General features: G+C 65.8%; 47 protein-coding genes, 6 pseudogenes and 2 riboswitches (1 of these 55 running past the window's edge). Of the genes and pseudogenes, 29 read left to right on the top strand and 24 right to left on the bottom strand.

Going from position 1 to position 57671, the window contains the following annotated elements; all coding sequences use genetic code 11:
- Nucleotides 1-944, top strand: a pseudogene (locus SSPN_RS45335) (cytochrome c oxidase subunit I); its annotated part reaches 68 nt to the left of the window's first position; the annotation flags it as partial.
- 41 nt (nt 945-985) lie between these two features.
- On the opposite strand, the gene SSPN_RS55260 reads toward SSPN_RS45335, so the two are convergent.
- The 18 genes and pseudogenes from SSPN_RS55260 to SSPN_RS0123550 all read right to left on the bottom strand — a co-directional run bounded on the left by SSPN_RS55260 (nt 986) and on the right by SSPN_RS0123550 (nt 15834).
- Nucleotides 986-1372, bottom strand: coding sequence for an AMP-binding protein (locus SSPN_RS55260; RefSeq protein ID WP_010309781.1), 387 nt, complete (start codon nt 1370-1372; stop codon nt 986-988).
- A pseudogene (locus SSPN_RS61765) lies at nt 1366-1692 on the bottom strand (condensation domain-containing protein); the annotation flags it as partial. The gene SSPN_RS55260 and the pseudogene SSPN_RS61765, both read right to left, overlap by 7 nt.
- Nucleotides 1693-1811: 119 nt before the next feature.
- A pseudogene (locus tag SSPN_RS62880) lies at nt 1812-2012 on the bottom strand (condensation domain-containing protein); the annotation flags it as partial.
- A gap of 182 nt (nt 2013-2194) precedes the next feature.
- Nucleotides 2195-2434: an Imm1 family immunity protein gene (locus SSPN_RS62875; RefSeq protein WP_143539610.1), complete on the bottom strand. Its 240-nt coding sequence runs from the start codon at nt 2432-2434 to the stop codon at nt 2195-2197.
- Nucleotides 2322-2744 (bottom strand): Imm1 family immunity protein, encoded by a 423-nt coding sequence (locus SSPN_RS0123615; RefSeq protein WP_010309771.1) that lies wholly within the window; start codon nt 2742-2744, stop codon nt 2322-2324. The genes SSPN_RS62875 and SSPN_RS0123615 overlap by 113 nt, the downstream gene beginning before the upstream one ends.
- The gene (locus tag SSPN_RS62870) at nt 2741-2896 is read right to left on the bottom strand and encodes a DddA-like double-stranded DNA deaminase toxin (RefSeq protein WP_083822068.1); all 156 of its coding nucleotides are present in this window, start codon (nt 2894-2896) and stop codon (nt 2741-2743) included. Before SSPN_RS62870 ends, SSPN_RS0123615 begins: the two co-directional genes overlap by 4 nt.
- A 131-nt stretch (nt 2897-3027) precedes the next feature.
- Nucleotides 3028-3504: a hypothetical protein gene (locus SSPN_RS0123610; RefSeq protein WP_010309769.1), complete on the bottom strand. Its 477-nt coding sequence runs from the start codon at nt 3502-3504 to the stop codon at nt 3028-3030.
- Between the two features lie 329 nt (nt 3505-3833).
- Complete coding sequence (locus tag SSPN_RS45330) at nt 3834-4412, bottom strand: hypothetical protein (protein WP_187764589.1); 579 nt, start codon at nt 4410-4412, stop codon at nt 3834-3836.
- Nucleotides 4413-4996: 584 nt separating this feature from the next.
- Entirely contained in the window at nt 4997-5188 is a 192-nt protein-coding gene (locus SSPN_RS0123600) for a hypothetical protein (RefSeq protein ID WP_010309765.1), read from the bottom strand.
- On the bottom strand, nt 5169-6152 hold the full coding sequence (locus SSPN_RS0123595) for an MFS transporter (RefSeq protein ID WP_083822067.1): 984 nt from the start codon (nt 6150-6152) through the stop codon (nt 5169-5171). The genes SSPN_RS0123600 and SSPN_RS0123595 overlap by 20 nt, the downstream gene beginning before the upstream one ends.
- The gene (locus SSPN_RS0123590) at nt 6149-7435 is read right to left on the bottom strand and encodes a condensation domain-containing protein (protein ID WP_029535657.1); all 1287 of its coding nucleotides are present in this window, start codon (nt 7433-7435) and stop codon (nt 6149-6151) included. The genes SSPN_RS0123595 and SSPN_RS0123590 overlap by 4 nt, the downstream gene beginning before the upstream one ends.
- 1 nt (nt 7436) lies before the next feature.
- Nucleotides 7437-7709 (bottom strand): acyl carrier protein, encoded by a 273-nt coding sequence (locus tag SSPN_RS0123585; RefSeq protein ID WP_044574839.1) that lies wholly within the window; start codon nt 7707-7709, stop codon nt 7437-7439.
- A gap of 38 nt (nt 7710-7747) precedes the next feature.
- On the bottom strand, nt 7748-9295 hold the full coding sequence (locus tag SSPN_RS45325; protein WP_010309756.1) for an acyl-CoA dehydrogenase family protein: 1548 nt from the start codon (nt 9293-9295) through the stop codon (nt 7748-7750).
- 162 nt (nt 9296-9457) lie between these two features.
- On the bottom strand, nt 9458-11164 hold the full coding sequence (locus tag SSPN_RS45320; RefSeq protein WP_049887656.1) for an acyl-CoA dehydrogenase family protein: 1707 nt from the start codon (nt 11162-11164) through the stop codon (nt 9458-9460).
- Nucleotides 11165-11166: 2 nt separating this feature from the next.
- Entirely contained in the window at nt 11167-12912 is a 1746-nt protein-coding gene (locus SSPN_RS45315) for a fatty acyl-AMP ligase (protein ID WP_063713952.1), read from the bottom strand.
- Between the two features lie 175 nt (nt 12913-13087).
- Nucleotides 13088-13510 (bottom strand): annotated as a pseudogene (locus SSPN_RS0123565) (transposase family protein); the annotation flags it as partial.
- 118 nt (nt 13511-13628) lie between these two features.
- Complete coding sequence (locus SSPN_RS63325; protein ID WP_029535655.1) at nt 13629-13955, bottom strand: group II intron maturase-specific domain-containing protein; 327 nt, start codon at nt 13953-13955, stop codon at nt 13629-13631.
- A gap of 478 nt (nt 13956-14433) precedes the next feature.
- A complete protein-coding gene (locus SSPN_RS0123550; protein ID WP_010309747.1) occupies nt 14434-15834 on the bottom strand; it encodes a short-chain fatty acyl-CoA regulator family protein in 1401 nt (466 codons plus the stop codon).
- A gap of 133 nt (nt 15835-15967) precedes the next feature.
- On the opposite strand from SSPN_RS0123550, the gene SSPN_RS0123545 reads away from it, so the two are divergent.
- The 25 genes and pseudogenes from SSPN_RS0123545 (at nt 15968) to SSPN_RS0123420 (ending at nt 46982) form a co-directional block, all read left to right on the top strand.
- Entirely contained in the window at nt 15968-16567 is a 600-nt protein-coding gene (locus SSPN_RS0123545) for a 3-hydroxyacyl-CoA dehydrogenase family protein (protein ID WP_010309746.1), read from the top strand.
- Nucleotides 16567-18048, top strand: coding sequence for an MmgE/PrpD family protein (locus SSPN_RS0123540; protein WP_010309745.1), 1482 nt, complete (start codon nt 16567-16569; stop codon nt 18046-18048). The genes SSPN_RS0123545 and SSPN_RS0123540 overlap by 1 nt, the downstream gene beginning before the upstream one ends.
- Nucleotides 18048-18941 (top strand): methylisocitrate lyase, encoded by an 894-nt coding sequence (prpB, locus tag SSPN_RS0123535; protein WP_010309744.1) that lies wholly within the window; start codon nt 18048-18050, stop codon nt 18939-18941. Before SSPN_RS0123540 ends, prpB begins: the two co-directional genes overlap by 1 nt.
- Before the next feature lie 37 nt (nt 18942-18978).
- A complete protein-coding gene (locus SSPN_RS0123530) occupies nt 18979-20097 on the top strand; it encodes a bifunctional 2-methylcitrate synthase/citrate synthase (RefSeq protein ID WP_010309741.1) in 1119 nt (372 codons plus the stop codon).
- A gap of 49 nt (nt 20098-20146) precedes the next feature.
- Nucleotides 20147-20379, top strand: a riboswitch (cobalamin riboswitch).
- Between the two features lie 116 nt (nt 20380-20495).
- Nucleotides 20496-22811, top strand: a complete 2316-nt coding sequence (gene metE / locus SSPN_RS0123525) for a 5-methyltetrahydropteroyltriglutamate--homocysteine S-methyltransferase (RefSeq protein WP_010309736.1) — start codon at nt 20496-20498, stop codon at nt 22809-22811.
- Nucleotides 22812-22903: 92 nt separating this feature from the next.
- Nucleotides 22904-23761 (top strand): methylenetetrahydrofolate reductase, encoded by an 858-nt coding sequence (locus tag SSPN_RS0123520; protein WP_085982149.1) that lies wholly within the window; start codon nt 22904-22906, stop codon nt 23759-23761.
- Between the two features lie 17 nt (nt 23762-23778).
- The gene (locus tag SSPN_RS0123515) at nt 23779-24069 is read left to right on the top strand and encodes a hypothetical protein (RefSeq protein ID WP_143539612.1); all 291 of its coding nucleotides are present in this window, start codon (nt 23779-23781) and stop codon (nt 24067-24069) included.
- Nucleotides 24066-24902 (top strand): dihydropteroate synthase, encoded by an 837-nt coding sequence (folP, locus tag SSPN_RS0123510; RefSeq protein WP_237710708.1) that lies wholly within the window; start codon nt 24066-24068, stop codon nt 24900-24902. Before SSPN_RS0123515 ends, folP begins: the two co-directional genes overlap by 4 nt.
- Nucleotides 24903-25045: 143 nt before the next feature.
- Nucleotides 25046-25264, top strand: a riboswitch (cobalamin riboswitch).
- Nucleotides 25263-26120, top strand: a pseudogene (locus SSPN_RS51770) (IS5 family transposase); the annotation flags it as partial. It overlaps the preceding riboswitch by 2 nt.
- 589 nt (nt 26121-26709) lie before the next feature.
- Nucleotides 26710-27972, top strand: coding sequence for an ATP-grasp domain-containing protein (locus SSPN_RS0123500; protein WP_010309718.1), 1263 nt, complete (start codon nt 26710-26712; stop codon nt 27970-27972).
- 30 nt (nt 27973-28002) lie between these two features.
- Nucleotides 28003-29058 (top strand): SGNH/GDSL hydrolase family protein, encoded by a 1056-nt coding sequence (locus SSPN_RS0123495; RefSeq protein WP_237710707.1) that lies wholly within the window; start codon nt 28003-28005, stop codon nt 29056-29058.
- A gap of 177 nt (nt 29059-29235) precedes the next feature.
- Entirely contained in the window at nt 29236-31380 is a 2145-nt protein-coding gene (locus SSPN_RS0123485) for an iron-containing redox enzyme family protein (RefSeq protein ID WP_010309712.1), read from the top strand.
- Nucleotides 31380-33218 (top strand): carbamoyltransferase family protein, encoded by a 1839-nt coding sequence (locus SSPN_RS0123480; protein ID WP_010309710.1) that lies wholly within the window; start codon nt 31380-31382, stop codon nt 33216-33218. Before SSPN_RS0123485 ends, SSPN_RS0123480 begins: the two co-directional genes overlap by 1 nt.
- Before the next feature lie 238 nt (nt 33219-33456).
- A complete protein-coding gene (locus SSPN_RS0123475; RefSeq protein WP_010309706.1) occupies nt 33457-33849 on the top strand; it encodes a DUF6917 domain-containing protein in 393 nt (130 codons plus the stop codon).
- A 31-nt stretch (nt 33850-33880) separates the two neighbouring features.
- The gene (locus SSPN_RS0123470; RefSeq protein WP_202798899.1) at nt 33881-35050 is read left to right on the top strand and encodes a threonine synthase; all 1170 of its coding nucleotides are present in this window, start codon (nt 33881-33883) and stop codon (nt 35048-35050) included.
- Nucleotides 35047-36684, top strand: a complete 1638-nt coding sequence (locus SSPN_RS0123465; protein WP_010309700.1) for a thiamine pyrophosphate-binding protein — start codon at nt 35047-35049, stop codon at nt 36682-36684. Before SSPN_RS0123470 ends, SSPN_RS0123465 begins: the two co-directional genes overlap by 4 nt.
- Before the next feature lies 1 nt (nt 36685).
- Complete coding sequence (locus SSPN_RS0123460) at nt 36686-37951, top strand: ATP-grasp domain-containing protein (RefSeq protein WP_010309697.1); 1266 nt, start codon at nt 36686-36688, stop codon at nt 37949-37951.
- 67 nt (nt 37952-38018) lie between these two features.
- On the top strand, nt 38019-39011 hold the full coding sequence (locus tag SSPN_RS0123455) for an asparaginase (RefSeq protein WP_010309696.1): 993 nt from the start codon (nt 38019-38021) through the stop codon (nt 39009-39011).
- Between the two features lie 138 nt (nt 39012-39149).
- Nucleotides 39150-39605 carry a cobalamin B12-binding domain-containing protein gene (locus SSPN_RS0123450; protein WP_044574832.1) on the top strand — a complete coding sequence of 152 codons (456 nt, stop codon included), beginning with the start codon at nt 39150-39152 and terminating at the stop codon, nt 39603-39605.
- Nucleotides 39602-40906 carry a methylaspartate mutase gene (locus SSPN_RS0123445; RefSeq protein WP_044574828.1) on the top strand — a complete coding sequence of 435 codons (1305 nt, stop codon included), beginning with the start codon at nt 39602-39604 and terminating at the stop codon, nt 40904-40906. Before SSPN_RS0123450 ends, SSPN_RS0123445 begins: the two co-directional genes overlap by 4 nt.
- Before the next feature lie 4 nt (nt 40907-40910).
- The gene (locus SSPN_RS45310) at nt 40911-42119 is read left to right on the top strand and encodes an MFS transporter (protein ID WP_010309691.1); all 1209 of its coding nucleotides are present in this window, start codon (nt 40911-40913) and stop codon (nt 42117-42119) included.
- A 27-nt stretch (nt 42120-42146) separates the two neighbouring features.
- A complete protein-coding gene (locus tag SSPN_RS0123435) occupies nt 42147-43412 on the top strand; it encodes an ATP-grasp domain-containing protein (RefSeq protein ID WP_010309689.1) in 1266 nt (421 codons plus the stop codon).
- Nucleotides 43413-43540: 128 nt separating this feature from the next.
- Nucleotides 43541-44824, top strand: a complete 1284-nt coding sequence (gene eno, locus SSPN_RS0123430; protein WP_010309687.1) for a phosphopyruvate hydratase — start codon at nt 43541-43543, stop codon at nt 44822-44824.
- Between the two features lie 1096 nt (nt 44825-45920).
- Complete coding sequence (locus tag SSPN_RS0123425; RefSeq protein WP_202798961.1) at nt 45921-46184, top strand: hypothetical protein; 264 nt, start codon at nt 45921-45923, stop codon at nt 46182-46184.
- Between the two features lie 141 nt (nt 46185-46325).
- Complete coding sequence (locus SSPN_RS0123420) at nt 46326-46982, top strand: hypothetical protein (protein WP_202798897.1); 657 nt, start codon at nt 46326-46328, stop codon at nt 46980-46982.
- Between the two features lie 716 nt (nt 46983-47698).
- Here the strand turns inward: SSPN_RS0123420 and SSPN_RS45305 are convergent.
- From SSPN_RS45305 to SSPN_RS60225, 3 genes and pseudogenes are all read right to left on the bottom strand, one after another.
- A pseudogene (locus tag SSPN_RS45305) lies at nt 47699-48574 on the bottom strand (IS110 family RNA-guided transposase); the annotation flags it as partial.
- Nucleotides 48573-48938, bottom strand: coding sequence for a GMC oxidoreductase (locus SSPN_RS62860; protein WP_394378784.1), 366 nt, complete (start codon nt 48936-48938; stop codon nt 48573-48575). The pseudogene SSPN_RS45305 and the gene SSPN_RS62860, both read right to left, overlap by 2 nt.
- Nucleotides 48939-48967: 29 nt before the next feature.
- Nucleotides 48968-50059, bottom strand: a complete 1092-nt coding sequence (locus SSPN_RS60225) for an integrase core domain-containing protein (RefSeq protein WP_010309675.1) — start codon at nt 50057-50059, stop codon at nt 48968-48970.
- 171 nt (nt 50060-50230) lie between these two features.
- Here SSPN_RS60225 and SSPN_RS45300 point away from each other — a divergent pair, with 171 nt between their 5' ends.
- Both SSPN_RS45300 and SSPN_RS0123400 read left to right on the top strand, forming a co-directional pair.
- Nucleotides 50231-51388, top strand: coding sequence for a pentapeptide repeat-containing protein (locus SSPN_RS45300; RefSeq protein ID WP_148272026.1), 1158 nt, complete (start codon nt 50231-50233; stop codon nt 51386-51388).
- 148 nt (nt 51389-51536) lie between these two features.
- A complete protein-coding gene (locus SSPN_RS0123400) occupies nt 51537-51839 on the top strand; it encodes a hypothetical protein (protein ID WP_029535652.1) in 303 nt (100 codons plus the stop codon).
- 476 nt (nt 51840-52315) lie between these two features.
- Here SSPN_RS0123400 and SSPN_RS0123390 read toward each other — a convergent pair whose 3' ends face one another.
- From SSPN_RS0123390 to SSPN_RS0123380, 3 genes are all read right to left on the bottom strand, one after another.
- Entirely contained in the window at nt 52316-54655 is a 2340-nt protein-coding gene (locus tag SSPN_RS0123390; protein WP_044575409.1) for a LuxR C-terminal-related transcriptional regulator, read from the bottom strand.
- Nucleotides 54656-55583: 928 nt separating this feature from the next.
- Nucleotides 55584-55976, bottom strand: a complete 393-nt coding sequence (locus tag SSPN_RS51755; protein WP_083822062.1) for a response regulator transcription factor — start codon at nt 55974-55976, stop codon at nt 55584-55586.
- A gap of 26 nt (nt 55977-56002) precedes the next feature.
- On the bottom strand, nt 56003-56632 hold the full coding sequence (locus SSPN_RS0123380) for a hypothetical protein (protein WP_010309666.1): 630 nt from the start codon (nt 56630-56632) through the stop codon (nt 56003-56005).
- 856 nt (nt 56633-57488) lie between these two features.
- Between SSPN_RS0123380 and SSPN_RS60220 the strand changes: the two genes are divergently transcribed.
- Nucleotides 57489-57671, top strand: a 183-nt coding sequence (locus SSPN_RS60220) for a hypothetical protein (protein WP_237710706.1), incomplete at its 3' end; no start/stop codon positions are given.

Raw genomic sequence — 57671 nt, 5'->3', positions numbered from 1 at the left:
GCTGTTCACCATGCACGGCACAGTCATGCTGCTGCTGTTCGCCACACCGATTGTGTTCGGCTTCGCCAACGTCGTGCTGCCGCTGCAGATCGGGGCGCCGGACGTGGCGTTCCCGCGGTTGAACGCGCTGTCGTTCTGGCTGTTCCTGTTCGGCGGGTTGATCGTGCTCAGCGGGTTCCTGCTGCCGGACGGCGCGGCCGACTTCGGCTGGACCGCCTACGCGCCGCTGTCGCGCGGGATGTTCAGCCAGGGTCCGGGCGGCGACGTGTGGATCACCGGGCTGATCGTCAGCGGACGGGGGACCATCCTGGGCGCGGTCAACATGATCACGACCGTGGTGTGCCTGCGCGCACCGGGCATGACGATGTTCCGGATACCGATCTTCACCTGGAACATCTTTGTCACCAGTATCATGATCTTGATCGCGTTCCCGATCCTGACTTCCGCGCTGTTCGGGCTACTGGCCGACCGGCAGCTGGGTGCGCACGTGTTCGACCCGGCCAATGGGGGGCCGATTCTCTACCAGCACCTGTTCTGGTTCTTCGGCCATCCAGAGGTCTACATCGTGGCCGTGCCGTTCTTCGGCATCGTGACCGAGATCTTCCTTCCCGGTGTTCAGCCGCAAACCGCTGTTCGGCTACGCTGGCATGGCCTTCGCGACGTTGTTCATCAGCGGACTATCCATTCTGGTGTGGGCGCACCACATGTTCGCGACCGGCGCTCCTCGGCGGCTCGCCGTTGCCCTTCGTGTACAACGTGTTCAAGAGCGCGCGGTACGGGGTGCTCGTCAACGTCGACGATCCGTGGGGGGGGGGCACGGGAACTCGCTGGAATGGGCCACCACCTGCCAGCCGCCGCGGCACAACTTCACCGAGCTGCCGCGCATCCGGTCCGAACGTCCGGCCTTCGAACTGCACTACCCGCACATGACTGAACGGATGCGACCGTTACAACCAGCACGAGAGGGTGAGCGGCGATCCGGGGATCAATCGGGTTCCCAGGGAGTGCCGATATTGGTGCGGGGTGACATGTACCGGGTTGCTGTGGGCGTCGCGGATGTCGCAGCGGCGCAGCCATTCGCCCAGCGCGTGTTCGTAGCCGGAGTGGCTGGCGCGCTTGCTGCCGTCGGGGTTGGCCCTGGAACGAGGACGAGCCGCGAGTCTGCGAGCAGGTACTCCAGCCGTTCGTCCGGGTATGCCGGGTCCAGCGGCACGTAGGTGGCATCGAGCTTCGCCAGCGCGATCATGGCGACGACCGAGTCCAGGGTGCGGCGCAGGTGGACGGCGACGCGGTCCTCCGCGCGTACCCCGCGTTCGCGCATGAACCGCGCCAGTTGGTTCGCGCGGGCGTTGAGCTCGCGGTAGGTCAGCACCGTCGACTCATCTCGACCGCCAGGGTGTCGCCCTGCTCCTGGACCCGCTGCTCGAACAGCGCCGCCACGGTCTCTGCGGCCGGGTACGCGGCCTCGGTGGCGTTGCGCTTGCCGAGCGGTTCGGTGCGCTCGTCCGCCGAGACGATCTCGATCTGCGACAGCGCGGCGTCCGGGTGGTCCAGGACGAAGTCGAGCACGGCCGTCCAGAGGGACATGATTCGCTCGATGGTCGCCGCGTCGAACAACTCGGTGCAGTACTGGACCATGACGTCGAGGCCGCCGTTGCCGGGTCGCTCCGAGACGCTGAAGAACAGGTCGAAGACCGAGTTCCGGGTCGGGCTTCCGCGACCTCGAGGTCCATCCCCGGCAGGGTGAACCGTTCGACCGGGCTGTTCTGCAGGAAGAACGCGATCTGGAACAACGCGTGCCGCGTCGGCGAGCGCTCCGGGTTGAGCTTCCCGACCACGTGGTGGAAGGGCAGGTCCTGGTGCTCGTAGGCGGCGATGCCGGTCTCGCGGACCTGGACCTGGGCCACCAGGTCGGTGAATCGCGGGTCGCCCGCCGTGTCGGTGCGCATGACGAGGGTGTTGACGAAGAACCCGACCAGGTCCTCCAACGCGTCGTCGGTGCGCCCGGCGATGCCGGTGCCGATCGCGATGTCGGTGCCCGCGCCGAGCCGCCTCGTTCGGCGTGCCGCCGACGAAGCGGTAGCTGCCTACACTCACGAGCGCGGAGAACCCTGCTCTCACAGTGACATCACCGTCTGGGCAGAACTGTCGAAACCTGCCGGCCCGTACCGAGACAGCACGGGCTTGCAGGTTTTCACCTATCCGGGTCCGGGTCCGGGGCGGCTTGCCACTGCAGCGCCCGCGGGCGCTGCGCTGTCTGCAGGGACTCGGCGAGAGCCTCCTCGACCGTGCTCGGCGGCACGCACGCGTTCCGGACGTCATCAGGCTCCGCGCGGCTTAGGTTTTGACGTCCAGTCGATGCAGGTCGGGCGTTGCTGGGTGCGGGCGAACTCGCGCAGTGCCTCGTGAACTCGCGCGATGGGAAGTTCAGCATGAGGAGACATGACCATCATGTGCCCGTCGATGGTGAAGTAATCGACGTACTCCGTATTCGTGCCATCAGCGGGAACGAGGGCGGATGTGGCGTCGAACCACATGAGTGACCCGATCGTGCCGCGCACGCCGAGGGTCAAAGTGGGTGCATCCTCGTGGGGCTCATGGAGGAAAAACCACGCAAGGCCGGCCTCGGGACGTTGGCGCTCTTGATCGTGATCGGCGAGCCCGCGGATGATTTCCTCGATGTCCATCGCCGGGGTGAGCTGGACTTCTTGGTCATTGAGAACGTCGGCTCCAGAATCGTTCATGCCTGCCCCCTGTAGGTCTTGGAGAACGGCCTGCCGTCCTGAGTGGTGCCGTGAACGGTCAACGTGTACCCCTTCGGTAAGAATCGTTCAAGCACTTGATCGCACCCGCGTTTCTTCCCTGGCTGCGAACCACACGGAACATGGTTGATCATCAGTTCGCGGGGTGCTGCTTGCCGGTCTGCGTCATCATCGCGGCCACTTTCATCTCGACATGGCTGCTGACGAACTCCGCCAGACGAGGCGAGATCCCCGCTTCATCAGCCCGTGTGAGAATCGACGGCGTTCAGGTCTGATCGATACCTGAGACGAACTTGTCGGCCACCGAGCCGTCGACGAAGCCGACCGTCTTCTCCCCGGCTTTTCCCTCTTGAACTCGGCGAGGCAAGATATCGATCATCGTCCCGGCCTCCGGCGGGTACTGGGACCCGTCCTTCGCTGTCACATACCGCGGCTGACCACCGGAACCCCCTCCGCTGGGAGCTGGAGCGCTGGGCTCTGCCGCTCCAATGCTTTTGAGATAGTTCGCGCAGGCGTCGCGCACCTTCCGGCAGATCTGCCATGCCCGGTCGATCTCCTCCCGCGCACCGGCCATCGCCGTGATCGCCTCGGCCAGTTCGGTGTCGTTGGTCTCCAGCGCGAGCGGATACAGGTCCGTGCCTGCCTCGTCGATGCACTCGCCGGCCTGTTGCCAGGCCGTCGGCGGCAGCTTCGCTATCGCCGCCCGGATTCGCGCCGCTATCGCCGCCACGTCGTTGCCCACACCTGCTGATGTTCAGAACAGCCCCGACACAAAACGGGCCTGAGTGGGGCATGGTCACTGAATTGGATGAGTGGTGGATACCCGGATTGTCGCGTGGAGTGGGGACGCCGGCCTAGCAACCGTGCTAGGCCGGCGTCGGTCAGACTCAGCGGTTTCGAATGATCGCTGGCCTGATACACATTGCCAATGACGCAAGTGCGCGGCTGCGGGGGCTGCCACTGTCTGCAGCAAGGACGTGGAAATGGTCCCGTCTCCGGACAACGCGCTGATCAATGCGATCACGAGGGCGACAATGACGATGATGCCGAGCAGGATGCACGCGGCCATGCCTAGCCGGTATCGCAGTTTGCGTTCCTGAAGCGACACCAGCTTGTAGAGGTCGCTTTCCTGTGGGGAATGGCTATCTCGGCGTGATCGAAAATGGCGATCAGCTCCTTGCGGGTGAAGGCGCGCTTGCCCGCGTCGGCTTCGGCGTCGGCGACGTGGAATGCGGTGTTCCACTCGTGGACCACCTGGACTGGGTGGGTGCCGAACCGCTGCTCGCACTCGGTCGACCACTGGTAGGCAGGGTCGATGAGGTAGGCGCAGAAGGAGTGGACGGCCTCCTGGTAGTTGCGCAGCGTCGAGCGCTTGAGCTTGCGCACCGCCCGTCGGCCGCCGAGCCACTCGTCGACCTGCGCGGCCGTCCAATGACACGGGAATGCGTCGGCGTGCCTGGCGAACGCCCGCACGGCCTTTTCCCGGCTGCCGATCGTGGAGAACGCCAGGTTCCGCGCCAGCTGCCGGTTACGCCAGCCGTCCAGCATCAACGTGAATACCTGCTCCTCCGGCCGAAGCAACGGCACGCTGTCGACCAAATGCAGCGCCGCCGACTCCGGAGCCAGCCCGTCCCGACCAATCCGCCTCAACCGTCCGTCACCTACATCAGACGAAGAGATCTTTCATCAAAAGTAATGGCGTTGGCAAACTGCCAGGCCAACGTCCGTCGAGGCGCTCCCGCCAGGATCTCGGCGAGTCCCGCGTAAGCCCCACAAGCACAGGCGATAGCCTGGCTTCCAGCAGCGCGAACACGTGCTAACTCCGCCGATATGCCAAGCGGTCGGGGTTCTTCATCCAGTGAAACTGCGGTCACTCGGTACATCAGAGCGGCGGACAGCGCTAAGCCCGCATCGGTGCTGGTGGCCGGCTGAGGTGGTGTTGGCCTGCTGAGGTGCTGGTGGCCCGCGGCTGGCGTCCGAAGTCTTCCCACGGATAACGCTTTTTTATCTGCGGCACCGCTGATCACGTCCTGCGGGAACATCTCCGCGGCGGCGCGCGAAGCAACCATATTATCTGTGGCAAGGGAGAACTCGGGTGTCCGCCGTCGTCCTGCTGCCGGCCGACACCACGGCGCTGACCGTCGGCTTGCGTGGGAGGATTTGTGTGCTTCTGCAGAGGGGTGGCCGGTCGTGACGCCAGCTTGATCACCAACGCCGCCGCCGTGTCCGCGAACTCATGACCGCGTTGCCAATGAGCAGGCGAAACCAGTGAGCAGCAGACCGGCAACGAACAGGAACGGCGTGGCGGAGCCGACAGTGTGCAGTCCGGTGGCCACGACCGGGCCGATGGCGAAGGCCACGCCCGAGGCGGCCGAGATGGCGCCTCCGGCCTGGGTCTGCCCGGCCTCACCGGCGGTGCGCGACACGCGTTCGTAGCACGCGGGCAGGGCGAAGCCCACCCCTACGGCTGTGACCACGGCCCCGAGCATGATCCAAGACAGACTCGGCCCGAAAGCCAGTGGCAGCACGCCGAGCAGCGTCATCAACAGGCCGGCGCGCAGCGACCAGGTGCCCAACCAGCGCCGGTCGCGCCGCAGCGACGGCCTGCGTCAGCGCCACCAGCACCCAGGCGGCTGCGTGGCCGGCTTCGTCGGCGGGCGCGCCGATCCGGTCCCGGAGCAGGAAGCCGATGTTGACCTGTGTGGCGGCGACCAACAGCAACAACGACACGACCACGAGCAGGTGCGGCCATCCGCTGCGGAGGAAAGGCCCCCATTGCCATGTGACGCGTTCTGCCGGTCCCTGACGCACGCCTGGCGGGAGCCGCACGAGGAACGAGGTCGTCACGGCCAGGAGGACCAGGGGAGCCAGCAACAGGACGAGCAGTCCGCGGGAGCCGGTGGCCGTGTCGAGCAGAGGGCCGGCGACGATGCCGATCCCCGGTGCTGCGGCGATCACGGTCGCGGCCCGTCCTCGCTGCTCGGCGTCCGCCAGCAGGAACGCAGCCGAGGAGACCGCGACGGCGGCGAGGGCGAGACCGAATAGCATTCCTCGGGTCAGCAGCGCGAGAGCGAAAGCCGCCTGAGCGGTCTGGGGTGGCCAGCGGACGACCGCGGCGAAGGCAAGCGCGCTCAGCAGGACACCGATCAACCCGCCCAGCAGTAGCGGTCTGGTCCCGGTCCGATGCGATAAGAACGTCCACAAAGGATTGGAGAGCAGGAAGGCGCAGCCGGACGCCGTGATGACCACGCCCATCCGGATCTCGTCCAGACCGAGCCGGACGGCCAGCGGGAGGAGCACGGGCATGGCCGACTGCTGGACTGTGTAGCAGAGGGCCAGTCCTGTCCCTACCAGGGCGAGTCGGCCCCCGTGCGCTGATCTGACCGTCATCGCGTTCGTGCCGTGAGCGTGTCTGACAGTCGCACGTCTGGACTGGACACGAGGTTCAGCAGCAGGTCGCGCAGGCGCTCCTGGTGCCGGGTGAGCGCGGTCTCGTCGTAGATGCACGGGTTGACCTCGTACTCCAGTAGGTGGTCGCCCGTCAGCCCGCCGTAGCAGTTGACGCGGAAGTTCGACGCGGGCCCGGTCGCCAGCACGTGGAACTCCGAGGCGCACCCGAAGAACCGGGGCTGCTCTCCGAACGCGATCACGTTGACGAACGTGCGCAACGCGATCGGTGTGTCCTGCCGGTCCAGGTGGGCCCGCTGGTGGGTCGTCGCCTCGGCGACCCGCCTGGCCACCTGATCGAGCAGGTCGATGAACGTGCCGTCCATGTCGACGTCGACGCGGAGTGGCAGCTCGTTCGCCATGTTGGTCGGGGTCTTCACCGCGGCATGGGTCGGCCGGTTGGCTGCCAGCATTCCGATTACGATGTCCGCCGAGCCGGTCACCTCGCTCAGCAGACACGCCACCACTGCCTGGACTACCACCGGCCACCGCGTTCCCGTGCGGGCGGACAGGTCCTGGAAGGCGGACCACGTCCTGTCGGGCACGCGCACCACCGAGCGCAGCGGCTTGGGCTGCGCCGGGGCCTCGTGCGGCGCGAGCGCGGACCACGGCAGCGGTGTGGCCAGGACGTCCCGCCAGTAGGCGTCGTCCCGGCGTGCTCGCGCCGAGCTGCGGTAGGCTCTCTCCTCCGCCACCAGCTGTTCCAGCCTGGCGAACCCGCTCTTCGGCGTCGCTGTCCCCGCCACGAAGGAGTTGTAGTGCTGGGCCACACGCGCCAGGTACCGATGCGCCCCGTAGGCATCCAACACGATGTGGTGGTAAAGGAAGAAGAAGAACTCCTCGCCGCTGTCCACCTCAATGAGTGCGTGCGAGCACATCTGGTCGCCGTTGCGCAGGTCGAACGGTACGGTGAGCGCCGAGCGCATCCACTCGAACGCGGCCTGCTCGTCGGGCAGCGCGACCGACGACAGTGGCGCGGGGCCGCCTTCGACGACCGTCTGCCGTGGCTGCCCGTCGACCTCCGCTAAGCGGACTCTCAGCATGTCGGCCTCCGAGTACGCTGCGGTCACCGCGGCCCTGAGCGCGACCTGGTCGATCCCGCCAGTGAGCCGGAAGTACCCGCCGCAGTTGTAGCGCGGATTGCTGGGGTCGTCGTGGTGCGAGGTCCACTGCTGCCGCTGGGCCGCCAGCAGCGGCAGCAATGTGCTCGTTCGGCAGTCGGTCATGTCATCGGCGTTCGCTGCGAATGAAGTCGGCAAGGAACGACGCCAGCGCCCGGACCGTCGGGTGATCCCACACCACCGTGACATCGGGCACGATGTCGAAGGCGTCTTCGATCTCCGTGATGATGGCGAACGCGGAGACCGAGTCAAGGCCGTAGTCGCTCAGCGGTCGGTCCGGGTCGATCTCGCTCTCGGGCTGCTCGGCGTAGCGCGCCACGGTCGCCGTGAGCCAGTCGACCATTCCGTCGACCGACACCGTCTCATCTGCCAGGGGCATGGACACTCCATCTGTATTCATCAAGGGGAAAACTCGGCTCAGCACCCGAAGACGGGGCGCCCCGTCGAAGTTAGGTCGCGGTTGTCGGCGCACCTGCTGACGAGCTCAGTGAACAGCTGCTCCTCGACGTTGCCGGGCAGCTGCCTCGGCGAACCGCCCTGCACCAGCCGGCCCAGCACCGACGCGGCCCACGCCGACACCCAGTCGCCGGAGCCGCGGTTGTGGAGCCACGTCTGCAAGCACACACCCGCGAGCACGAGGCGGGCGTAGCGGTCCACGACCCTGGCCGCCGACGGCGACGCGTCCACCCCGAGCTCTGCTGGGGGCAGCGCCGTGCACGCGGAGCGCAGGTCTCGCCCTTCCACGGCCAACGGTTCCGCGCACCGCCGGATCAGGTCGGCGTCGGCTCCTCGCAGCCCTGCGAGATCGGCGAGCCCTGCGCGCAGCCCGGCGAACAGGTGGTCCCGGCCGTTGCCGGTGACGCGCAGCCGGTCGAACTCGAGCGGCGGGAGGTCGGCGTCCGCGGCGAACAACGACTCCGCCGGGGCGTTCGCCGACTCCCAGGACCGCTTGGCCAACAGCGGCAGCTGCGGCAGCAGGGCCATTCGGCACGCGGCCTTGCCGATGTGCACCACGCCGACAGCCTGCACGTCCCGCATCAGCTTCTGGAAGATCGCGGTCGGTCCCTCGCGCAGGTATGAGTGCGCGCCGAGGATCATGGCTAGCTCGTTCATGGCGTCCATGAGCAGGCGCGGCAGACAGTACTTGACCACCGCAGCGTGCACGGCGCCCTCGCCGGGGTATACGTGCAGCGACCGGGCGGCCGCAGTCGCGAGGGCGTCCGCGGCGACCAGCGTGGCGAAGACGTCGACCAGCTTGGACCTCAGGTGCGGCAGTTCAAGCGCCGACCTTCCATACAGGACCCGGTCGCGCAGGTGCAGCACGGTGCACCGCAACGCCGTGTCCACCGCCGAGGTCATCATGGCCGGCAGCGCAATCCTGGTCAGCTGGAACGTTTTCATGGTGTTCTCGGCCCCACGGCCGGCAACACCGAGGACGCTGGCCGCGTCGACCCGCGCGGAGCGGAACGCGACGCCCCCGAGGTGGACACCGCGCAACCCGACAGTGCTGAACCGGGGCAGCTCGACGACGCCGTCACCGGACAGCTCCGAGCGCCGCACCAGCAGCTGTGAATGCGCCTGGCCCGTTCGGCGGCCGTCGGTCGCCGCGAACAGCACCAACGCTTCGGCACGACTGGCGTTGGCGATGACCTCTTTGCGCCCGTCGAGCACGAGCTGGTCGCCGACGGCTCGCGCGGAGAAGTCAGCAGCCGTGAAGTCGTTGCCATGCTCAAGCTCGTGGTAGCCGCAGGCCAGCCGGTGACCTGCCATGAGGGTGTCGGCGACGTAGCGGCGCTGGTCGTCGTCGCCCGCCAGCCAGACACAGACACCTGCGAGCAGGGAGCTGGTGACGTACCCGGCGCCCAGGCCGGGGTCGCGGCGGCTCACGACCTTGCCCACGGCCACGAGGTCGTCGAGGCGGGTAAACCGGCCACCGAATGCGCTCGGCACAAGCTCGGCATTCATTGGCATTCATTCCGAACCGGGTGAGGGCCTCCTCTCCCGCTGCGAACGTGTCACCGCGCTCGTCGCAGACGAGGATCTCCTTGAAGCCCAACGGGTTCGTGGTGTCGAAGGGGTCACCGAAGCGCCGTTCCAGCGCGGCGGCTCGTGCCAACGCGGACACGCTCACCACGGCATCTCCCCCCAGTCGCCGGAGAACAACGCGAGGGGACCGCTGGCAGCGAGCGCGTGCTCGGCCAGGATGTCGAAGACCTCGTCGTCGCCGCTCCTGCCGGGTACGAGCCTGGACACTGCGAGCTCCAAGCAGGCACGCAGCACCACCGACGGCACGCCGTCGCCAAGCCGGTGCGCGTGGATCAGCAGGCACGCGGCGCCGGCGACGCAGAGCTCGTAGCGCTCAGCGAGGGCGAAGGCGTCGGCTCCGGGCATTCCCGAGGTGGGCCGGTGAGCGGCGATCGCAGTGTGCACGTCGGCGCATGCGAGCTCGAAGTCGGCCAGCAGCCCCTTCCAGCCCACGTCACCGCTGTCCTGCTCGCGAATCCGGTGCAGCAGTCCGGGCACCGCCAGTGCGAGGCCGCACCCCGACGCCGAGGTCAGCGTGAGAGCGCCGGGATCGAAGGCGGGCAGCGGGCCGCTTACCAAACCGGCCAGCCGGTCCGCCACCGTCGGATCGACCGCGCCGTAGCGACGTCCAAGCCTGGTGAACTGGGTGATGAGCATCTGCCGGTTCACCAAGGTGCTGCCGTCGAAGATCCCGACGAGCCGGTGGTCGCGGTCGAGCTTCGCGAACTCACCGTGTTCGAAGACCTCGGTCAGATATCCTCTGGCGCCAAGCAGTTCGGCGACCTGCCCGATCGTCTCCTGCACCATCGTCGGCACGAACGCCTTGCACACCGCCGCCAGCACGCTCATCTCACGGGGAAGGACGTGCACGGCGCGGGTGGTGACGGCAGCGACGGCCTCCGCGAGCAGCACCCCGGCTGCGGCACGGCCAATCAGGTCGCGCGCCAGGGGCATCTCCGCGACCTGCCTGCCGTACAGCCGGCGATGGCGGGCGAACGACGTGGCCAGACGCAGCGCGTGGTCTCCGGCCCCCAGCGACAGCGCCGCGCAGGCCGTGCGGGTGAGCTGCAGCGCCTTCAACACCGTCTCGCTGCCCGTGCCGGGCTCGCCGACCAGCGCGGTGGGCGGGAGCACGACGTCATGCACGGTAAAGCCGCTGATGTCGGCGCCGCGAATGCCGTGAGTCGCGATCTTCGCGGTCGGCCGCACCCGGTCTGCGGGCAGCTCGCGCTTGTCGACCAGGAAGAGGCTGAACCCGCGCGGTCCGCCGTTCGACGAGGTTCGGGCAAGCACGCACATCAGTTGTGATCGGGTGGCGTTGTTGATCAGCCACTTCTCCCCGTCGAGCCGCCAGCCCTCGTCCACCCGCTCCGCGGTCAGATCGCCCGCGAGGATGTCGCTGCCGTGTCCGCGTTCGGTGAGTCCCCAGCACACCACGGCGCCGCCGGTGATCTGCTCACCGAGCCACCTGGCCTGCTCCGGTGATCCCGAGACCCACACCGACACCGCGCCCAGGAAGGTCTTGCCGTGCGCGATGGCGACGGTGAGGTCGTGCCGCGCCACCGCCCGCAACATCGCGACCACCTGGGGAAACTCAGCCAGTCGCCCACCATGTTGCACCGGCACGTAGTAGGCGGGCAAGCCCGCGGAGTCCAGCGCCCCGCACGCCGCGACCGGGAACGACTCTGTGGCGTCCAGCCTGGCGAGCGCTGCCGGGGAGAACGGCCTTTCGGCGCCACGCCACTCACGGAGCGCCTCTTCCAACGCCACGACGGGGGAATCGGCCATGACGGCCGCATCGGTGACCATCGTCATCTTCCAGCGGTGTCGAGTACCGGCTGGCCCGCGCGCAGCGTCCGCAACCGAGCGGTCATGTCGACGTGCAGGGCCCTGACCTCGCCGTCGAGGAAGCAGCGCCGCATCTCCACCCGACCGACCTTCCCGCTGGTGGTGCGCGGCGTGCCCCCGGGACGGAGCAGCACGACGCCGTCGAGGTCGACGCCGAACTCCCTGGACACCGTGAGCTTGATCGACGAGACGAGTCCGGCGTACTCCTGCTCAGGTGTGCCCGGCGCGACCTCGTGGGCCAGCACGACCAGCTCACCGGTGTCCGGCGGGAACACGCCGAAGGCAGCGCCGATGCCCGCGCGCAGCCGCTCGTGCTGGAGACGCACCGTCTCCTCCACATCGTGCGGATGTAGCTTCCTGCCCCGCACGACGATGACATCCTTGATGCGTCCGACGACATAGAGCTCGCCGTCGCGCACGACACCCAGGTCGCCGGTGCGCAGGAAGTGCCCTTCACCGCAGGTGGTGCTGTTGCCGAAAGTGGCCGCGGACAGCTCGGGCGCGTTCCAGTAGCCCCGCGCCACGCTCGCCCCGCGTACCCAGATCTCACCGACCTCCCCCGCAGCGAGCACAAACCGGGTCTCCGGGTCGACGATCCGGAGGTCCACGCCGTCCACGCGGCCGCAGCTGACCGGAGCGCGCCCGGTGTCAACGGCGGCGGAGCCGCTCATCCCGACCAGAGGACGCCTCCGCGCCGAACCAGTCACCAGGAGAGTCGCCTCGGCCAGCCCGTACGCCGGGGCGAACGACTCCGGCCGGAAGCCGGCGGAAGCGAAGCGCGCGCAGAAGCTGTCCATGACCGCAGCGGACACGGGTTCGGAGCCGTTGAGTGCCACCTCCCAGCCGGAGAGGTCGAGGTCGGCCAGCTGCTCGTCGGTCACCCGGCGCACGCAAAGCTCGTAGGCGAAGCTCGGCGCCGCAGAGACCTTGATACCTAATTCGCCGATCATGCGCAGCCACAGGTGCGGTCGACGCAGGAAGGTCATGGGGTCCATCACGACCGAGCTGCCGCCGAGCACGATGGGCGTGAGCAGTTGACCGATCAGCCCCATGTCGTGGTAGGCGGGCAGCCAACCGCCGACGCGATCGTCGGGCTGCAGGCCGAGGGCTCGAGCAATGGTGGCCACGTTCGCCAGGAGGTTGCCGTGGCTGAGCATCACGCCCTTGGGGGCGCTGGTGGAGCCCGAGGTGTACTGGACAAGAGCGAGCGTGTCCGAGTCGTTGTGCGCCACCTGGTCGTCGTCGAGGGCGGGGCACTCCAGCGACTCGACGTCTAGCACCTGCAGCGGCAGGCTCTGCTCGGCGACCCACTCCGTCACAGTCGGTATCGACCTCGTCCCGGTCAGCACGACCGAGGCATCGACGTTCGTGGCGATCGCCGCGACCCTTCGGCGTTCATGGAGGAAGCGGCCGGGCACAGGAACGGGAACAGCGACTCTGCCGCTGTACAGACACCCGAAGAAGGCCGCCGTGAAGGCGAAGCCCGGCGGCAGGCAGATCAGGACTCGGCCACCAGCGTCGCCGCAAGACTGGAGGACGCGGCCGACCCGCCGTGCCAAGAGATCGACATCAGCCGCGCTGAACCACGTGTGCTGCGCGTCCTTGCCGTCCGCTTGATATTCGCACAGCGCGGGTTCGTCGGGCGCAACGAGGACTCTCCGTCTCAAAACCGCATCAAGGCTCGATAGCCACGCCGTCTCAGACTGCATGAGTTCCTAACCACGAGAATTTGCTAGAACGTCGTATTTCCTTCGAGGAACTAGACCACCGCAAACCCTGACAAGGGCGCCGCACAAAGGGATCAATTCCCTTTGATGAACGCACCTGTGCGCGAAAATACCCTAGAGTGAGGCTTTCCGCGTAACGGGTTGTCGCGCTGAGTGATCAGGTTGTTCGGGCGTGGTCGATGTGGAGGAGGACGAGGGCGGCGGCGACGATCTTGCCGATCTTCCAGGGGCACAGGCTGACGTTGCGCAGGGCCTTAAAGGTATTCTTGAGCAGGGAGTTTCCGCGTTCCCCGATGGCCCGTTTGCCGTTGTGGGCTTTGTTGTGATCCTTTTGTTCGTCGGTGAGTTCGCCGCCGGCGGGTTTCTTGAAGGCCACCGTGATCGTGTCGGCCTCACCCTCGTAGCCGAGATCGCCCAGGACAGGCAGGTCCGTGTCGGTCCAGGCGGCCAGTGCGGGCAGGATCTCGGTGTGCGTGCGCAGGGCGGTGGTGTCGTGCTCGCGGCCGGGACGCACGTCGGAGGTCCATAGTGGCCAGCCGTCGGGTGCGGTTATGACCTGGATGTTCCCACCGTGGTTGGCGTGCTGTTGAGTCGGCCTGGGGCGCGGTGTCGGCGTTGCCGCCGGTCCGTTTCCCCAGGCCGCTCGCCGAACCCGGCGTGCGACTTTCACCGCACCGGGCTCTCCATGGTCTCTGCCGTCAGGCGTGGTTGGGGACGGTCCAGGGGTTGGGGATGGTGTTGCCTCGGTAGCGGTAGCGGCTGACCGTCACCGCTGCGAGGTCGAACAGTTCGATCCCGTCTGCCGAAGGCCTGCGCCACCGTCCAGTGTGGTCGGTGAAGCGGCGGCGGACGTCCTTCCACTTCCAGCGGTGCAGTGTCATCCACCATCTGATCACTCGGCGCCACGTGAAGTGTTCCAAGGCTTTCATGGTGTGGGTGCAGACTGCGTGCTTGAAATAGTTGTCACCGGCGCATCCCGTTGCGAGCAGGAGACCTGGCAACGCTGCCACCGCTCTAAGCCGCATCACAACCGGCCCGCGTAGCCCTCGGTGGAGTTGATCGTGGCGCTGAGCGTGCCCTGCACGCCGTTGATCGTGGTGATCATTTTCGTCAGTAGTCACTGTGTGCCTTAGTTGTTGCGTTGAATGATGCGTGGATGCTGGCTGCTGCCACGTCGTTGTGGCAGCAGCCAGCTGCGGAGCGTCCCGCCGGGGCGGACTACACGGGATGGGCCGAGATCAACGGGCCAACGTGTGTCCAACGTCGAACGACACGCACCAATCCATTCGATCCCTCGCAAGCCTCGGAAAGAAACCGGGTTACACATTCAGGCGTTCTTGGCAGCGCTGGTCGCAGCAGTATCCGGCCGAACGCAACGAGAACCGACACCGACAAGTTGATCTCTTACGCATCCGAGCATTCCTCGTCACGCGACGAGAGGCTACAACTATATGCGCCGCCTCGGTGTTCTAGGTGTTCACTGCCGGTTGGGGAACGGTGTTCTCAGGTCTGGGGCGGGTACGGGAGGAGGCTGCTGGCGTGTTCGTTGATGCGCAGGGCTTTCCCGATCGCGGGGAAGGCGCGCTGTGGGCAGGCGGGGCGTTCGCAGACCTTGCAGCCCATCCCGATGGGCGAGACCGCGGCGTCCGTGCCGAGCGCGAGGCCGTCGGAGTAGATCAGGCGGTGGGCTTGGCGGAGCTCGCATCCCAGGCCGATCGCGAACGTCTTGCCCGGGTGGCCGTGGCCGCCGACGGCGCGGTTGACCGTGCGGGCGATCCAGAAGTACTTCTTGCCGTCCGGTAGTTCGGCGATCTGGGTGAGGATCCGGCCGGGGGCGCTGAACGCCTCGTAGACGATCCACAATGGACAGGAGCCGCCGACGCGGGAGAAGTGGAACCCCGTCGCCGACTGGCGCTTGGAGATGTTGCCCGCCCGGTCGACGCGGACGAACGAGAACGGCACACCGCGCGTTCCGCTTCGTTGCAGCGTCGAGAGGCGGTGGCAGATCGTCTCGAACCCGACGCCGAAAAGGTCCGACAACCGTGTGATGTCGTAGCGGTATCGCTCTGCCGCGCCGAGGAAGACCCGGTATGGCAGGACGAGGGCGCCCGCGAAGTAGTTGGCCAGCCCGATCCGGGCCAGCCGGCGGGCGGTTTCGCCGCTGAACGCTCCGTCGTCGACCAATCGATCGATGGTCTGGCCTGTCTCCAGCATCGCCAGCTCTGAGGCCAGCCGGAAGGCCGCTTGGCCGGGCCGCAGGGCGGGGGAAAGGTGCATCACCCGGTTGACGGGGTCGAACCAGTGCTGCTCGGCGCCGATCGACTCGGCCACGACCTTCACGCCGTGCCGCTCCCGCAGGCCGGCTGTCAGGCCGGCACGTACTTCGCCTGGGACCAGTCGCAGCTCGGCGGCCAACTTCTCGGCGGGTACGTCCAGTTCCGCGACATGGTTGCTGCGGCGGTAGAACCAGTCGCGAATCTCCTCGTGCGGCTGTTGCGCGGCCGTGCGGTCGAGACCCTGTTCGGACACCAGCGTCGCGATGTTCTCGATGGCTTCGCGGTAGCGGTGGTGCAGCGAGACGAGGGTGCGGGCGACGTCGGGTAGCTGGGTGGTCAGCTCGTCGACCTGGCCGGCGGAGAGGGTGCCGTCGATGGTGTCGTCGGCGAAGACCTCGCGGACGTCGGCGACGAGGCGGGCGGTGTCCTGGGGCGTGAAGAACTCGGCGTCGATCCCGAAGTGCTCGGTCAGCCGGAGCAGCACAGGCAGGGTGAGTGGCCGCCCGTTGTGTTCGAGCTGGTTGACGTAGCTCGGCGAAATGCCGAGCTGCCGGGCAAGGTCGGACTGGGTCATCGACCGGTCCTCGCGCAGCTGCCGCAGCCTGGCTCCGGCGAACATCTTCTCCACACGCCGACTGTAACAACTTTTACAGATCGGTCGGGAACGTACACAAGATTTGACAGTGCACGGCTATCGACCCGGTGGCTTGCCCGGTGCCACGCTGCAAGAAGGCACGACAAGATTCACAGAAGGGGCCGCGATGAGCACCGAGATCGCCCGGCTCGCCGTTGTCGGCGCGGGGCAGATGGGCGCCGGCCCCGCCGAGGTCTGTGCCCGGGCCGGACTGGACGTGCTGGTCTGCGAGCAGGATGCGCCGTCGGCCGATGGTGGGCGCATTCGGATCCTGGCGTCCCTGGACCGGGCGGTCCGTGCGGGCAAGCGGGATAGGTCCGCCGCCGAGCGCGCGTCCTGGCGGCTTCGGTTCACCACCGACCTCGGCGAGCTGTCCGACCGGCAGCGGGTGATCGAGGCCGTCGCCGAGCACGGGCCCTCCACCGGGTTTGTGGTCAACGCGCTGCTGGTGCCCTACCTGCTCTCGGCGATCCGCATGGTCGAGTCCGGGGTCGCGTCGGCGGCCGACGTCGACCGCGGCGTGAAGCTGGGCGCCGCGCACCCGATGGGGCCGCTGCGGCTGACCGATCTCATCGGGCTCGACACCGTCGCGGCCATCGCCGATTCGCTCTACGCCGAGTTCAAGGAAACACTCCACGCCCCGCCACCGCTGTTGTTGCGCATGGTCGACGCCGGGTTGCTCGGCACGAAGTCCGGCCGCGGGTTCTACGTCTACGAAGGAAAGTGATGATCGACCACACCGTCCGCACCTATCGTTCCGCCGATTCGCTGCCGCGTGAGGAGCAACTGGCATGGAAGCTCGCGTCGGTGGCCACCGACCCGGTACCGGTCGCGCCGGAGGTCACCGAGATGGTGATCAACCGGGTGATCGACAATGCTGCGGTGGCCGCCGCGTCGCTGTCGCGGCGGCCGGTCCGCGCGGCTCGTGATCAGGCGCTGGCCCACGCGTCGACGCCTGGCGCGACCGTGTTCGGCTTGCCCGGCCGGTTTTCGCCGGAGTGGGCGGCCTGGGCCAACGGTGTCGCCGTGCGCGAGCTGGACTACCACGACACGTTCCTGGCCGCGGATTACTCGCACCCGGGCGACAACATCCCGCCGATCCTCGCCGTCGCCCAGCACACGGGCCGTACTGGCGCAGACCTTGTCCGTGGCATCGCCGCGGGTTACGAGCTGCAGGTCGATCTGGTGCGCGGAATCTGCTTGCACGAGCACAAGATCGACCACATCGCGCACCTCGGCCCGTCGGTGGCCGGTGGGATTGGTGCGTTGCTCGGGCTGGACGTCGGTACGGTGTATCAAGCCATCGGGCAGGCCCTGCACACGACGACGACGACCCGCCAGTCCCGCAAGGGCGAGATCTCGTCGTGGAAGGCCTACGCCCCCGCGTTCGCCGGGAAGGCCGCGATCGAAGCCGTGGACCGCGTCATGCGTGGTGAAGGTGCTCCGAGCCCGATCTACGAAGGTGAAGACGGCTTCATCGCCTGGCTGCTGAGCGGTCCGGGAGCCGAGTATACCGTGCCGCTTCCCGCGCCGGGTGAACCTAAGCGATCCATTTTGGACACTTACACCAAGGAGCATTCCGCCGAGTACCAGAGCCAGGCGCTGATCGACCTGGCGCGGCGGCTCGGCCCGCGGATCGGCGAGGCCGGCAAGGTCGAACGCATCGTCATCCACACCAGCCACCACACCCACTACGTCATCGGCTCGGGCGCCGGTGACCCGCAGAAGTACGACCCGAAGGCGAGTCGCGAGACGCTGGACCACTCGATCCCGTACATCTTCGCCGTCGCCCTGCAGGACGGCACCTGGCACCACGAACGCTCGTATGCTCCCGAACGCGCGTCGCGGCCGGACACCGTCGAGCTGTGGCAGAAGATCACGACGGTCGAGGCCCCTGAGTGGACCCGCCGGTACCACGCCGCGGAGCCGGCGTTCGGCGGCCGGGTCGAGGTCACCCTTGCCAACGGCACCACGCTCACCGACGAGATCGCCGTTGCCGACGCCCACCCGGCCGGGGCCCGGCCGTTCGCTCGCGAGCAGTACGTCGCGAAGTTCCGTTCACTCGCCGACGGCGTGATCGCCCCGCCCGACCAGGACCGGTTCCTGGACATGGTCACGCGACTGGCGGAGCTGGACGTCGACGAGGTGCGCGGCATGGCCCTTCCCGCGGGAATCGACGCGACCCCTGCGACGAAGGGGATCTTCTGATGCTGCACGCCAACGCCACCGCCAACCAGAAGCGGGTCGCGTTCCGCGCCGGGCTGAACTCCGGCACGCTGCAACGCTTTCCGGGCGCGTTCAACCCGCTGACGGCCAAGCTGATCGAACGCCAAGGCTTCGAAGGCATCTACGTCTCCGGTGCCGTGCTCTCCGCCGAGCTGGCGCTGCCCGACATCGGCCTGACCACGATCACCGAGGTCGCGGGCCGCTCGCAACAGCTTTCCCGCGTGACGGCCTTGCCCGCGCTGGTCGACGCCGACACCGGCTTCGGTGAACCGATGAACGCCGCACGCACGGTCCAGCTCCTCGAAGATGCCGGGGTCGCCGGGCTGCACCTGGAGGACCAGGTCAACCCCAAGCGCTGCGGCCACCTCGACGGCAAGGACGTCGTCGCGCGCGACGACGCCGTCCGGCGGATCAAGGCCGCCGTCGCCGCCCGCCGCGACCCGGACTTCGTCGTCGCCGCCCGCACGGACGCCGCGGGTGTACACGGCCTCGACGACGCGATCGACCGGGCCAAGGCCTACGCCGACGCCGGGGCGGATCTGATCTTCCCGGAGGCGATGCGCGGGCCAGCGGACTTCGAGCGGATGCGTGCCGCGGTCGACGTCCCGATCCTGGCCAATATGACCGAGTTCGGCAAAAGCGAACTGATCGACGCGAAGACGCTGAATTCTCTCGGCGTCAACATCGTGATCTACCCGGTGACGTTGCTGCGGCTCGCGATGGAGGCCGCCGCGAACGGATTGCGGGTCATCTCCGAAGACGGCACTCAGGAAAGCCTGCTCGACCGGATGCAGCACCGGCGCGACCTCTACGACTTGCTCGACTATTCCGGCTACAACGCTTTCGACGAGAACATTTTCAATTTCCGCGTCTGAATTTTCCGGCGCCCCGAATTCCGACAAGGGGACAACTATGTCCGCGCCCACTATCCACAAAGGACTCGCTGGAGTCGTCGTCGACACCACCGAGGTGTCGATGGTCAACCCGGACACCAATTCGCTGACCTACCGCGGCTACCCGGTCCAGGACCTCGCCGCGCATTGCAGCTTCGAAGAGGTCGCCTACCTGCTCTGGCACGGTGAGCTGCCGAGCGCCGCCGAGTTGGCCGCGCAGAACGAGGCCGAGCGGGCGCAGCGCGGCCTACCGGACGACCTGGTGACGACGTTGCTCGGCCTGCCGGGGACCGCGCACCCGATGGACACGCTGCGCACCGCCGTGAGCATCCTTGGCGCGAACGATCCCGCGGAAGACGATAACTCGCCCGAGGCCAACCAGGTCAAGGCGTTGCGCCTGTTCGCGGTTCTCCCGTCGGTCGTGGCGATCACGCAGCGCCGGCGACACGGGCTGCCGCCGCTGCCGCCCCGCGATGACCTCGGCTATGCGGAGAACTTCCTGTACATGACGCTCGGCGTGGTTCCGGAGCCGGTGATCGTGCGGGCTTTCGAGACCTCGCTGGTGCTCTACGCCGAGCACAGTTTCAACGCCTCAACGTTCACCTCCCGGGTCGTGACCTCGACGCTGTCCGACCTCTACAGCGCGGTGACGGCGGCGATCGGCGCGCTCAAAGGGCCGCTGCACGGCGGCGCGAACGAAGCCGTGATGGCGACGTTCGAGGAGATCGGCGCCGCAGAGAAGGCCGAAGCCTGGCTGAACAAGGCGCTTGCGGACAAGCGCAAGATCATGGGCTTTGGCCACCGCGTCTACAAAACCGGCGACTCCCGCGTTCCGGCCATGCGTGAGGCCCTGCAAGAGGTCGCGGCGCTGCGTGACGGTCGCGAACTGCTTGATCTGTACGAATCTCTCGCCCGCGCCATGTACGCGGCTAAGGGCCTGCACCCGAATCTTGACTACCCGGCGGGCCCCGCATATCACCTGATGGGGTTCGACACTCCGGTCTTCACGCCGATTTTCGTCGCCTCGCGCATCACCGGGTGGACCGCCCACATCACCGAGCAGCTCGCGTCCAACAGCCTGATCCGCCCGTCGAGTACCTACAGCGGCAAGACGCAGCGCGCGATCGTCCGGCCCTGATGTCCTAAGAGTGGATCGAGGTTTGAGGAAGTCCCGACTACGAGCCCGCTACAGTGGCAGAGCAGCTGGTTCGGCTGCCGCGAGCATCATGGTGGCGGCCGAGGTAAGAGGGAACCCGGTGCGAGTCCGGGACTGCCCCGCAGCGGTGAGTGGGAACGACCGCCGTCAGTCTCTGCGGAGACGAGCACTGAGCCACCGGTTTGGGAAGCGACGGCCAGTAGGAACCCGGCGCATGCCGGAGGGCCCACGAGTCCGAAGACCTGCCCGCTGTGCGCCCCACGACCGTGGGGCGCAGGCTGAGGCCTCGCGGGTGGGTCATCGCCGAGCCATGACCGGTCACGGTCGCGGTTTGTCGTGCGCTCCCGCAGGTCCACGCGGACTCGCGAAGGAGAGCCCCCGTGACCCAGATCACCCCGACCAGCCGTGCCACCGTGTACGGCTACCCGCGCCAGGGCGCCCAGCGGCAGCTGAAGAAGGAGACCGAGTCCTACTGGGCCGGCCGCGGCGACGCCGACGCACTACTCGGCACCGCCCGCGAGCTGCGGCTGCAGAATCTGGCGGAGCTGCGCGACGCCGGGATCGACGAGATTCCGAGCAACTGCTTCTCCTTCTACGACCACGTGCTGGACACCGCCTGGATGCTCGGGGCCATCCCCGAGCGGCATCTCGCCGCTGTCCCGGACACGACCAGCCCGGCTGGCGAGCTGGATCGCTACTTCGCGATGGCACGTGGCACGGCGGACGCGCCGCCGCTGGAGATGACGAAGTGGTTCGACACGAACTATCACTACCTGGTGCCTGAGCTGGGACCGGACACCTGGTTTACCCTGAACGCGAGCAAGCCGCTCGACGAATTCGCCGAGGCCCTGGAGCAGGGCGTGCGCACCCGGCCGGTGCTCGTCGGTCCGATCACCTTCCTGCTGCTGGCCAAGGACCCGATCGGCACCGACGGGTTTGGGCCCCTGGACCTGCTCGACCAGGTCGTCCCGCTCTACGTGGACCTGCTGCGGCTGCTGCACGAGGCCGGCGCGGAGTGGGTCCAGATCGACGAGCCCGCGCTCGTCACGGATCAACCGGCCGACGTGCTGGCCAAGGTCGCCGACACCTATACGACGCTGGCCGTCGCGCAGGCTCGCCCGAAGATCCTCGTCGCCTCCTATTTCGACCGGCTCGGTGACGCGCTGCCGGTACTGGCGTCGGCGCCGGTCGAGGGCCTGGCCCTGGACTTCACCAACGCCGCAGCGGCCAACCTCGACGGCCTCGCCGCCGTGGGCGGAATCCGGGAGAAGCGCCTGGTCGCCGGGGTCGTCAACGGACGCAACATCTGGGCCGCGGACCTGACCGCCGCGCTGAGCACCCTGAGCGCCCTGGTCGAGCTGTCCGGTTCCGTGGACGTCGCGGCGTCCTGCTCGCTGCTGCATGTGCCGCTGGACGTCACCCTCGAAACCGACCTCGATCCCGAGATCGCCGGATGGCTGTCGTTCGCCAGGCAGAAACTCGACGAGATCGTCACCCTGCGGCGTGGCCTGACCGAAGGCCGCGCCGCGATCAGCAACGTCGTCCACCTCAACGAAAGCCGGCTGGCCTCCCGCGCGGCGTCGCCGATCGTGCGGGTGCCCGCCGTCCGGGACCGGGTCGCCGCGGTCACCGACGCCGACCTGCACCGCACCAGCCCGTACGGGAAACGCTGCGAGGCCCAGCAGGACCGGCTGCGGCTGCCCGAGTTGCCGACCACCACCATCGGCTCGTTCCCGCAGACGCAGGAGCTGCGCAAGGCCCGCGCGGCGCTGCGGGCGGGCAAGCTCGACCACGACGCCTACCAGGAGGCGATGCGCGCCGAAATCCGCGCGGTCATCGCCGAGCAGGAGCAGATCGGCCTGGACGCGCTCGTCCACGGCGAGCCGGAACGCAACGACATGGTCCAGTACTTCGGTGAGCAGCTCACCGGGTTCCTGGCCACCCAGCACGGCTGGGTCCAGTCCTACGGCACCCGCTACGTCCGGCCGCCGCTCATCGTCGGCGACGTCTCCCGCCCCGAGCCGATGACCGTCGAGTGGGCCACCTACGCCCAGAGCCTGACCGAGCGGCCGGTCAAGGGCATGCTGACCGGCCCGGTCACCATGCTCGCCTGGTCGTTCGTCCGGGACGACCAGCCCGAAGGCGCCACCGCCCGGCAGGTCGCGCTCGCCCTGCGCGACGAGGTCTCCGACCTGGAGCAGGCGGGGATCTCCGTCATTCAGGTCGACGAGCCCGCGCTGCGGGAGACCCTGCCACTGCGCACCGCCGACCGCGCCGCGTACCTGGACTGGGCCGTCGCCTCGTTCCAGCTGTCCACCGCAGGCGTCCGCGACGACACGCAGATCCACACGCACATGTGCTACGCCGAGTTCGGCGACGTCCTGCAGGCCATCATCGGCATGGACGCCGACGTCATCAGCCTGGAGGCCGCCAGGTCGGCCATGTCGATCGTCGCCGACCTCGCCCGCGCCGGCTACCCCAACGAGGCAGGGCCGGGCGTGTGGGACATCCATTCCCCGCGCGTCCCGTCCGTCGAGGAGATCGCCGGTCACCTCCGCACCGCGATCGGGGTGTTCCCGTCCGACCGGCTGTGGGTCAACCCCGACTGCGGGCTCAAGACACGCGGCTACCCGGAGGTGCGGGCCACACTGGCCAACCTGGTCGAGGCCACCGGCCAGCTGCGGGCGCGGCCGTGACGAGCGGGCAGCTCTCCCCGCGGCGGGCGGTCACCCCGCCCGCCGCGGTCCCCGCACAGCGCACCACTAGGCCCCGCACGGTCCGGGACCGCCTGGCAGCTGGTACGCCGGTGATCTCGCTGGAGTTCATGCCGCCGCGCACGACCAACGACGCCGACCGGATCCGGCGCAACGTCCGCAAGCTGGAGTCGTTGCGACCGGGCTTCGTGTCCGTCACCTACGGGGCAGGCGGATCGACCCGGGACAACACCATCGACGTCGCGGCATGGATCGCCCAGGACACCACGATGTTGCCGGTGGTCCACCTGACCGCGGTCGACCACTCGGTTCAGGAACTGCGGTCGTTCGCCGGGGCACTGGCCGACGCCGGAGTGGTCAACGTCCTCGCGTTGCGCGGAGACCCACCCGGCGACGTCACCGGCGAGTGGGTCCGCCACCCGGACGGACTCACGTACGCGAGTGAACTCGTGACGCTACTGCGCGAACACGGCGACTTCTGTGTAGGCGTCGCCGCCTTCCCACACCGGCATCCGCGGTCGATCAGCGTCGAAGGCGACACCGCGCACTTCGTGGCCAAGTGCCGCGCCGGCGCGGACTACGCGATCACCCAGATGGTCTTCGACGCCGACGACTACCTGAGGCTGCGGGACCGGATCACGGCGGCCGGCTGCGACACACCGATCATCCCCGCGCTGATGCCGGTCACCACCATGAAGACCATCGCCCGCTCCGAGCAGCTGTCCGGCGCGCCGTTCCCGCCCCACCTGGCGGAGCGGTTCGCCGCCGTCGCCGACGATCCCGCAGCCGTGCGGGCTCTCGGCATCGAACAGGCGATCCTGCTTTCGCAACGGCTGCTCGCCGAAGGCGTACCTGGCCTGCACTTCATCACGTTCAACTTCGCCCGAGCCACCACGGAGGTGGTCGCCGAACTCGCCCTAGCCACGTCATGACCCCGAAGCCGCGCCGGATGTGGGTTGACGGAACCGAGCTGGTGGTGCTCACCGCCCACGACTACGAAAATCTGGCCGGCCAACGCCGTCAGGCCGGCGCGCAGGCCGCCCGGAACCGTGCGCTGCGCAGCCAGCTCGACCTGCTCAGCTCATTCGTCGACGAGCTCGGACAGGCCGTGACAAGACTGCCCGAGTACCAGCCCACACCGTGCGCGGCCTGCGCACGCACCGATGACGAGTGCGCGCGCCAAGCCCTGATCGACGCTTTAACGAACCGTCCACACCAGACAAGAGGCCGACAGTCGTGACCATCGAGCAAGCAACCCTGCCCGGGAGCGCGGCACACGCCACAGTGACCAGACCGGACGTTGGCCCCCTCAAAGTGATGGGCGTCCTCAACGCCACCCCGGATTCGTTCTGGCCGGGCAGCAGGTTCGACGCCACCGCGCGAGCGATCGCCGCCGGCGAAGAGATGTTCGCGGACGGCGCCTGGGCGGTCGATGTCGGCGGGGAATCCACGCGGCCTGGAGCCGACTCCGTGACAGCGGACGAGGAGCTGGACCGCGTAGGCCCGATCATCTCCGCGCTGGCCAAACGGGGCCGGGTATCGATCGACACCCGGCACGCCGAAGTCGCCGAGGCGGCGGTGCAACGGGGCGCTTCGATCGTCAACGACGTCGCCGGCACCCTGCACCGGGTGGCCGCCCACCTCGGCGTCGGCTACGTCGGTATGCACTCAACGGCCGTACCGGTCCGGGCAGGCGCGCAGCCGGAGTACGACGACGTCGTCACCGAAGTGAGCACGCACCTGCTGGACGTCGCCGACACGGCGATCACGGCCGGCGTGACCAAACTGTGGATCGACCCGGGAATCGGCTTCGGCAAAGGCGTCGAGGACAACCTGCGCCTACTGCGCCACTTACCCGAGCTGTGCGCACAAGGCATCCCGGTCCTCCTCGGCGTCAGCCGCAAGTCGTTCCTCGGCGCGGTCACCGGCCGCCACGTCGAAGACCGGCTACCCGCGTCGCTAGCCCTGATCGCCCCCGCGTGGTCGGCCGGCGTCGACATCATCCGGGTACACGACGTCCCACAAACGCGAGACTCGATCACGATGCTTGAAGCGGTCTGGGGCGGGCGATAACCACGTCAAGCCGAAGCCCACGAGGTCCGAGGCCCTCGATATCGCCCATCCGTTCGCGCTACACGACCTGAACCTGGTGTTGCGGAAAATACCTCTGCGATACGCCCATCTTGGGGCGTGCGGCAATGACAGGGCCCATATGTAGTATCGGATCTGCCGATGGTCCACCGGCTCGTTCCGAGCCGGTGGGGCAAGAGCGAACCCGGGGCGAGTCCGGGACTGCCCCGCAGTGATGAGCGGGAACGACCGTCGGCATCACGCACTGAGTGCCGTGAGGTGCCCGGGAAGCGACGGCCACTAGGGCGTGTCCCGTGGATCTTGGTGTGGGTCTGGTAGACCGCTGCCGTGGATGAGGAACGTCTGATGCGGCACGATCTGTCCGATGAGGAATGGCAACGGTTGGAGTCCTTGCTGCCCTCGACCGTGCCGCAGCGGGGCGGCCGGTGGGCAGATCACCGCATGGTGATCAACGGGGTGTTCTTCCGGACCCGATCCGGTACGGCATGGCGCGATCTTCCCTCGGTATATGGCAACTGGAAGACGGTCTACAACCGGCATCGCCGCTGGTCGCTGGACGGTACCTGGGAAGGCATCCTGGATCGGCTCCGTGCCGGCTGCGACGAGGCCGAGGGTGCCGACTGGACGGTCGGTGCCGACTCGACCGTCACCCGCGCCCATCAGGATGCGGCCGGCGCCCGCCGTGCTCCGGCCGCTGATGATCCCACAGGGAGCACCGTCGAATGACACGAAATCCGGCGGGCGCGAGGCGCTGGGCCGGTCTCGTGGCGGGCTCAGCGCCAAGATTCATCTTGCGGCCGACCGTCGTTGCCGGCCGGTCGCCCGGCTGACCAGCCCCGGTCAACACGGCGATAGCCCCCGATTCGTTGCGCTGATGGAGGCAATTCGGATCCGGCGTCGTGGTCCGGGTCGTCCCACACGCGTCCTGGCCGGGCAATGGCTGACAAGGCTTACTCCTCCAGGACCAACCGCGGTTACCTGCGCGGGCGCGGTATCAAGGCGGTGATCCCGGTGAAGGAAGACCAGAAGGCCAACCGCCGCAAGCTCGGCTCTGCCGGCGGACGCCCACCGGCCTTCGATCCCAGGCGCTACAAGGAACGCAACACCGTCGAGCGATGCTTCAACAAGCTCAAGGGTTTCCGGGCCGTCGCGACCCGCTACGACAAGCGCGAACGCATCCACACAGGGCACCATCGACGTCGCCTCGATCAGAATCTGGCTCCGCGATCCCATCACATGATCCACAGGACACGCCCTCGCCCAGGGTGTGGAGACGCTGTGGCGGCGGGAAGAGGCTCATCGCCGGGTGCATGACCCGGTCCCGTTGCCGGTGCGCTGGCACCCGTCCACCCCTGGAGTTCGGAATCGGCGAAAAGCGGATTTGCCGATATCCGAATTGTGGAAATGTCTCCCGGTGGCGCCCTCAAGAGGCGTGCATCATCCATTTGGCGGCTGCAGGCGCAACAAGAGATCGGTTAGTGTCACCACCGACAGCCCGCACGGGCATGTCAAATTGCCGGGCGGATGCGAAAAATTCGCTAATTTTACTGGGGGGAGATAGGTCATGACTTTAACGGCCGTGCCTCGGCGCTGAATGGTTCTCAGTTCGCCAACGGTCCTTCGACGGTTCACCTAGTCCGTTTTTGCATCTACGCCCATTTCGCTGCGCTTCACCGGCGCCGCGTTGCGAATCCGCACGTCCAAGAGCGCCGAGCATTTCATGCGGGAAGTGGACAAAAGGTGAACTCCATTCCGGTCGCGATCAGCTGCAGATGGAAAGAACCAGTTCATGAGCGTTCTTCTGCTCCACAAATCGAACGAGAGTCGACGCCGACATCTGGAACGAGCTGCGGCGTACGCGAGGGAAAAGCGGGAGCGGCTGCTGGTCCTCTCCAACAACCCGACCTGGGAGCACGAGCTAGCCGATGTCGTGGTGTCCGTTAACACCTCGGACATCCCGGCAACCGTCGGTGCGGTTCGTGACCTCGCCGCGTCCGAGTCCGAGCCGATTCGCGCGGTGGCGGCGTTCCGCGAGCACAGCGTGCCGGCCGCGGCTGCGGTGGCCGCTGAACTGGGATTGCCATTCGTGAGCGAACAGGCAGCGCAGACCGTGCGTGACAAGTACGCGATGCGCGAGGCCCTCGACGCCGAGAACATCCCGCAGCCCGGTTATGGTCTGGCTCGAACAATCGAAGAGGCGATGGAGCAGGCTGCGCGCATAGGTTTTCCGATGGTCCTGAAGCCGCTCATCGACAACGACAGTATGTACGTGCGTCGAGTGGACGACCGCGATGAGCTCGTCGAGCACTTCGCCGGAATCCAGCGCGGTGCGTGGGGTGGAAGTGCGTCCGACCCGCTTTACGCGTGGGCGGTGGAGAAGTACGAGGACGCGATTCTCCTGGAGGAATACCTGCCGGGGACGGAAATCAGCGTCGAGTCCATGCTGTGCGACGGCAAGACGAACGTGGTCGCCGTCCACGACAAGCCGCTCCCCATGGAAGGGCCGTACTTCGCAGACGTCTGCTTCACCACCCCCAGTCGTTTTCCCGAGGATGTGCTGCGACGGGTTCATGAACTCACCGCCGCAGCTCACCGAGCGATAGGAATCGACACCGGAGCGACCCACACGGCATTTCGGATCCAGGAAGATGGAACGCCGAAGATAGTCGAAACGGCGGCGCGACTCGGCGGTGGACCCGTTTACCAGTCAATCCTGCTGAGCACCGGTGTCGACATGGTCAGCGCGGTGTTGGACGTGGCCTCCGGGCGGGCACCGGATCTCAGCGCACAACCCGTGCCCACCCCGACTGGTTTCTACCTGTTCTTCGCGGAGAGAGCGGGCAAAGTCAGCGCGCTCACCGGGGTGCGGGACGCTGAGCGCAGCCCCCACGTGCACGAGCTCGCCCTCTTCTGTGAGGTGGGAAGTGCGGTTGACGTACCTCCGCGAGCCTGGCAGCCGCACGGCCACGTCGTTTTCACCGCTGACAGCGGCGATGAGCTCCGTCGGAGATTCTACGGACTTGCAAGTTCCATCCAAATCGAACTCGAGTAAGCGGTCCGCTCACGACCCGGGGAACTACTTTTGACGACCAAGAATCCATCCAACAGCACTCCTCGCAGCAGGATCTATCCGCCGAATCTGCTGGAGTTGGCCCCGCACATGGTGGGGTACGAGGAGAAGTTCACGAGCGTCGGCGAGATACGCTGGGTTCCGCACCTCCTCTACTTTCATCCGAGGAATCACCGGTCGGACGTGGTGAACACGGATTCCGTCGGTTTCCGGTACGCTTACGATGGAGATAGCCGTCATTCGCCCGCAGACTTCGGAAATACCGGTTCCGTGCGCTTGCTGGCCGGTAGTTCGACGGTTTTCGGGATCGGGGCCAGTTCTGATTCCTGGACACTGCCTTCGAGGTTGAACTTCCACGATGATCGTGATCAGATCTGGCTCAACTTCGGGGGGCGAAGCTTCAACTCGACGCAGGAGCTGCTGCTGTGCACCCTGTATCAGCACCTATTGCCTAAAGTGGATGAGATCGTCATCTTCTCCGGGTTCAACAACCTGACCCTGGCGCGCATCCCGCAGGTCGGACAGGAAGACCACGGCACCTTCTTCGAGTACAACAGGTATCACGAGCTGTTCGCTCAGCAGAAGGAGCGCTCGCTTTCCGTGCGGAACCTGTTGCGCAGGAAGGAGAAGCCGGCCGCAGCAGATCCGCCGAGCAGGAGTGAGCAGATCGCCCACGCCGCTGATCTCACGCTTCGGCACCTGGCCGGCTGGAAGTCCCTGGCAGCAGCCTGGGGCGCGAAGATCACCTACATCCTCCAGCCGCTGTCGACCTGGGTCCGAGACGAAGGCAGCGAGGAAGAGGAGATCATCTTCGCCGAGCTCGAGCAGGTGGGGGGATTCTCGGCGAGATATGGCGACATCATGGGCCGAGAAGTGAACATTGAGTACTCGTCGATTTTGGAACGCGGGGCGAGGGACCTAGGGGTTGATTACCTCAACTTCAGCCCGGCTATGGCCGATTCGCTGGATGCGGACCGGTGGACCTTCATCGATCGAATCCACCTCACCGACCGTGGACATGACTTCGTCGCCAGAAAGATTCTGGAGCACCTGCAGAACGGGAGTTGATGATGTCGATCATTAGGGCTGTGCTCGGACTGTTCACGAGGCGCAAGAAAAAGTCCAAGAAGTCGGATTCGTCGATCTATCCGATGTTCTAGAGCGGTTCGAAGCTGTTTGCTCCGCTCGTTCGCACGACTTGGTAACAGGCGAGGTTCAAGAGAAATTCTGAACGGAGTAATGACTATGTGGCGTGAGACATACCGCCGGTGTGTCGATCCGGAACTGTTCCTGGATGCCACGACCATTCGGACGCTCATCGCTGAGGTCGGATCCGTTGACCTGCAGGCCGCTCCTCCAGACCTGGCCGCCACGTTGGAGGCGGCGCGATCGTGGTCGGACGAGCAGCGCAGCGCCTATCGCGGGTTGATCGCTTCCGACGCAGGTGGATCGGTGGACGCCTTGGCGCACTCGGTTCTGCGGCAGTCCGCTCCGCTGGCCTCGACGCTCGGAGCGTGGCTGCAGGGCATGAGTGCTCCCGGCGTGTTCGAAGACGAAACGCACCTGCGGGTCCTGGCCCTGTTCGCGGACGACATCGGTGTCGGCAGTCCGCGTTCGTCACGCTTCGACGAGTTCAAGGTGCTCGCCAAACAACGTGGTCGGCCTGAACTGGCCGTCGACGCAACCGAACTGGCTGCTGAACGTGAGATTCGTGATCACATGTTCGCGCTGCCCGCCACGCTGTTCGCGATCACCAGGCGCAGCGATGAGTTCGCGCCGGTGATCGTGGGTGTCGACGTGGTGATGCGCGCGGTCGGCATGCTGCCTTGCTGGTCCGCGCTTCGGTCCGAAGGGCATCACGAGTGGGCGCGGCTGGATCTCGCACGGCCCACCGGAGCGACCGACATCTCCACACCGTGGGACGTCTCGCGCGCCGTTGCCGAGAAGTTCTGCGCAGCAGGGGCTGACGTGCGACGTCAAGTCGAAATCGGCGCGGCCTGGATGCTCAGCGCCCTGCGGGCGTGGAACGAGTTGGTGCTGGACGCGGCCGGCGCGGCGCTGCACCCGCAGCGGGCGATGGAACAGCTCATCCAGGAACGTGCCCGCGAAGGCGCGGTCTACCACCAGAACTTCCAGATGGGCGGCACGAGCCTGTCCGAACTGCTCGAGCAGGCCAAGACCGACCCCGCGCCGCTGCTGAAGGAGCTGGCCGCGACCCGCATGGTCAAGCCGGGCAATGCCGACCGGAGCTCGCTGGTCAACGGGCTCATCGGCCCGAAGGGCCCGATGTTCCGGGTCTTCTCGACCGACGATGTCGAGGTCATCTCGAAGTGGATCAACTCGCTCGATGACGCGGAAGTGCAGCCTTCGGCGGCTCCGGCTGTCGCGGCTCCGCAGGTGCCGGATCTCAAAACGTTCGAAATCGCCTCGGCCACCGAGGACGGGTTGGTTCCTAGCGATGTTCGCGAGGCCTACTTCGTCCTGCAGGGCCGTGCGCTCGCTCCGTCGACCCGTCGATTCGCCGTCCGCTACGTCAAGCGCTGGCTGGCCAAGGCGAAGCTGTCAGTGGGGCGCACCGAGCGGTCGCTACCCGAGGAGTGGACGCCGGCCGGCCTGCGGCCCTGGCTGCTGGACATGCACGACAAGCACGGCGCCGAGTTCGAGGCGGGCAAGTCGAACGCGATGCCGAGTCGTGCGGAGGTCATCGACTCCACCCTGCAACTGGCGCCGCTGACGCTGATCGACGGTTCCTGGTTGCAGGGATTCACCGACGTCGGGCTCGCCACCACGCGGTTCGGCTTCCCGCTGTTCGAAACCTATTGGGACGAGCTGGGCAACGGCGATATCTCGATCAACCACCCCAAGATCTACCGCGACGTGCTGCGCGAGATGGACATCGAGCTGGCACCGACCGGCAGCCGGGAGTTCGCCTACGACGACCGGTTCCGGGACGAATCGTTCGCAAGGCCCGTCTACTGGCTGTGCCTGGGCAAGCTTCCGCACGCGTTCCTGCCGGAGATCCTCGGCATGAACCTGGCGATGGAGCTGTCCGGCGTTGGTGGCAGCTACCGCACCGCGCGAAGGTTCCTGAAGCACTATGGGTTCTCCACGCACTTCGTCGATCTGCACAACACGATCGACAACGTCTCGACCGGTCACTCGGCCTGGGCAGCGGACGCGATCGACACGCACATGCGCACGTTGTCGCAGCTGTCGAATTCGACGGAGCTCGCCCCGGAGTGGAAACGAGTGCGGGTCGGTTACGAGTCGCTGGCCCCGACGACGTCCAAAATCGCCGACCTGATCGGCTTCCGGTTCCGGACGAAGCATCGGAAGCCGCGGTCACCAGACCGGTCGCTGTTTCATCACACACCGGTGGGAGCGTCTTGATGTCCGTGTACACACTGGGAATTTCGGCCTACTACCACGACAGCGCGGCGGCGCTGGTCCGCGAGGGCATCGTCGTGGCCGCTGCGCAGCAGGAACGATTCACCCGGGTCCGGCACGACCCGTCGTTCCCGAACCACGCGATCGAGTACTGCCTCGACCACGCCGGCATCTCGCTGTCCGAACTCGATGCCGTTGTCTACTACGAGGATCCGCGTCTGAAGTTCGAGCGCGTAGTGTCCTCGTTCGCTAGCGCCGGACCGCGCGGGTTGCGAGCGTTCTCGGTCGTGCTGCCTGAGTGGCTGAGCTGGAAGCGGGACGTCCTAGATCGCGTGGACGCCGAACTGAAGGCGATCGGGCGCGGCGCGGCACCGCGTGCGGTCGCCTCGCAGCACCACCGATCGCATGCGGCGTCGGCGTTCTACCCCTCGCCGTTCGAGAACGCGGCTGTGCTCACGATCGACGGTGTCGGGGAGAAGCAGACCACCACAATCTGGCACGGGCGCGGCAACTCTCTGGAGCTGGTGAACTCGATCTCGTACCCACATTCGGTGGGCATGCTGTACTCGGCGTTCACCTACTACTGCGGCTTCAAGGTCGATTCCGGTGAGTACAAACTGATGGGACTGGCGCCCTACGGCGAGCCGCGGTACGCGGATCTCATCCGCCGCGAGCTGGTGAACATCCGCCCCGACGGTTCGTTCACGCTGAACATGAAGTACTTCGAGTTCCACCAGGGTTCGCGCATGGTGGGGCGGGCCTTCGAGAAGCTGTTCGGCGCTGCGACCAGGGACCCGGAGAGCGAGCTGGCGCAACGGCACTGCGATCTCGCGGCATCGGTGCAGGTGGTGACCGAGGAGATCGTGCTGGGGCTGGCGCGGGCGGCGGTGGAGCAGACGGGCGAGCGATCGATCGTCATGGCCGGCGGTGTTGCCCTCAACTGCGTCGCCAACGGTGTGCTGAGCCGTTCCGGCATCGTTGACCAGCTGTGGGTCCAGCCGGCGGCCGGTGACGCGGGATGCGCGCTGGGCGCCGCGATCGATCACTCGGCGAGGGCCCACGGACGGCCGCACCTCGCCGCCGGCGGTGACGGCATGTCCGGAGCGCTGCTCGGACCGGGCTTCTCCGATGCCGAGATCGAACAGTTCCTCACCGACAACGGCTACGTCTTCCAGACCTACCCGGGGGACAAGCTGCACCACGACGTCGCCTCCCATCTCGCCGATGGCGCCGTGGTCGGGTGGTTCCAGGGACGCATGGAGTTCGGCCCGCGAGCGCTGGGAGCACGATCGATCATCGGCGACCCGCGGGACCAGGACATGCAGAAGCGGATGAACCTCAAGATCAAGTTTCGGGAGTCGTTCCGGCCGTTCGCGCCCGCCGTGCTGGCCGAGGACGCCCAGGGCTACTTCGACCTCACCGGCGACAGCCCGTACATGCTGGTGGTCGCCGAGGTCGCGGACGGGATAAGGTCCGGTGCTGCGCTGCGACCCGGCGGACCGAGCCGGAGCCTGGGCAGCGTCAACGAAACCCGTTCCGAACTGCCGGCGATCACGCACGTGGACCTCTCGGCCCGGGTTCAGACCGTCACCGAACGCGACAACGCGCCGTTCTCCCGGCTGCTGCGCGCCTTCAAGGCGTCGACCGGCTGCCCGGTCCTGGTGAACACGTCGTTCAACGTGCGCGGTGAGCCCATCGTGCACACCCCCGAGGACGCCTACAGGTGCTTCATGCGCACGGGCATGGACGTGCTCGTTCTGGGCAGTCACGTGCTGCGCAAGGACGACCAACCGCCCTTCGCGGAAGCCATCGACTGGCGCGATGAGATCCCACTCGACTGAACAGGACTGGCCTCCATGCGTTTCGCAGCACCTCTGGTCTTCGTCACGGTTTTCCTCCCGATCTCGCTCTATCGGCGCTTGCGCGGATCGAGCCGGTTCGGTGCCCGGTTCCATCATGGTCCCTCCTCGTGGGACAGGCCGCGCGCGAGAAAACCGCACTGAGCACCTTCGCATTCCGAGCCGAACTGACAAGATGCGCGAGAATCGGTGAGCAGCTTTGTTTTCCAGCAGAGACCCCTTGCGGCTGAACTGGGTCGCGGTCATGGATCACACCCGGCACGACCGAGCGATAGAGCCGGCGAAATGGGCCACGCGGTGCATCAGCGCAGGTGAGGTGCACGAATTCATCAACGTTGGCCCGAGTCCGCGTTACCCCGTCGATCACGTTGAGTACTACGGTTTCGCGGCCTTCGAGACATCGGGCGTGCTCGCCGTCGGCGACGCGCTGGTCTGCGACGGACGAAACCTCGGAACCATCAGCGGATTTGACGAGACGCACATGCCGAACCATTACAACATCCTCGTCGAGGGGGCGCATCTGCGAAATGGACACACCCTCGGCCTGACTGCTGGAACGCCAGTTTTCACTCGTCCGCGAGAAGGCCAGGAGCCAAGGGACCTCAATGCTTGACTACCAAAAGCTCTACGCGAACCGAACTCCGTTGTCCGAGCCCTTGCACGTGTGCGTCGACTGCGAGAAGCGGGCGGACGCCACCACCAACAGGTGTTCCGGTTGCAAGGGGGCAATCGACGTCCTGTATCCCCTCGATCGAACAGAGATCCGGCCCTTCGAATCGAACCCCAACCCGCTCAAGCGCTACCAGGACATCCTCCCGGTGTGGGGCGAGGAGAACCTCACCTGGCTGGGCGAGGGCAACACGCCGTGCACCAGCGTGCCTCCGCTCGCGCGACTGCTGGGAGTCCGCTCCGTTCACATCAAGGACGAGTCGCGCAATCCGACGAAATCGACGAAGGACCGCATCGCGTCTGCCACCCTGAGCCGGTTCAAGGGCATCGGCGTGAACGAGTTCGTCATGGCCTCCACCGGCAACAGTTCGACGGCCTACGCGAACGCCATGCGGCTGGTTCGCGGCTTCAAGGTTCACATCTTCGCGGGTGACGATTTCGTGTATCGGCTGAACTACGCGGACCACCCTCAGGTCGTCACGCATTCGGTGTCCGGCAGCTTCGTCAGCACGGCGGCAACGGCGCAGAAGTTCGCCCGGGAGAACGAGCTGTTCTGGGAGGGAGGCTTCTTCAATTACGCCCGGCGCGAAGGGCTCAAGCTGTCCTACGTCGAGGCTTACCAGCAGATGCCGACGAACCCCACGCACGTCTTCCAGGCGATCAGTAGCGGCATGGGTCTGCTGGGCGGCTACAAGGGCGCGGTCGAGTTCAACCGCAAAGGACTCATGGACAAGGTTCCGTCCTTCATCGGGGTGCAGCAGGACACCTGCGCTCCCATGGTCAGCGCGTGGAACGCGGGCCGCTCCGAGATCGCCGAGGAAGACATCCTGGAGAACCCCGACGGATTGGCCCACGCCATTCTTCGGGGAGACCCGACCAACACCTATCCCTACATCCGCTCGATGTGCATCGACACCAACGGCGCCCTGGTCGCGGCCCAGCGGGAAGAGATGCACATCGCCAAGGGAATCCTGGAGTCGGTCGGCTTCGAAGCGTGTTACGCGGCATCCACCTGCCTCGCCGGCGCCATGCGCATGGCTCATGAAGGCTCGCTCGGGCCCGATAGCGATCTCCTGATCATCCTCACCGGCGCGTTACGTCCGCTCGTGCCCACTCCGTCGAACATCGTGAGACACCTGTCATGATCACGGTTGCGGACGAGATCGCCCGCCGGCTCTCGGAGCACGGCATCTCCCAAGTGTTCGGCTACCCGGGGGAGACGTCCCTTTCGCTGTACGCGGCCTTTCAACGCCACGACGGGCTCTCCCACGTCGTGGCAAGGTGTCCTCGCGGCGCGGCCTACGCGGCTGAAGCGCACGCACGAATCACCGGACGCGCAGCGGTGTGCGATGCCCCGGGAGGAATTGGTTCTCCCTACTGCACTCCCGCGTTGCTGGAGGCCTACAACAGCGGAACGCCGCTGGTCCTGTTGACCTCTGGCCCCAGCAAGAGCGTTCCACGCCCGTGGGCGACCGGACAGGTCGAGCACTCCCGGCTCTTCGAAAGCATCGCGAAGCGCGTGCACGTGATCCGCGAGCAGAAGGGCGCGCTGGGGGCCATCGATGCCGCGCTCGCCGAAGCGGAACGACCGCGGAAAGGCCCGGTCGTGGTCGAGGTCGCTCCAGATGTCCTGGAGGCCCAGGCCGAACCGGCCGTGCTGAATGAACCGGTAGCGCTGGACGATTCTACGGAGAGCGCAGACAGGGGCGTCGCCGCGCGCCGGACGGAGCAGGCGGGGATCGCCGCCAACGCCATCAAGCGAGCTTCGAGCGTCGCCCTCATCGCCGGTGGTGGGTGCCACTCGTTTGGCGCCACCGAAGCGCTCCGGGAGTTCGTTTCGAGGTTCCGCATACCGGTGTTCACCACCCTCAACGGCAAAGGCGCGCTGTCCGAGGTCGGTGACGAAGTTCCCCGGGTCGTCGGATCCAAAGGCGATTCCCCGGCGAACGCCTACATCAGCGGCTGCGACGTGGTGCTCTACGTGGGGTCCAAGATGGGCGACAAGTCCACGAACCAGTACTCGTGGCCGTCGCCTGACCAGTTCCTGGTGCGCATTGACAACGACCCGAGGGTCGAAGGTTCCAGCTCCGAGCGCGGCTGCGTACTGCGGGAGGATCTCGGCAGCGGACTCCGCCTGCTCTCGGACCAGCTGGGAGACTGGTCCTACAGCGGTGGGACGCCATCGGCCGCCGATGGCAGCTGGTCGCGATCAGGGACCGCCTCGATCGTGGAGACGATCAACGCGCTGAAGACCGGTCGCGACGTCTGCGTCGGTGAGGCCAGCGTCGCGAGCGGCTGGTTCGGCGCCCTGCTCCGCCTGGAACCGCCGCAGCGGCTCATCACGCCCCGCGGAACCGGCAGCCTCGGATACGCACTTCCGGCGGCAGTCGGCGCCGCCGTCGCGCGCCCTGATTCAGCGGTGTGGACCCTCGTCGGTGACGGCGGACTGGCCATGTCCACGGGCGAGCTCGAAACCATCGCCCGACTCGGCCTGAACCTGAAGATCACGATTCTCGACAACGGGCGTCTCAACCTGATCGATCAGCACGCGATCCATCATCACGGAGCCGCCGCGGTCAGTCGTGACTTCATCGGAATCGATTGGTCCATGATTTGCGGGGCGATCGGTCTGCCCGTCATGCGCAGCGATTCTCCCGAGCGAGACGTCGCCGAAATCGCGGAATTCTTCGCCGGCAACGGTCCGGCCGTCCTTGTCCTCAACACTTCGGTAGACGAGATCTCGCCGGACATGGCGATCGCGATCAGAAAGGAAGCCTGAAATGACCCTGATGATCCTGCACACACGAAACGCGAGCCGGCGGAAGCATCTCGCCAAGGCCGCGGAAACCGCTCACGCACTGGGGCATCGCGCGATCGTCGTCGTGGAGGAGCCCAGTTGGGAGCGAGACTACGTGGATGAGGTCTACGCCGCGCCCACCGGGGACCTTCAAGCCACGGTGGATCGCTGCGTGGAGATCGCGAAACAGGAGTCCGAACCCATCGCCGGTGTGATCGCGTTCGTCGAACACAGCGTTCCCGCCGCGGCGGCCGTCGCCGAGCAGCTGGGGCTTCCGTACATCAGTCCCGAAACCGCCGCGAAGAGCCGGGACAAGTTGAGCATGCGCCAGGCGTTCGCGAATGTCGGCATCTCGCAGCCGAGTTTCGCGCTCGCCACCTCGATCGAGGAGGCGCAGCAGGCGGCCGCCTCGTCGATCGGCTACCCGCTCGTGATGAAGCCGATCATCGGTGGCGGCAGCATGTTCGTCCGGCGGGTCGACAGCCCGGAGGAACTGGCCGAGCACTTCGAGGAGATCCGCGCCGGCGCCTGGGCTGGTTTCGATTATGACCCGCTGTTCTTCCTCAAGTCGAGGTATTCGGAGGGCATCCTGCTCGAGGAGTACCTCGTCGGGAATGAGATCAGCGTCGAGAGCTACGTACAGAACGGCGAAACCACGGTTGTCGCCGTGCACGACAAGCCGACGCCCATGGACGGGCCGTTCTTCGAGGAGACGTTCTACGCGACGCCGACGGAGCTGACCGGCGACACCCTGGAGCGGGTCAAGAAGTTCACGGCCCTGGCGCATCAGGGGCTGGGCATCACCCAAGGGGCGACGCACACTGAGTTCCGGGTCTCGGCTTCGGGTGAACCGTACATTCTGGAGACCGGTGCCCGGCTGGGCGGCGGCCCGATCTACCAGAGTGTGTTGCTGTCGACCGGAATCGACATGGTCGAGGTCCTCACCAAGGTCTCGCTCGGGGCGGACGCCGACGTCGTCGTGGACAGCGAGCGCTTCCGGCACGTCGGTTTCACGCTGCACTTCGCGGAGCGGCCCGGCGAACTCCTTGCCGTCAACGGGGTCGAAAGTCTTGAGGCGGGCGAAGACGTTTCGGAGGTCATGATCTACCGGCAGATCGGTGAGAAGGTCGATGTGCCGCCGCGGGTCTGGCAAGCGCACGGGCACGTCATCTTCACAGGTGACTCTCGTGAAGACGTCGTGCACAAGCAGCGAGAGATCAACGAGACGCTGCGATTCCATGTCAGGTGACGACTCGACGACCACCGCCGCCTGGTTCGCGGCATCTCGATCTACCACACCGCGAGGAGTGCCCGCAGTGAGCGCTGAACTTTCATCCGCTGTCTACCGCGGTGGCGACGACGTCGCCGAGCTCGTCCGCTCAGGTTTCGTGGAGAGTTTCCACCGCGGCTCCGTCGCGGTGGTCGACCCCGCAGGCGAAATCGTCGCGTCAGTGGGCGACGTGGAGGCACCGGTGTTCCCGCGCTCGGCCATCAAGCCGGTGCTGGCCGTCGCGATGCTGCGCGCGGGGTGGAAGCCCGGCAGTACCGCTGAGCTGGCGGTCGCCGCGGCCAGCCACCAGGGCGAGCCGGCGCACGTGGAGCGGGTCGAGGCGATCCTGTCGGGCGCGGGCCTAAGCGATGACGCGCTCCAGTGCCCGGCAGACATACCCAGCGACCCGGCTTCCCGCCGGGATCTCATCGCCGCCGGGGTCCGGCCGCGCCGGGTGTACATGACCTGCTCGGGCAAGCACGCGGCGATGCTCGCGACGTGCGCGGTCAACGGCTGGGACACCGAGACCTACCGGGAGCTCGACCACCCGTTGCAGAAACTGGCCGCGTCCGTGATCGAGGAGTTGACCGGCGAGCCGGTCGCGGCGACCGGTGTCGACGGGTGCGGTGTGCCGATCTTCGCGGTAAGCCTGACCGGTTTGGCGCGTGCGATGTCGCACCTGGTCCACGCGGCCGAGGGCACCGAGGAGCGGGCGGTCGCCGATGCGATGCGCGCCAATCCGCGGATGGTCGAGGGCACCAACGGAATTGACGCGCGAGCGATGGAAGCGATCCCGGGCCTGCTGGCGAAGTTCGGGGCGGAAGGCCTGCACCTGCTGGCCGCGCCGCGCGCCGGCGCCGTAGCGGTGAAAATCGACGACGGCGCGAACCGGGCCTCGATGCCGGTGGCGCTTCGTGCGTTCACCACGCTCGGCTACCTGCCGATGCCCGAATCGGCCAAGAGCGCGGTGGAAGAGCTTCTCTCGCCGCAGGTGTGGAGCATCGACCAGCCGGTCGGCCATCTGCGCACGCTGTTGTAGCGGCACCTCCGCACGTGTTCGGCTCCGCTGTGGCAACTGCCGAGGCATGATATTGTTGATGAAGAATTGTTCACAATGCTGGGTTGCAGCGCAAAGAACTCGGCAGCTTCATTTCTCGCGCACTTGGGGGTGCTTTGCATGCGAGAAATAACACCTTCATTGCCGCGTGTCCTGCTATCCACCATTTCGTCCGATTCGCACACGTGGAACCTGGTGTTCTTGCAGCTGCTGCTCGAAGAAGGCGGGAATGAGGTCATCAACCTGGGCCCCTGCGTGCCCGATGAACTGTTGTTAGAGTCGGCCAGGAAACATGAGCCGGACGCGATCGTGATCAGCACTGTCAACGGCCACGGCCACATTGATGGAAGTCGGCTCATCAAGAAATTGCGCAGCGTCCCGGGATTGCGGGACGTGCCCACGATCATCGGCGGGAAATTGGGCATCCGTGGCGCGGAGAACTCGATGTACACCGAGTCCTTGCTTAAGGCTGGCTACACCGCGGTGTTCACCGACAGCCGCGAACCGTCATTGCTGAACGACCGCATCGCCGAACTGGTGTCCGGAGCGCGACAGGCGATCGGTGCGATCGGATGAGCCACCCCGGGGACCTCAGCGCCTACGTTCGAGCAGCTGCCGCCGCCGGGCAATTGGTGGTTCAGCCACGCATGGGGATGGCGAACCCGGTGCGGATGCGGGACGGTCTGCTGGCCGTGCGCGGGGCCGACGCCCACACGGTCGGCACGATCACGCTCGACAGCTACACCAGGGTCGGGGACCACGACGGGGCTAGATCCGCCCTGGAGGACGGCGGTGAACTCAACGGCTTCCCCATCGTCGCGCACGATCCGAGGATCGTGCGCGAGGTGGTTTCCGCTGTTCCCGACCGCCCGATCCAGGTCCGGCACGGCTCCGCGGTGCCGGAGTCGATCTTCGCGGCCATGTCAGTGAGCGGTCTGTCGGCGACGGAAGGCGGGCCGGTGTCCTACTGCCTGCCCTACGGCCGGACACCGCTGCGGGAGTCGGTCCACCGGTGGCGAGAAGCCAGCTCCCACCTGGTTGAATCCTCGGCCGCTGCGGGCAGGCGAGCGCACATCGAGACGTTCGGTGGCTGTCTGCTGGGTCAGCTCTGCCCACCATCACTGCTGGTGGCGGTTAGCCTGCTGGAAGGCATGTTCTTCGCCCAGCGCGGGGTGCCGACCGTGTCGCTGAGCTACGCCCAGCAGACCAACGCGGTGCAGGACGTCGAAGCGCTGGCCGCGCTGCGCGAGCTGGCCGGACGCTTTTTGCCCGGCGCCGTCGACTGGCACATCGTGCTCTACACGTACATGGGGCTGTATCCCACCACCGAGTCCGGCGCGATGCTGCTGCTGGATCGCAGCGCTGAACTCGCGGTCCGGGGCGGCGCCGAGCGGTTGATCGTCAAGACGGCGATGGAGGCCCACCGGTTGCCGACCGTCGCGGAGAACGTGCGAGCGCTGGAACGTGCCGCCCGGTTGGCCCAGCAGGCCCGGCGCCGCAGCGCGCTGCCGAGGTACGACGAGGTGGACCACAGCGAGGTGCTGGCCGAGGCGACCGCGATGGTGGAAGCCGTGCTGGAGCTGTCCGAGGACATCGGCACCGGCCTGCTCAACGCCTTTCAGCAGGGCTTGTTGGATGTGCCGTTCTGCCTGCACGAGGACAACCGGGGTTTGACGCAGGGTTGGATCGACGATGGCGGAAGGCTGGTGTGGGTGAAGCAGGGCCGGTTGCCGTTACCCGCCACGGCACGTCGGGCGGTGGCCGAGCGGGTCAGTTCGTCCGGACTGCTGCGCATGCTCGCCTACACCTCGACTCGGTTCGATCAATTGGCAATGGAAGCAGAAGCCGCTCCGGCGGCTGTTGAGTGGGCGAAGTGACTTCATGGGTTTGAAACGGCAGTTCTGGATTTTGTGGCTGGGTACCGCGGTGAACCGGGTCGGTCTGCTGGTGCCCGGTTTTCTGGGGTTGTACCTGGTTCAGCGCGAGATTGTGGACCGGTCGGCGGTCGGGTTGATCGTCGGGCTCTACGGGGCCGGCTTGGTGTCCGCGGGTCTGATCGGCGGGGTGCTCTCGGACCGGTTCGGCGCGCGGCGCACCATCATCGCCGCTCAGCTGGGCTCCGCGGTGAATGCCGTCGTGCTGATGCTGGTCGGGCAGGTCGCCGTGGTCGGCGCGCTGGTGTACGTCGCCGGCTTCCTGTCCACGATCAACCGCCCGGCCAGCGCCGGCCTGGTGGTGACCGTGGTCGAGGAGCAGCAACGGGCGCGGGCTTACGGCTTGCTGTACTGGGCGCAGAACATCGGCGGCTCGGCCGGTCCGGTGCTGGCCGGGTTGTTCCTGAGCATCTACCCACCTGGCATCTTCCTGCTCTGGGCGGTCACCAGCATCGGATATGCCGCGTTCGCCTGGGCGCTGCCGGAAGACGCTCCGACGCCCGTGCGCACGACCGAGCGGCGCCCGATCGCGTTTCTGACCGACATCGTCGAGCCGTTCCGCAGGCCCGTGATGGCGGCCTTCCTGTGCATGACCTTCCTGCTGGCCTGCGTGTACCTGCAGCGGCAGTCCACGTTGCCGCTCGGCCTCACGGCGGGTGGTCTCAGCACCGAGCAGATCGGGATGGTGCTGGCGATCAACCCGATCCTCGTGATCGTGCTGCAACCGGTGCTGTCGCTGCACGCCGGGAAGCTCCGCGGGATCATGCCGTTCGTCATCGCGGCTCTGTTCGTGGCGGTCGGTTTCGGGATGAACGCCTTCGGCAGCGGGATCTACTGGGTCGGGCTGTCGGTTGCGGTGTGGACCCTCGGCGAGATTCTGCAGGCGCCGATGACGGCGGCCTTCATCGCCGCCCGGGCTCCCGAGGGCCGGGTGGGCAGCTTCCAGGGGAGCTACTTCTTCATCTGGAACCTGGGACTGGTCATCGGTGGCCCGATCGGAACTCTGGTGTCCGACCGCTTCGGCTTCTTGAGCCTCTGGGTCTCGTTGTTCGTGCTCGGTGTTCTGGTTTCCATCGGCTACTCCCTGATCCGCTTCATCCCCGGCTACCGGTTGTCCGCCTCGGACACGCCCTCCGAGGCCGCGGCCAGCGCCTGAACCAACCTCACACGAAGGACGAACGAGATGCCACGAGTTGCCCTGATCGCCGATCGCCACGGAATGGCCGAATACGCCAAGAAGGCGGGTGCGGACGTGGTTGTGGTGCACGAACCGGCCGATCCCGCCGACCAGATCGCAGGATTCTGCCAGCAGACGATCGCTCGGCCTCTGGACGACCCGTCCGGAATCGTGGCGGCGTTGCGCCCGCTGCACGAGCAGCAGCCGTTCAGCCGCGTGCTGACGACCAACGAGGAGGGGGTGCTGGCCGCGGCGGTCGCCACCGCCGAACTCGCCCCCGCCGAACTCGGACTCCAGGGCAACAGCGTGGAATCGGTGCTGGCGCTGAAGGACAAGTCGCTCACCCGCCAGGCGATGGAACGCCACGACATCGCGCCGGTTCGGCACCGGGTGGTGTCCAGCGCCGCCGAGTTGGAGGACTTCCACCGCGAGATCGGCGATCACATCATCGTCAAACCGATGGACAGCATGGCCAGCGCGAACGTCCACTTGATCGCCGAGCCGGACGGAACCGGCGACGCATGGCGGCAACTCGTCGCCGCCGGGTACCGGACCGCGCTCGCCGAGGAGTACCTGCGCGGGCCGGAGGTCAGCGTCGAGACGCTGTCCGTCCGGGGTGAACACCACGTGGTGTCGATCAACGAGCACCTGTTGAACGACTACTTCGTGGCCGTCGGGCACACCATGCCCAGCCGGATCACCGGGGACCACTTCGCCGAGCTGTGCTCGCTCACCAGGCGGTTGCTGGACGCCGTCGGCCTTTTCGAGGGCCCCTCGCACACCGAGTTCATCCTGACCGAGCGCGGTCCGCGGATCGTGGAGTCGCAGAGCCGGATGGCCGGGGCCGGCGTCGGTGAGCTGGAACGTCGATCCCACGGGGTGAACCGCGCTCGGCTTGCCGTGACGGTGCCCTTGGGGCTGGAACAGGTGCCTGCCGGGCTGCCGCTGGACGGCGGCGGCGCGGCAATCAGGTTCTTCGTACCGCGCCCCGGTGAGGTCACCGCGATCCGTGGACTGGACGCAGTGGACGCGACGCTGACCCACACCGGCATCGACACCTACGGCCGCACCATGAACGAGCTGCTCGATTTCGCCGGAGTGGAGGTCGGGGTGCGGCTGGCCGCTCAGGTCGGTGATGTGGTGCCCGAGATCCAGTCGGGACTCGAGCGCCGGATGGGGTACGTGGTCGCGTCCGGAAGAGATGGCGCCGACGCGGCTCTGCGCGCGGAGTCGGTCATGAACCGGATCGAGATCGAGACCAGGCCGATCTAGCGCCGGCCCGGGGTCAATGCTCGACGGGAAAACCAGAACGGGTGGTGTGGAACGGGAATCCTTTCGGCAGTTGCGAATTTTGAAGAAATAGAAATCGTTGTGCGTAGGTAGATCTGAGGAGGATTAGGGTGACCGCGATTTCGCGAGTCGTCGGCCGTGAGGTTTTCGACAGCAGGGGCAATCCGACAGTCGAGGTGGATGTCTTTCTCGAGGACGGCTCGTTCGGTCGTGCGGCCGTTCCGTCCGGTGCGTCCACGGGGGCCAACGAGGCCGTCGAGCTCAGGGACGGGGACGCGCAACGCTTCCACGGCAAGGGCGTTCGCAAGGCGGTGGATGCGGTCAACGGTCCCATCGCCGAATCGCTCGGCGGGCTCGAGGCGGAGAACCAGTCGCTGATCGACGAGACGATGATTTCCCTTGACGGCACGTCCGACAAGGGAAAGTTCGGCGCCAACGCGATTCTCGGCGTTTCGCTGGCCACCGTGAAGGCGGCCGCCGCGGCACATCGACTGCCGCTGTACCGCTACGTGGGTGGTGCGGGCGCCCGGCTGCTCCCCGTGCCGATGATGAACATCATCAACGGTGGTGTGCACGCTGCCAACGCCATCGACTTCCAGGAGTTCATGATCGCGCCGATCGGCGCGGAGAGCTTCTTCGAGGCGGCGCGGATGGGTTCCGAGGTCTTCCACACCCTGCGGAAGTCCCTGGCGGCGGCCGGCCACCACACCGCCGTCGGCGATGAGGGCGGGTTCGCCCCCGACCTCACCTCCTCCGACGAAGCACTCCAGTACATCGTTCGCGCCATTGAGGACAGTGGCTACGAGCCCGGCGAAGACATCACCCTGGTGATGGACCCGGCCGCTTCCGAGTTCTTCTCCGGCGGCGTGTACGACTACGTCGGAGAGGGACGCAAGCGCTCGGTCGAGGAGCACGCGCACTACCTCGCCGAACTCGTCTCGAAGTACCCTATCGCCTCGATCGAAGACCCGATGGCGGAGGACGACTTCGACGGCTGGAAGCTGCTGATGGAGCTCCTCGGCGACAAGTGCCAGCTCACCGGTGACGACGTGTTCTGCACCAACGTCAACCTGCTCAACGACGGCATTCGCAACGGCATCGCGAACTCGATCCTGGTCAAGGTCAACCAGATCGGTTCGCTGACCGAAACCCTGGCCACGGTCGACACCGCTCACCGGGCCGGCTACACCGTGGTCATGTCGCACCGCTCCGGCGAGACCGAGGACACGACCATCACCGACCTCGCTGTTGCCACAGGTTGCGGTCAGATCAAGACCGGCTCGATGTCCCGGTCCGACCGCACGGCCAAGTACAACCAGCTGATCCGCATCGAGGAAGAACTCGGCGCGCAGGCCAGGTATGCAGGCAGGTCGGGCCTGCACGTTCGATCCTGAACGAGCTCGTCCGGCACATGGCCGGTTGCCGTCGCGCACCACGTCGATCGCGGGTGGTCGGCGGGGTGCGCGCACGGTGCCTACCCGTCTCGATGCTGGCAGCGGTGTCTCCCCTGGTGTCGTGGAATGGGGATTGCCGGAGTTCGCGATCCTCCGAGTGCTCGCCGTATGGACCGCACTCCATGTCCAGGAGCACGTCCAGGCCGAAGACGCGCAGTTTCACACGGGCGTTGGCGGAGATGTTCCCGGTCAGCACGGAAGAGACCATGTATGGTTCCGCCGCTACCACGGCGCGAGCGTCACACGCGCAGGGGGTGGTTCCCCGCGTTCACTGCTGTCTGGTCGACGGGTAGGCATCCGGCTCTTCCGCTGCGGCATCGTCATGGCTACTGCCGTAGACGATTCACCATGATTTCCCAACTGCGCAAGGGTGGACATGTGGCGGGTTACCAAGGGATCTGCATCTATGCTGCAGGGAAAATCACCAAGCCCCGCCGTGTACGGACGCGCGGGTACTCGGGCAGGCCATGTCGTGGTCCCTCTCGTGCTCGCTCCATCCATCGGTGGTCGTCTGGTGTTGCGGCGGTGGAGGTCATGGTCGCCGCGGACGGATGGCCGAGGCCGGATAGAGCTCTTCGTGACTGCGAACGGTGTATGACTGGTAGGTCTCGCTGGCATACCTCGGCATGGGCAAATGGGTGAGTCTTGACGAATTCACCCTTGTCGCCCTCATTGAGGACAGACGAGACACTGCAACCAACGATTTCCGCACTGCTGCCAGATCGGCCGTAGCGGAACCTGATTGGACGCTTCCTGGCCCACGCGGCGCGGATTAGACTCGCTCTGCTTCTGTGACCCCACTCGCCGTGGCAACGAGAACACTAACGGACTGCTTCGCCAGTATTTCCCGAAAGGCACAGAATTGTCCTTGCATACCCAGGAAGAGGGTGGCGCAGACTGCGGCCGTGCTGATGTTGGAGCCGGACGTAAAGAAGGTATCCCGCGAGGACTCCGACGGCTACCGCCCTGGACTGTCACCGGTGGACTCGTGCGGGTATGTCGGCAGCGGTGCTTCAAGACGGACTGGGTCGTCGATGTGGATGTGAAGGCCTTCTTTGGCTCCGTGCCGTGGGATCTGATGCTCAAGGCGGTGGCGCGTCACACGACCCGGCGGTGGGTCATGTTGTATGTGGAGCGCTGGCTGAAGGCACCGATGCAGATGCCCGACGGAACCTTGGTTGATCGCCATCTGATGCGCTGGGCAAGACGGAAGTACAAGCGGCTCGTACGCAGCGAAGCCCGGACGAGAAGGTGGCTGAAGGGCGCCCGGCAACGATCTCCCAACCTGTTCGCGCACTAGGCGCTGCGCTACACGACCTGACAACTGAACGGCACGAGCCGGATAAGCCGAGAGGCTTACGTCCGGATCTGTGGGGGACGGCGGGTGAAATCCCCGCCGTCTACCCGGCATTGGAAGAAGGGTCAACAGTCATGTCCGAATATGCCATTCGATGGATCAGCTTGGACGGCAATAACTGGAGCGCGGAAACCAAGTTCCCCAACCACCAAACCGCCAACGAGCGTCTACCGCGGCGCGAACACCGACATCAGCCTCAGATACATCGTCTTCGACGGCAAATCCTGGAGCGCGGAAACCAAGTTCCCCAACCACCAAACTGTGGCACAACCGGCCCTCGCGGTGTTCAACAACTCGCTGTACTGCGTCCACCGGGGCGGCAACGACGATGCTCTCTGGTATTCGTCTTTCGACGGCACCCGGTGGAGCACCGACACCACCATCTCCAACTACCACTCGGCCGCCGGACCGGCGCTCGCGGTATTCAACAACCAACTGTACTGCGTCTACCGCGGCGCCAACACCGACATCAGCCTCAGATACATCGTCTTCGACGGCAAATCCTGGAGCGCGGAAACCAAGTTCCCCAACCACCAAACTGTGGCACAACCGGCCCTCGCGGTGTTCAACAACTCGCTGTACTGCGTCCACCGGGGCGGCAACGACGATGCTCTCTGGTATTCGTCTTTCGACGGCACCCGGTGGAGCACCGACACCACCATCTCCAACTACCACTCGGCCGCCGGACCGGCGCTCGCCGTATTAAAAAACCAACTGTACTCCGTCTACCGCGGCGAATAGGCATGCGGAGGAGCGGTAGGTGGCATCGCACATGTCACCGCGGTGTCCCATTCGGTGGGTCCGGATGGGACACCGGCCGCTCGGTCAGCCGCCTAGCGATCTTTGGTCGCGGGCGGGAGTCGGCTCTGCATGGTCTTGCGCCTCTTCCGGGCTGTGGCCGTCGGGGTGGTCTTGTTGGTCGGGTTGGGTGTAGTCGGCTCGGGTAGGCGCTTGATCCCGCGTGATCTGGAGGGAGCGGACGCAAGCGACGTTCCCGCACGCTGGCGTGATGTCCGTTCGCTGACAATCTGATACGTATCACCAGCCTCGCCCGGCGACTCATGGTCCCCGGCGGGGCCTGGCCGGCAGCAAAGGGCACTCACCCGTCGGCAGGTCATGCGTCGTGGGGGCGCGGCGTCGACGCGGAAGTCCTTTACCGTGTTCGGGTTTGTCGTGGGCAGGTGCCGACCGAGGTTGCCGGGCGCACCCCGCAGATCAAACGTTGTGGAAACACAACGTTTGAAGGGACCAAGTGCGACAACGACCCTGAGCCCCACACGTCTCGGCGCGCGGCGCGTTCGTCTTATCCAGGGGTAAAATCGTGCAGTTCGATTGGTCCGGTCCGGACGATGTCGATGTCAAGGCGGGAAATGTGGAGTGGGGTCGGTTGTGAGGAGGAGACATGGCTACCGAGCAGCGGAAGCCGGCGGGTGCTTTGGGGTGTCTCCATGTGGTTGTCAAGCCGCAGCGGGCGTGGCGTCTGGTTGGGGGTGTCGGTAGTAGGTCTTGTTGCGGAGCATGGCGAACAGGACGTCGCAGCGGCGCCGGGCCAGGCAGATCAGCGCGGCGTTGTGTTTCTTTCCTTCATCGCGTTTCCGTTGGTAGTAGTTCCTGTTGGTGGGGTCGGACAAGGCTGCGAACGCAGCCAGGAAGAACGCTCGTTTGAGTTTGCGGTTGCCGGTGCGGGCCGGGTGTTCTCCCTTGATGGAGGAGCCCGAACTGCGGGTGACTGGGGCGATGCCGGCGTAGGCGGCGAGGTGGGCGGAGGATTTGAAGCTGGAGGCGTCGCCGATCTCCAGCAGGATGCGGGCGGCGGTCCTGACCCCGATGCCGGGCATCGAAGTCAGGACTCCGGCAAGAGGGTGTGCCTTGAGCATCTCCTCGACCTCGGCTGCGACCTGTTTACGTTGTTGGACAACGGTTTTCAGGTTGTCGGCGAGGCGGGGCAGTAAGGTGTCGGCCGCGGTGGTGCCCGCGACGGTCACGGTCTGTTCGTCCAACGCCGACAGGATTGTGGTGATCAGCTTGTCGCCTATGCGGGGTGCGTGCGCGGCCGCAATCGAGGCGAGTTCGCGCCGCCCGGCGGCGCGGATGCCGGCCGGATCGCCGCAGCGGGACAGGATCTCCAGTACCGCCGGGTGCGTGATCTTCGGGCCGATAGCTCGTTCCAGGGCCGGGTGGATTCCGGTGAGCAGACCGCGGATGCGGTTGCTGATTCGGGTGGCCTCGCTGGCCAGGTCGTCGTCGAACCCCGAGAGCACATCCAGCTCTGCCAGCGTTTCGTCGCCTACGTCGACCGGGCGCAGCGCGTGCGGCAGCGAGCGGGCGGCGTCACCTGTCCGCGTGAAGACATCGGGACGACTGGCGGGTGCGGCCAAAAACAGTGATCAAGGCTGTGATCAAGACGGATGACTTATCGGCACCCACAGGGACGGCTAACGTCAATGATGGGTTAGCCGTACCGCCGGTGGGGAAGACGGACGAGCCAACCACCCACAGATTCGGGTGGGCATGCGAGAGTCCGTCAACGTTGACTACGGATGTGGCCCGGTCGGTGCCCATGCGCATGGTGCCCATTGGTGGCCCGCGCTGTTGAACTTGAGCGGCGGTTGCAGGGGATCGATCTCCGTAGCCCCTGCGGTGTCCCCAGGTGCTGCCAGAAGCGGCGGGCGACGAAATGACCGTAGGCCAGGGCACTGCGGGTGCCGATAAATCATCCGCCCAGTTCAGGCTGCATGTTGGTACTCGTGAAGGGTTTCGCCGAGCCGATCTCGTCGGCGGATCTCCAGGTCTCTGATCTGTCCTGGCTCGGTGATCGGTTCGGGTAGCGGGCGGAGCGGAGCTGCTTGATTCAGGGCTCGGTGTGGCCGGTGCCCGTTGTAGTACGACTCGAACTCGCGCAGGGCATGGAGCAGATGGCGCTGGTGCCAGATGAGGGTGCGGTCCAGCAGTTCGTGTCGGCTGGTCTGTATCCAGCGCTCCATGATGGAGTTCATCCGGGGCATCCGGATGCCGCTGGTGACGATCTCGAGGCCGGTATCGGTCAGCACAGTGTCGAAGGCTTCCGTGAACTTGGAGTCTCGGTCGTGTATCAAGAATCTGGCCTTGCTGCCTGCGTCCTCCAAGTCCATGAGGAGGTTGCGTCCGAGCTGCACGATCCAGTCTGCGGTGGGGTGTGCGGTGGCGCCGAGGATCCGGATGCGTCTCGTGGAGTGTTCGATGGCGGCGAAGACGTACAGGCGCGCCCCGGTCAGGGTGCGGGTCTCGAACAGGTCGCACGCGAGCAGTGCCTGGGCCTGGGTGCGCAGGAAGTCGGCCCAGGTGGTGCTCTGGCGTTCCGGTGCGGGCGGGATGCCGTGCTCGCGAAGGATTTCCCAGACGGTGGAGGCGGCGACCTTGATGCCCAGGGCCGCGAGCTCGCCGTGGATTCTGCGGTATCCCGACGAGACATTTTCCCGCGCCAGGCGAAGGACTATGGCGCGGATGGAGCGGACCGTGGGCGGGCGTCCGCGTCGTTTCGGCATGCAGGTCGCGGGATGGCGCCGGTTGAGCAGGTCGCGGTGCCAGCGCAAGATCGTGTCTGGGCGTACCAGTAGAAGGAGTTGCCGCAGCTTATGTATCGGGAGGTGATGGAGCAGACCGGCGAGCACGATGCGGTCGGTGCCGGTGAAGGCAGGCTTGCCGACCTGGCGTTGCAGGACCAGCAGTTGGTGCCGCAGGGCAAGGATCTCGATGTCTTTGTCCCGGTCGCTCATCGCCAGCAGACGAAGGAGCGTGAAAGTGTTGGTCGCGGTGAGGTAGGCCAGGCGCAGCAGCACGACAGATCATGATGCCGCCCGGGCCCTGTCCACGTGAAGATCGCGGGGCGAGCGGCGGCCACTGGCCAGAGGCGGCGATCAAGGCCGTGACCTGTGCGGATGATTTATCGGCACCCGCAATGTTCACCGAAACCCGTCTGGTATCGACCGATGTGCGGCACCCTGTAGATCATGAGCGGTCCTGAGCCGAACCCTGAGCGTCAGCACCCAAAGCCGATACTGGTGATGCCTGCCTGGGTCATCTGGGCAGGCGCCGGAGCTCTACTGATCACCGCCTCGGTTTCCGTGTTCATCCTGCTCAGCCTGTTTGGCGGTGGAACGGAGCAGGACAAGATCCGGTTGGAGGCGGTCAAACTCGCCGGGAGCATCGTGATCGGCACCGGCGGTGCCGTCGCGCTTCTGCTGGCCGCCCGACGCCAACGCACGACCGAACTCGACCTTGACCACAGAACCCGAGTCGCGGCCGCGAACGAGCATGACGCCACCGAACGCCGGATCACCGAGCTCTACACCGCCGCCACCGAACAGCTCGGCTCGGAAAAGGCCCCGGTCCGCTTGGCCGGCTTGCACGCCCTGGAACGGCTGGGCCAGACCTACCCCAGCCACCGCCAGACCATCATCGACGTCTACTGCTCCTACCTATGCATGCCCTTCACTCCGCCAGATAACACCGCACAAGGTCGCCCCGCAGCAACCAGCCCACGGCGTCTCGGATTGCGACCACCGGCCCCCCGGTCGGTGATCACGGATCTGCGCACCGCGCTCGGTTCCGGTTCCCATGCCCAGAACGTCGAAGGCGCACGGCAAGAACTCAAAGTGCGTCTCACAGCACAGCGCCTAATCACAGATCACCTGCGACCCAACCACGACAAGAACGGAAACCCTACCGACCCTAAGTTTTGGAACAACATCGACCTCGACGTCACCGGAGCCAACCTCATCGACTGGAACATGCAGAACTGCCAAACCCGCGCTTGCCGATTCGACGGTGCGACCTTCCATAACACTGCTCGGTTCGACGGTGCGACTTTCCATAACACTGCTGTGTTGGACGGGGTCGTCTTCAAGGATGACGCCTGGTTCATCAGGGCGACCTTCCAGGGCGACGCCACGTTCGAGGAGGCGACATTCCAGGACCACGCTGTGTTCGGCAGCGCAACTTTCCAGGGCGACGTCGCGTTCCGCAGGGCGACTTTCCAGGGCCATGCCACGTTCGACGGTGCAACGTTCCAGGACTCAGCCAGTTTCGGCGAGGCGACGTTCCAGGACTCCGTCGCGTTCGAGGAGGCGACATTCCAAAAGTCCGCTTCATTGGGGAGATCAGGCTGACATCGCGCATCGCGCAGCAGACCTCGGCTGCGGTGCCCGTTCGGGTGTCCTGGCCAGCGGCTACCCGCTCCAGCAGCTGCCGGGCGTGCGAGCGGTACACGAGCTCGAACTCCATGCGCTCGTGGGTCGAGGTGAGCAACGAGAAGCTGTGGTAGAGCCGGTCTGCCTGCTGTGGGTGGCGCGTGCGGGCCTTCTCGATCTCCTCCTCCGCGCGGCCGGAGTACTGCGCGACGAACTGGCTACCCTGTTCTCCCTCGGGTGGACCTTTGGACTCAACAACCAGCGCGAGCGCGGGCTCGAAGTGCTCCAGGAATGCTTGTCCATGACCAAGCAGCTTGGTGATATGTACTGGCGTTCCTGGGCGCTGTGGGCCGTGGCCCACAGCGAGGTCGACCACGCAGTAAGCGCCAGAAACAACAACGTGTGTGGGGCGCGGGGAGTGCCGCAGTAGTTGTCAAGTCAAATGAGACAGGACTGTTGAGCAGGTCGGTCACCTGCGCCCGTTCGGCACCGGACAAAGCCTTTGGCGGTGGCTTCCGAGGCGGTCAGGGGCCATGCGTCACACCTTTCGGGTTGACGTGCCTATATTAGTGCGTCGCCCGAGAAATCCCGGGCAGCACGCACGATTTCTGCACCGAAATCTGGGCGGCACGCAGGTCGGAGAACGCGGTGGTCATGATGTCGTCGGCGGCTCGTCGTTCTCCGCGCTCTCGGGAGGACCTTCCAAGAGCGCGCGCGTTTTCCCATGATGTCGTCCAATGCCATCCGGGTCTTCGTCAAGCCGCCTTTCAATTTCTCGTTCTGGTGGCGAAGCTTCTCCAACTCGATTTGCTCGGCCGATTTTCAAAAACACGGCCACCAAGAGCGACCGGTCAAGATCACGAAAGATCGAGGCCGGGAGACGAGAGGAGGCGAGGAGGCGAGAGACTAGAATTCTTGCCTCACCCAGGTGGCGATTTGGGTGCGAGTGTTGAAACCGAGTTTGACCAGAATATGCTCGACATGGCACTCGACAGTGCGCGGTGAAATGACGAGTTGTTCTGCAATACCTTTGTTGGACATGCCTTTGGCAACGAGCATGGCAGTTTCGCGTTCACGGCGAGTGAGCGATGGTTCCGCGGACGCGGCAGGGGCAGAAACCGTTGTGGACGGCTTCGTTTTCTCACCGAGGGCCTCGCCGACGGCACGACGAATAGTCAACTGCGCGCCTTGTTCATAAGCAGCATCAAACGCACTATCCCCGAGTGATCTCCGAGCCCGCGTTTCACATTCCGCGTATAGCTGATTAAAGGCGTAGAAGCCGAACCGAGGGTTACCGATCGGCCGCCACATCGCGTCGCTTGCTCCAAGCAGCCGCGCAAATTGTGTGACGTCGCCTTCACTAGCGCTGATCACGGCCGCCACGTCGAGACAAGCCGGCTGGCCCAACAAATCATCGAGATTCTGCATGATCCCAAGCGCCTCCCGTATGCGTGCGCGTGCTTCGCTGAGGTCGCCGTCGAGCAACCGAGCAAAGGAAATCGCCCACAGAGTCCAGGACATTACCCATTGCTCGCCATGCGCTGCGCAGAATTTCTGACACTCGCGGAGGATATCGGTAGCACTGTCGAGATCCCCTAGGCAGGCGGCGGCCAACGATCGGTGCATGTATGCAATACCGGTAAGGCAGTTCAGTTCGTCCAACGCCCGATGCTCGGCGAGTGGCCGGTCCCACATCGTCGTCGCGGTCGCGAGATCACCTTTCAACAGGAAGGTCATGCCCAAGAACTGCGTCGCATGCGCCAGCACCCGTTCGTCGCCGCTCTGGCGCGCTAGTGCACAACTCTCGTCGAGAAGCACGATGCTCTGCGCGATGTCCCCTTGCAGGCCGGCAATATAGCCATTAATACAGAGCGCCCAGGCGCGGTCCCGGTCGGGCTGCGTATGTTTCGCGAGTGCTCGTCCCAGCCAGTAACGTCCGTCACGCAGGCAACCGCACGCGATCCAGTAATACCATAGTGCCGCTGCCATGCGTATCGCGGCGCGGGATTCGCCCGGTTCGGTCAGGCAAAAGTCGAGTGCCCTCCAAAGGTTAGGTCTATCGAGTCTGAGACGTTGGCTCCACGGCTTCTGATCGGGGCCGAAGCAACCGGCGTAAAGCTGCTCCGCGAAACGAAAATAATGATCCCGGTGTTGGCGGCGCACTATCAATTCCTTGCCGTTGTCGACAAGCCGCTCGTGTCCAAACTGTCGAATCGTCTCCAACATCCGATACCGCGCCGGAGAGCCTATTCCCTTCTCGCGAGTAAGAACCGACTTTTGCACCAGCCCCGCCACTCCGGTGAACACGTCCTGCGCGTTCATCCCCTCATCCGCGCAGACGCTTTCCGCGGCCTCCAGATCGAATCCCCCGGCGAACACCGACAACCGAGCCCACAAGACCCGCTCCTGCTCCGAGCATAGATCGAAACTCCACTCCACTGCTGCCCGCAACGTCTGGTGGCGAGGCAAAGCGCCTCGATTGCCGCTCGTCAGTAGTCGGTACCGGTCCTCCAACCGGGCCACAATTTCCTCTACCGACAACACTCGCATCTGCACGGCGGCCAACTCGATAGCTAATGGCAAACCATCCAACCGCTGACACAGCCGCGTCACGGCAATCTCGTTATCCCCACTCAGCTCGAAACCGGGCAGCACCGCGGTAGCACGTTTCTCAAACAATGTGAGCGACTCGTACTGTGAGCCCTGCCGTGGGGCGTTGACCGTCAGTTCGCCATTGTTGTTCGTGCTGGTCACATCGGGCACCGACAAGGACGGCACCGGCCAAACGTGCTCGCCCGCCACACCCAGTGATTGCCGGCTGGTGACCAAAAATCGCACGCCGGGGGCAGCGGGCAGCAGCCTGCTGACGAGCTCGCTGCAGGCATCGAGCAGATGCTCGCAGTTATCCAAAACGAGAAGCAGACGCTTATCCGCCAAGTACTCGATCAACACCGCGTCCAACGCGCGCGTCGAACGGTTACGTAACTCCAACGCCTCAAATAGGGCGTGATACAGTAACGATGGGTCCTGCAGCTTCGCTAACTCGATCAACCACGCCCCTTGCGGGAAAGTCCGCCGAACATCCCGAGCTACCCGCAGCGCGAGCCGCGACTTACCCACGCCGCCAGCGCCAGTCAACGTTACCAACCGCGACGCTGACATCAATCGCTTAACTTCCGCCACAGCCTGCCGTCGGCCCACAAAGCTCGTCGGTTCCCCCGGCAGAGTGCCCGACACACTGACCATCAAAACCACCAGAGAATCTAGTTCAACCCTCCATAGTACTGGAGGACGTGGTCAAGTCAATGTCACGCGTGGGCTCTTCGAAAACGCCCGCGTGAATGAGTCGTTGCCTCACGGACGGATGCCCGCGTACCGGCATGTCGCCGATCCGCGGTGGTCGGGGTGGCTCATCGCGCTGATGGGATTGGACGATGGGTCAGCGTCAGGCGGTGACAGGCAGAGCGTCACGCGCTACCGGTCAGCATCCGAGACCGGCAGGGCCGCGATCTCGGACGAGTTGTGCGCGTTGACCGGGTGGCGCCATGACCCGTAAGGCGCTGCGGCGGCGTTGCGACCGAGACTCGTTGTGCGGCAACGGAAACCAAGCCAACTGGTGTACGTGCCCCCGAAACGAAACCGGCGGAACCCCCGTGGCGGCAACGGGCTGCCGACCCGGAGGCAAGCTGTTTAGGGAAACCGACTCACCTCGGTCTGTTTCAGGTTTCCTGATCACTGATCATGGCGCACGGTGGCGAGTTGGTGACGGAGGGTGATTTTTCCGGTCTTTCTCGCGGTCGGTCATCGGCCAGCGTTGCCGGGCAGCAAAGACGTGGGCGGCAGCGAGTTGACAAAGTGGACCAGCAGGAGACGCGATCACGCCGGACGGTAAGCCCGTCATACGCCGATGGCTGTTGACCTGCGCGGATCAACTCGCGTGCACGCCCAGACTGGAGGTGCGCCGAGGTTCTCGTAATTATGCGTACCCGCTCCGTGACTGCTCTCAAGGCTCAGTCGACGTGTGAAGGCGCCTGGCATGATTTCAAAACGCGAGACCTACCCAGCGCGCGGACGGCGATGCATCGATTTTCAAACAACACGGCCACCAAGATCGACCGGTCAACATCACGAAAGATCGAGGCCGGGAGACGAGAGGAGGCGAGGAGGCGAGAGACTAGAATTTTTGCCTCACCCAGGTGGCGATTTGGGTGCGAGTGTTGAAACCGAGTTTGACCAGAATATGCTCGACATGGCACTCGACAGTGCGCGGTGAAATGACGAGTTGTTCTGCAATACCTTTGTTGGACATGCCTTTGGCAACGAGCATGGCAGTTTCGCGTTCACGGCGAGTGAGCGATGGTTCCGCGGACGCGGCAGGGGCAGAAACCGTTGTGGACGGCTTCGTTTTCTCACCGAGGGCCTCGCCGACGGCACGACGAATAGTCAACTGCGCGCCCTGTTCATAAGCAGCATCAAACGCACTATCCCCGGGTGATCTCCGAGCCCGCGTTTCACATTCCGCGTATAGCTGATTAAAGGCGTAGAAGCCGAACCGAGGGTTTCGCATGCTGGTTTTTCGGCGATGGGCATGGGCTATCGCCGTCGCGGGTGGGCGACGGTGCGCTGGTGGCGCGGCTGGTGCTCTGGTCGGTCGAAGCCGAACCGGATGCGCTCGGTGGTGGCCCAGGCGCTGAAGAACCGGTCCAGGCCGAGGGTGTAGGCGACCAGGCGTATGACGATGCCGCGGGCCCGGACGATGACCATGTCAGGGATGCGGATGATGGTATCGAGGAACCGCTTGAACTCCATGCGGACGTAGGCGTGGCGATCTCGTGTGCGGTGCATCATCATCGCGTACCAGGATTTGATGTTCCAGGCGAGCGCGGCGATGGGCATGTAGGCCCAGTTGCTGTGCAGGTTGTCCACGGGGGCGTGCAGGGCACCCAGGCCGGATTTGAGCTGGCCGACGATGTTCTCCTGGTCGCAGCGCTCGCCTGCCAGTTCGACGATCTGCGCCGGGGTGTGGGTGCCGGCGGTGTAGGTGGTGATGTAGAAGAAGTAACGGATCTCCTCGATGAGGACGTTCTCGCCCTTGGTGCGGCTGATGTTCTTGCGCCCGACCACGACGCGGTAGGAGCGCTGGCATTTCCTGGGCTTGTAGGTGAACTCGGCGATGTCTTCGTAATTGAGTTCCAGATTGAGAAACCCGCGTTGCGTGACCACCTCCTTCTTCCGGTTGTGGCGCCGGGTCCGAGTGGTGCCGGTCCTGGTCTCATACGGTGCCGGGCGGTAAACATTCAGGTGCTTTGCTGTGGGCTATCCCCAAGAGCCGGGACGGGGCGGTCGAGGCGGTGCGGGTGCTGCGGATCGCGCGCCGCAGTGCGATCGCCACCACCCTCAACAACCGGCCCCGCAAGGTACTCGGATGGAAAACCCCTGCCGAGATCCTCGAACATCACCTACAATCGCCCCAAACAAGCGGTGTTGCCACGACCGCTTGAATCCGTCCGCTCGCAGATCTCCGCCAAAAGGCACAACCGTCTACCGGTCTCCGGCATCACTGGGAAACTCGCTGGTCGTAGGGTGATGGCCGACGGAGGTTACTGCGGCAACCTGACGCGATCACGTTTTACCAGAAACGACTCACGGGCCGAGCGGTCGGCTCCGAGCTTTGGAGCCGGAGAGAGACCGATGCCCCTTTTCTTCTATTGGCAGGGTTAAGGGGGCACACTTGCCGGGCTTCCCCGGTGGAATGTCGTGTTTTGCTGGCAGTGTCGCTCTGATGTCGCGGGTGCGACGCCGAACGCGCGCATGACGAGAATCCGTGAGGGGCGATGTTTGGCTAGGAACGTTGGTTTCTGCTGGCGGCCCCACGGCGGGTTCCGGAGGCCGGGGAGGGGGGTTTTTGGCTGGATTTGCCAAGCTCGCTCAAGACGAATCGTCCAGGTGGGGCCGGAGACGTTCACTTGTATGACCGCTGCGCGGGGCGTCGGGCATTCATACCAAGTTCAGGAGCGCGGCACGGATCGATTCGACACCCCACCACAGGCCCACCTTGTGGAGGTCCTGGTGTTCTGCAATGAACTCCGCGATCAGCGATGTGGCCTCGATCCCGGCCGCGAAGAAAGCCGACGCTGCTTTGAGAGTCGCGTTGTCACGCCCTGGTTCTACGTTCTTCCGGCGTAGTTGTTGCAACTCCGCCGACTCTTCGGACGCTACACCCGCACGCGCCCTGGTGTCGATCTCGCGCCGACCCTATCTG

The organism is Saccharopolyspora spinosa NRRL 18395 (assembly GCF_000194155.1).
Classification (GTDB): Bacteria; Actinomycetota; Actinomycetes; order Mycobacteriales; family Pseudonocardiaceae; genus Saccharopolyspora; species Saccharopolyspora spinosa.
The sequence above is the reverse complement of the archived record's forward strand: the minus strand, read 5'-3'. Positions and strand labels throughout refer to the sequence as shown.

What these genes read in the sequence shown, in the direction of transcription:
- SSPN_RS0123435 (WP_010309689.1), top strand. Translation starts at nt 42,147, where the DNA reads ATGCCACGAGTTGCCCTGATCGCCGATCGCCACGGAATGGCCGAATAC.
- SSPN_RS0123590 (WP_029535657.1), bottom strand. Translation starts at nt 7,435, where the DNA reads ATGACCGACTGCCGAACGAGCACATTGCTGCCGCTGCTGGCGGCCCAG.
- SSPN_RS0123545 (WP_010309746.1), top strand. Translation starts at nt 15,968, where the DNA reads ATGAGCACCGAGATCGCCCGGCTCGCCGTTGTCGGCGCGGGGCAGATG.
- SSPN_RS45310 (WP_010309691.1), top strand. Translation starts at nt 40,911, where the DNA reads ATGGGTTTGAAACGGCAGTTCTGGATTTTGTGGCTGGGTACCGCGGTG.
- SSPN_RS51755 (WP_083822062.1), bottom strand. Translation starts at nt 55,976, where the DNA reads ATGCGAAACCCTCGGTTCGGCTTCTACGCCTTTAATCAGCTATACGCG.
- SSPN_RS45315 (WP_063713952.1), bottom strand. Translation starts at nt 12,912, where the DNA reads ATGCAGTCTGAGACGGCGTGGCTATCGAGCCTTGATGCGGTTTTGAGA.
- SSPN_RS62870 (WP_083822068.1), bottom strand. Translation starts at nt 2,896, where the DNA reads ATGATCAACCATGTTCCGTGTGGTTCGCAGCCAGGGAAGAAACGCGGG.
- SSPN_RS0123595 (WP_083822067.1), bottom strand. Translation starts at nt 6,152, where the DNA reads ATGACGGTCAGATCAGCGCACGGGGGCCGACTCGCCCTGGTAGGGACA.
- SSPN_RS0123585 (WP_044574839.1), bottom strand. Translation starts at nt 7,709, where the DNA reads ATGCCCCTGGCAGATGAGACGGTGTCGGTCGACGGAATGGTCGACTGG.
- SSPN_RS0123445 (WP_044574828.1), top strand. Translation starts at nt 39,602, where the DNA reads ATGAGCCACCCCGGGGACCTCAGCGCCTACGTTCGAGCAGCTGCCGCC.
- SSPN_RS0123515 (WP_143539612.1), top strand. Translation starts at nt 23,779, where the DNA reads ATGTGGGTTGACGGAACCGAGCTGGTGGTGCTCACCGCCCACGACTAC.
- SSPN_RS0123480 (WP_010309710.1), top strand. Translation starts at nt 31,380, where the DNA reads ATGTCCGTGTACACACTGGGAATTTCGGCCTACTACCACGACAGCGCG.
- SSPN_RS45325 (WP_010309756.1), bottom strand. Translation starts at nt 9,295, where the DNA reads ATGAATGCCGAGCTTGTGCCGAGCGCATTCGGTGGCCGGTTTACCCGC.
- SSPN_RS0123420 (WP_202798897.1), top strand. Translation starts at nt 46,326, where the DNA reads ATGCCATTCGATGGATCAGCTTGGACGGCAATAACTGGAGCGCGGAAA.
- SSPN_RS0123465 (WP_010309700.1), top strand. Translation starts at nt 35,047, where the DNA reads ATGATCACGGTTGCGGACGAGATCGCCCGCCGGCTCTCGGAGCACGGC.
- SSPN_RS62875 (WP_143539610.1), bottom strand. Translation starts at nt 2,434, where the DNA reads ATGCTGAACTTCCCATCGCGCGAGTTCACGAGGCACTGCGCGAGTTCG.
- SSPN_RS0123390 (WP_044575409.1), bottom strand. Translation starts at nt 54,655, where the DNA reads ATGGTCAGTGTGTCGGGCACTCTGCCGGGGGAACCGACGAGCTTTGTG.
- SSPN_RS0123500 (WP_010309718.1), top strand. Translation starts at nt 26,710, where the DNA reads ATGAGCGTTCTTCTGCTCCACAAATCGAACGAGAGTCGACGCCGACAT.
- SSPN_RS0123540 (WP_010309745.1), top strand. Translation starts at nt 16,567, where the DNA reads ATGATCGACCACACCGTCCGCACCTATCGTTCCGCCGATTCGCTGCCG.
- SSPN_RS63325 (WP_029535655.1), bottom strand. Translation starts at nt 13,955, where the DNA reads ATGCGGCTTAGAGCGGTGGCAGCGTTGCCAGGTCTCCTGCTCGCAACG.
- SSPN_RS0123530 (WP_010309741.1), top strand. Translation starts at nt 18,979, where the DNA reads ATGTCCGCGCCCACTATCCACAAAGGACTCGCTGGAGTCGTCGTCGAC.
- SSPN_RS0123460 (WP_010309697.1), top strand. Translation starts at nt 36,686, where the DNA reads ATGACCCTGATGATCCTGCACACACGAAACGCGAGCCGGCGGAAGCAT.
- SSPN_RS45320 (WP_049887656.1), bottom strand. Translation starts at nt 11,164, where the DNA reads ATGGTCACCGATGCGGCCGTCATGGCCGATTCCCCCGTCGTGGCGTTG.
- prpB (WP_010309744.1), top strand. Translation starts at nt 18,048, where the DNA reads ATGCTGCACGCCAACGCCACCGCCAACCAGAAGCGGGTCGCGTTCCGC.
- SSPN_RS45300 (WP_148272026.1), top strand. Translation starts at nt 50,231, where the DNA reads ATGAGCGGTCCTGAGCCGAACCCTGAGCGTCAGCACCCAAAGCCGATA.
- SSPN_RS0123450 (WP_044574832.1), top strand. Translation starts at nt 39,150, where the DNA reads ATGCGAGAAATAACACCTTCATTGCCGCGTGTCCTGCTATCCACCATT.
- SSPN_RS0123485 (WP_010309712.1), top strand. Translation starts at nt 29,236, where the DNA reads ATGTGGCGTGAGACATACCGCCGGTGTGTCGATCCGGAACTGTTCCTG.
- SSPN_RS0123615 (WP_010309771.1), bottom strand. Translation starts at nt 2,744, where the DNA reads ATGAACGATTCTGGAGCCGACGTTCTCAATGACCAAGAAGTCCAGCTC.